This window comes from Collinsella tanakaei (assembly GCF_016900375.1).
Classification (GTDB): domain Bacteria; phylum Actinomycetota; class Coriobacteriia; order Coriobacteriales; family Coriobacteriaceae; genus Collinsella.
The window spans coordinates 1-57,671 of record NZ_JACJKB010000002.1; the positions used below are offsets into that span (position 1 = coordinate 1).

A 57,671-nucleotide genomic window follows, 5' to 3' on the forward strand; every position below is an offset into this window, starting at 1 on the left:
CCGCCCCGACGAGCTCTTCCGGGGCTTCCTGCTCGAGCTCATGGAGGCCCGCTACGGCACGGCGTCCACCGTCTTCTGCACCCAGTTCCGCCAGAAGGACTGGCACGCCAGGCTGGGCGGCGGGGTGCACGCCGACGCCATCATGGACCGCATCGTCCACGGCGCCGCCTGGGTCGGCATGGGCGAGATGAACATGAGGAGGAAGCTGGGGGCCGGATCGGAGTAGGGCGCGCCGACCGGTACCGATAGGAAACGCCGGCGGTATCGGCTCGCGATACCGCCGGTATCAAGTCGCGATATTGGGCGGTATCAAAAGGGGCAAATACTCACGTCACCGAGCCCGAGCACGTCGGCGTGCAGCACCGACACCATCTTGGCCGCCTGGCAGCGCTGCGCGGTATCCCGAGGGTTCACGTGCGCGACGCCACCGGAGTCAACGACACCCGACAGAATCTTGTTGTCGACCGCCCAGCTCATGGCGGAATACGCCCAGTCTGATACCTGCAAGGCGCCGTCGATCTGTTCGAGCGCTCGTCCATCGCTCGACACGTCCAGCTTTGCAATACGCTCAGCGTAGTTGGCCAGCATGACGGCCAGCTGCTCGCGCGTGACCGGCTCGTCGGGCTTAAAGGTATTCGTGTCGCCAAAGCCGCTCACGACACCTGTCGAGCGCGCCCACGAGATAGCGTCGCCGTACCACAGGCCGTAATCGACATCGGCGAACGGCTCCGAGGAAGCCTGCGGGTTGCCGGCAATGTTGTGCAGCACTGCCGCGACTTGAGCGCGCGTCACGTTGTCCCAAGGGCCAAAGTAGCCGTTGTCGTAACCATGGAACAGGTCATGGTCAACCGCGTAGTCGAGCGAGCCGCTGGTCACGTACCAGTCGTCGGGGTCGACGTCGGGGAAACCACGGTAGGCGAGCAGCTCTATCGCGCCATCTTCCTGCGCGAACGCGCGTACTGGCGCGACACCGATGCCCACAAGAGCGAGCGACAAAGCGATCGGCACTGCAAGCGCTGCCAGTGCTCTTTGCTTCCAACTAACGTGCGCGCCCATATGCGCCCCCTTCCACCCAGATTGTCCGCTTGAACTAACGGTACAGACGGAATGGAAGCGCCGTACAGTAAAGTCTGGCAACGAGGTCACATTTATCGGCGAGCGCCGCATTCGAATTCGATCGCTGACACCGAACGAGCTTGCCCAGGCCCGACCAGTCCGATCCGACAATATATATTCTCGACGCCGCATTTGACGTTTCCGCAGGATTCGGGGTTGGTGCGTCCTGAGAATATATATATATTCTCGGAACCGAATCGGGAGCGGACAACGCCCATGGCCAGGACCGCTCCCCCATGAAAACCTGGGGGCCGTCCCCAAACTTAAAACCCGGAACCTGTCCCCATCTCTGCACGAAAAACGGGCTGCATGCCGTGAGGCATGCAGCCCGTTTCCACTCGGCCGGGTATGGCCGGTCGGCTACGCGGCGAGCAACGCCGCGAGCTCGGTGCGGGAGGTGAAGGGGGTCGTCTGGCCGGTAGCGACGTTCACGACCTCACCCTCCCAGCGCTCGTTGGAACTCGCGCCGGCATTGCCATCGTCGGCCTTGTACACGTCCGTACGGACGATGTAGCGGAAGTCGACGCGCCGGCTCGGGTCGGATTGATCCGGAGCAGCCTCGGTGTGGAAGCTGTACTCCAGACCCTCGAGCATGCGCGCGATGGCCGCGGGAGCCGCGGAGATGCCGGAAGCGAGGGGAGCGATTCCGTACTCGCTGTTGTACAGGCAGTTGGGGGCAACGTACATCGTGCGGATCTGATAGCAGCGCTGCTTCTCGAAGCGCGCCACCAGAGCGGCACCGCCGATGACGACGGCCCACCAGGCGATGGAAACAACGAGGTCAGTCGGAGAGTCGACCTCGTTGAACCCCAGGAAGTACCACAGCCACAGCAGGAAGATCGACGCGATGGCTGCAACAGCCGTGATGATGATGTTGGACTTCTTCATCGTGTTCTCCTTCCTGCTCTAGGCGTTGCGGTTGTTGTTCAGGGCATCCTCAAAGTCCTTGAGGTCGTCCGTGAACTTCTTGCGGTGGATGACCGCGCCCACGAAGTAGATGGCGCTGGCAACCAGACCCACGACCATGACCCAGTGCACCCAGCAGCTGCGATGTTCTGCGTTGGTGAGCGGAGTCTCGTCGTCCTCGATGGTCTCGCCGCTAGCCAGCGGGGTGTCATCGTCGGCGATGGTCTCCTCCTCGACGGGAGCCGGGGTCTCGTCGGCATCCGGGGTATCACCGTCGCCCGTGGTGGTCGTTGTGATACCCGTGCCAGGCGTACCGGTGGTACCGGTCGGCGTGGTGCCGCCGGGGGTCGTACCGCCACCCGTGGCGCCGCCGCCCGTAGTGCCGCCACCGTCGCCCGGGGTCACCGGGGTCGGAGTCGGGGTGGGCGTGGGAGTCGGGGTGTCGGGAGTGTCCGGGGTATCCGGCGTGTCGGGGGTATCCGGCGTGTCCGGAGTGTCGGGTTCGTCGGTGCTGGGGTTGTCAGGCTCGTCCGTAGGATCGTCCGGGTCGGTCGGCGGGTTACTGGGATCGTCATCCTCCTCGCCGCCGCCGGGGATTTCGGGATCCTTCTCGTCGTCATCGTCGTCGGTGTTCCCACCGCCGCCACCGCCGGGGTTGTTGAGCGTCCAAGTGCCCTCGAACACAACGTCGTTTGCCGGCATCTTGAAGGAGCCCTCGGCAACAATGGCATCATCCGTCGACCAGCCGCTGAAGGTGTAGCCCGGTGCCGTCGCGGCGGCGGCCACATCCACATCGGCGCCGTACTTGTAGGTCGTCTCGGTGGGCAGACCGCTTGCGCCCGCGGGGGCCTCGCCGTAGTCGTAGGTCACCTTGTAGGAGTTGCGCTCGTAGTAGACCTTGAGGACGAGCCCGCCGTCGCCGGTGATGGTGCCCTCGAGGACGTTGCCCCCGTTGTCGGAATCGAAGGTGAAGCCATCGTAGGACACGGAGGTGTCGGCATTGACGGTCTCGCCCGTGGTGCCCTCGGTCTCGGCGTCCGTGTAGGTGGCCTTCTCGGGGTAGGTCCCGTCGAGGTTCTGCAGGTAGCGCTCGACCGTGTACTTAGTATCCGTGTTGGCGGTCCAGGTTCCCGTGATCGTAACGGCCTTCGCCGGCATCTGGAAGGAGCCCTCGGAGACGGAGGCGTCCTTCGTCGACCAGCCGCTGAAGGTGTAGCCGGGTGCCTTCGCGTCGGCGGCCACGGTCACGGTCTCGCCGTACTTGTGCGTGCCATCTGCGGGCAGCTCGCTTGCGCCCGCGGGGGCCTCGCCGTAGTCGTAGGTCACCTTGTAGGAGTTGCGCTCGTAGTAGACCTTGAGGACGACTTCGTTGTCAGCAGTGATGGTCTTCTCGAGAACATTGTTCGCGTTATCTCCATCGAAGGTGAATCCCTCGAAGGACACAGAGGTATCGGCTGTAGCGATCTTACCAGCTACGCCCTTTCTACCGTCCTTATGCGAAGCATCCACAGGATAGCTGCCGTCGAGGTTCTGGAGATAGTACTCGACCTCGTACCACGCCCACACCTCTTCGTAATAAGCGTAGTAATCCCTGTCCTCCACTATCTGCTCATCGGAGAATTGCGCCAGCTGCGCGCACTCCTCATCTGTGTACCAACCGCAAAGCGTATAGACAGTCCCGTTGGCTTCAATCGTTTTTGGAAGCGCCTCTTCCTCAGGCTTAATCTCTTCTGGCCTAGTAAGTTCATTTTCCAAAGAGCCGCTCTCAACTCGGACAGAATAGTCAGGCTGAATCTCAAAATCATCAGCCTCGGGCATCCTGACTCGCCAAGTAACGTTGCAATAGTCCGTATCGTTCAGGAAAATCTGCCCATCGTAATGGAAGGTCGGTGTGCCGTTCGGGATAACAGGATTGTAATTGTTGTTGCCGGCATTGGCCCCATCTGCCGCAACCAGACGGAACCACTCTATCGTGTAATAACCCTTCTTGTTTTCATTCTCCGAACCAGGCTCGGCATGTTTATAAGTTTCCCCGTCAACAGTAATGTCAGGATAGCCGTTCGGGAAGGTTACGCTAACGTCCTCTCCACTGAGATTGACACTGTTTACCTCATAAAATCCCGGCTCCCTGAGGCCCTCTACCGATCCAACGCCCATGCCGTTCCAAATCTGATTGGGAGCGGCTCCGCTGTTAATATCAGCACCAGGAATTAGCGTATAGAAATAGACGGGGTAGACACCATCAATCGGCTCCCATGAACCGACGAACTTCACGTCATCAGCAGGCATTTCAAAGGTGGTGTCTGAGACAGTAGTGTCTTCAGTCTTCCAACCGCTGAAGGTGTAGGCGGGGGCTGTCGCGGCGGCGGCCACGGTCACGATCTCGCCGTACTTGTATGTACCGCTATCAGGCAACGCACTTGCGCCCGCGGGGGCCTCGCCGTAGTCGTAGGTCACCTTGTAGGAGTTGCGCTCGTAGTAGACCTCGAGGACAAGCTCGCCGTCGCCGGTGATGGTGCCCTCGAGGACGTTTTTCTCGTTATCCTTATCGAAGGTAAAGCCCTCGTAGGACACGGAGGTGTCGGCCTTGGCGGTCTCGCCCGTGGTGCCCTTGGTCTCGGCGTCCGTGTAGGCGGCCTTCTCGGGATAGGACCCGTCGAGGTTCTGCAGGTAGCGCTCGACCGTGTACTTGGTGTCCTTCTTGGCAGTCCACTTTCCCGTGATCTTGACGGTGTCCGCCGGCATCTGGAACGAGCCCTCGGAGACGGAGGCGTCCTCCGTCGACCAGCCGCTGAAGGTGTAGCCCTCGAGGATCGGATCGCCAGCCACGGTCACGGTCTCGCCGTATTTGCGCTCAGCCGTGGCCGGCACCGAGGGAGCGCCTTTGGGCACGTCCCCCTCGTAGCTGTAGCTCACTTCGTAGGAGTTGCGCTCGTAGAAAATATCAACAACGCTATCTCCTCCAGCTTTAATAATCACTTGGTCAAAACTTCTAGCGGTAAAGCCGACTACATCCTTAGCACTGGCTTCGGTCTTACTTCCGATAAGACCCGGCATGATCTCACTTGGCTGAATGGCATCGTTCTGTGCGAATTCATCGTTATCTACATTTTGGAACCAATGCCGAACCGTATAAGTCGAGCTCTTTTTGGTCAGCGTTACGGTAATTGTTGCCCCACTTGGAATATTGTCCAAGCTCCAATACTTGCCATCCTCGACCCATGAAATGTCGAACTTGGCAGTTTGGCCATTAGCGGTCGTATCGCTTTCGTCATCCGACTTAACTTCAACGCTGTAGCTGGCATAGCCCTCGAACTGTTTAACTGCCAATTTGATGTCGGCACAATTCAGGCTTTTGTAGGTATAGGAAACCTTAATGTTGTTATTGCCGTCATCGGTCGCTTCGAAGTCCGCGGTATGCCCACCAAGGTTCGAAGCCTCCACATAATCTGAAGCCTTGACCTTCTGGTTATCCTTGTAAACCTCGATGGTAATCGGCTGAGCCGCTTCCTTCCACATGGCTGTGAAGACCACATCTTCCTCGGGCATGGTGAAAGAGCCATCCTCGTTGATTTCGAAACCGGAGGGCGTGGTCAACTCCCACCCGACAAAGGTGTGATCCGACCAGGTCGGAGTTGTGTCAGATCGCACCTGCTCGGTATATGCCGCAACATCGGTTACATTGTCCGGCATGTTCTGAGCGTTATTACCCGCCTCGCCAGACAGGTAATTGATGTCATGGAAATAGACTTCGACATCCGCCTTCTTCATCCAGATTGCGTATAGGTCAGTATCGTCCTTTAGAAGCTCCTGGCCAAATGCAACATAATAACCGGCGGTTACAAGTTCCTTGAACTTGTCCTTACCATTCAGGGTTCCATTTTGCGGAACGGTAGACCAACCAACTAGTTTTTGTTCACTGCCGCCTTGAACGATTTCGCCGCCAACGTTTTTCACATCTTCACTCGTTGCCGCATAGGCGGTTTTGTTTTGCGGATAATCATGGTTAAGTTTCGAGAGCACCTTGTCGTTAGCATTATTGTGCTCGTCATGATACATTACAGAATACGCATTTAGCGGTTCATACTTCGCGTAATAATTCATGGCGTCGGTCACGACATCCGGGAAATAGACCTGTTTGCCAGTCATTTCTCGATTATCATACCAACCGCTAAAAACATACGTTATGCCGTTTACAGTTTTAGTTTCCGGATAAGTGCCGACAGGCTGTTTTACTTTGCCTTGACCATCTATGAGAATGATGGTCTGATACGCTTCCCTAACCGGCTCGAACCCACGGCCAGCAGCATCCCAAAGATGGAAATTTGCATTCACTTCAGAGGTTGTCGCATAGGACACAGTCATATCGACATGATACGTAGGGGTATTTTTGTCATGAACATTGCCTTTTTCATCTACCCACCCATCGGGATAGGAGATCTTATACGGCGTATAGCTGATTTTTGAGTTCTTTTGGTCGAGCTTATAGAGGTTAGCAATCCGCTCTTCGACCTGGGCAGCATCAGGATAAGAGATCACTCGCCCGTCAACGTCGAGGGAGTTGTCACTGGGACTCAACGACGGTGTGAGATCCAAGCCCGTGGGATTAATCGTTCCCTCGCCGACATACATCCAACTTTCATCTTCCGTATCGTCCTCGTCCATATCAGGGCGTACTACGTAGAACTGGGCCTTTACCGACTCACCTTTACGCTCCGAACTCCCCGAATTGAGTACGGCGATTTCCGCAGAAATGGAGCTCTCGCCGCTCTTCGAAGACGTCTTGTCAGGCTGCTTTTCGTCAACAACATTGCCGAAAAGCGCATCGTTAACTATCTCAAGCAAGCCCTTCCGCTGCTCAGCGGTCTCCACCTTAACAGCCACGCCATCAACCAACTGATCAGCCTCAACGGTGTAAAAACCGTCCTCATCAGCCGTCAGCTCGGTCTCGGTCGCGTCCTCATCGGCGGCAACCAGCGCAACACGAGAAACCTCAAACCCCTCGTTCGCCTTGACGGTAAACGCGAAGTCAGCGTCGGAGGCGAGCTCCACGCCGTCAGTGTCCTTCTCGATCTTGTGCTCGGTGCCCTCGGCATCGGTGTAGGTCAGCACGGCGTCGGCGACCTTAAAGGCCACCTTGACCGCATCGGCCTTGTCCTCAGCCGCGGCAGCGACCTCAGTGCCCTCGTCCGAGGACTCCTCTTCAGTTGTCGCGAGCGTGCTTACCAGCGACTCATCCTCGGCAGGCTCCGCGAGCTGCTCCGCGGCCTCAGCCGAGGTCCCATCCAGCCCCGCTGCATAAGCAATAGCCGGAAGGTTGAGACTCGATACCGTAAACGCCGCAACGAGCGTTCCCACCATGGCACGGCGGAACCGCAGTCGCAGCGAAGAGCGGCGAGTCTCGTCAAGTTGACATGACGATTGCGTGCGCGTCATACCCGACCCTTTCTCTAAAACCGACCAACGAGAAACAGTCACCGTGATGCACCCAACCGTCGAGGCGGGTTTGTATGTCCGCCCCAGGCGGTGTGGCGCTGATGACTACGCGCAGGAATCCATCCGACCGAATTCCTACACGCCAGAAATTTGCGCATGTAACATTCTAGGCAAGGTTGAAGGTCTGCGCATTATCAAACCCCGAAAAAGCGTCCACGTAAACAACATTTTTCAGAAAATGTTCATGGTGCGGTAGCAAATAGACAAAGCGGACAGAACGGGCGTCCGTTTATGGGGTTTAAGCTGCTTAAGGTTCGTTTTGGGTTGATCACTGCGCACGACCAGATGATCGCTTCGCGAGGGCGCAGACACCGCCTCCGGGCACTCGCACGGCGGCGCGGCGGTATTGGTTGAACCACCCGGGTGTTCGAACAAGCGTGCTCGGCAGACACCTTTAATCACTTATATATAAGAGCCCCAACCCGCACCCATCGCTCGCAACCGTCATAGGCAGCACGCCACCACGACGCCCCGCTCCCCTCGTACCCGCCATCCAACCGCCGCCCACTCCCCGCGCTGCTTGCGCGCCCCACCGGGTATGATGGGGCATAGCAAACCGCGTATCACATTTCCGCGTACCGGGTCGGAGGTCGCTTGCGCCGCATACGCCACAACGCACACCGCGCTTCTTGCGCTCAGCGCGCCTGCCGCGCGCCCCGGGCGGGCATCCGCGCCGCCGGGACTTGTGTGCTCGCCCTGGCGCTGGCGCTCGCGGCGTGCCCGGTGCTTGCCGCCTGCGGAGGCGATTCCCCCTCGCCCTCGCCCGACGGCGCCGAGGAATCCACCTCGGGCCCGGCGTACTCCGAACCTGCGCAGATTGCCACCTCAGGCTTTGACGCTACGGCCGCCACCGGGCAAAACGACGCGCTGATCGACACCTCGCACGCCGCCCAGGGCTACGTGGCCGCCTCCGCCGTCAACGCGAACCGCCTGAAGCTGCAGGTAACCTGCGGCGACATGAGCTACAACTACGACCTCCCCGGCGACGGCACGCCCATCGTGTGCCCTCTCAACATGGGAAACGGCACGTACCTCGTGCGCGTGATGCAGAACACGAGCGGCTCCAACTACGTGGAGATCGCCGCGCAGCAGATCGACGTCGCGCTCGATTCGGAGTTCGAGCCCTACCTGCGGCCCAACGTGTTCTGCGCCTACACCGACGCCAGCTCCTGCGTGCAGCTGGCGCGCGAGCTTGCCGCCGACGCCCAGAACGAAGGTGATGTCGTACGCGCCGTGTATAGCTGGGTGCAGGCGAACATCTCCTACGACACCGACAAGGCCGCCGAGCTGGCCGACGCCACGGGCTACGTGCCCGACCCCGACGCCACGCTCTCGGCGGGCACGGGCATCTGCTTTGACTACGCCTCGCTTGCCGCAGCGATGTTTCGCAGCCTCGGCATCCCCTGCCAGATCATCACGGGGTATGTATCGCCCAGCGGCATCTACCACGCCTGGAACATGGTGTATATCGACGGCGAATGGATCAGCGTGCAGATCCGCGTGGACGCCAACACGTGGACGCGCGTCGACCTGACCTTTGCGGCGGCCGGGGCCTCGCCCACCGTGGGCGACGGCACCGATTACACCGACCGCTATGTATACTGAACGAAAGCGATTGGGGTTTTGGATGACTGACACCGCTACGAATCGCACGGAGACGCCGGGTCGGGGCGCCTCCACCGGCGGGGCCGCGGGCGCCGCGAGCGAGCAGGCGGGCACGCGCGTGCCTGCAGCGGCTCTGCTCGACGGCGCGGAGGTCGCCGCCTTTTGCGATGGCTGCGCCGTCATGCTCGCAGCCGGCATCCAGACCGACGAAGCCGTGTGCCTGATCACCGAGGGCATGGGCCCTACGCCGCTGCGTCGCGCGTGCGACGCAGCGTATGCCGAGCTGTGCCGCGGGAAGTCGCTGGCCGACGCCCTGCGCGCCACGGGGGCGTTCCCCGCCTACGCGGTGACGCTGATCGGCATCGGCGAGCGCTCCGGCCGGCTCGAGGACGTGCTGCGCTCGCTTTCGGTGTACTACGACGAGGAGGCGCGCACCTTTGCGCGGCTGCGCTCCAGCGTGGCGTACCCCGCGGGCCTGCTGTGCGTGATGAGCGTGATCCTGGCGTTTACCGTGGTGGGCATCCTGCCTGTGTTTTTGAATGTATACGATGAGCTTGCCGGCGGCCTGACCGGCGGGTCGTTTACCGCCGTGGGCGTGGGCATTGTTGTCGGCTGGGTGGCGCTGGTGGTGACGCTTGCGGCCTGCGTGGTAGCGCTTGTGGCGGCGTTTGCCGTGCGCACGCCGGCCGGGCAGGAGCGGATCTTGGCCCTGCTCGAGCGGCTGCCCGCCACGCGCGACGCCATGTACCAGCTGGCTCTGAGCCGGTTTTGCTCGGCCGCCTCGGCGTATCTGGCGTCGGGCGCCGACTCCAACACCGCGGTGCACAAGGGCATGGCCGCCACGGCGCATCCCCTGCTGCACGACCGGCTGGTGGCCGCACATGCCGCGATGGTCGATCCCGCGCGCGGGCTGAGCCTGCCGCAGGCAATCGTTGAGTTCGAGGTGTTCGACCCCGTGTACGCGCGGATGCTTGCCATCGGCTCGCGCACGGGCAGCATGGATGGCGTGCTCGAGCGCCTTTCGGCCACGTTCTTCGACGCCGCGGTGGAGCAGATCGACCGCGTGGTCGATGCGGTGGAGCCCGTGCTGGCCGCGCTGCTGACGGTGAGCGTGGGCGCCACGCTCGTGGCGGTCATGCTGCCGCTGGTGGGCATGTTGGGGGCTATCGGGTAGGGCTTTGCTGGGTGCGGGGCGGGGGCTTGGGCCAGCCGGAGGCCGTTTGGGCCGGCCGGCGCGCGGGCTACCCGGCCGGACCGGCCGATCGACCCGGCCGAGATGTTAGTTTTCGACGCGACGGCGCACGGATGCCGGCGCGATATGAGGAGGTGAGACGATGGAGCAGCGAAGCTGGCGGAAGCGCATAGGGCTTGGCCTGGGCGTGTTCGCGGCGCTCGTTTGCGCGCTTGCCCTGGCCGCGCCGACCGTGGGCCATATGATGCGCCAGCAGGCGGCGGAGTCGGTCCGCTCGGCCGTGCTCGACGCCGCGCTGCAGTGCTGCGCCATCGAGGGGTCGTATCCCCCGTCGCTCGCCTACCTTGAGGAGCATTACGGCCTGACCGTGAACCGCAGCGACTTTGCCATCACGTACGAATCATACGCCGCCAACGTCATGCCCAGCGTGAGGGTGGTGCCGCGATGAGCGCGTTTAGCTGGCAAAGGGAGCGCAGGCACGCGGAGCGCTCTGGACAATCCGGGCGCATGGCTGCGCTGGTCGAGGAGCGGCAGGCCGCTGCTGCGCGCGCAACGGGTACGGATTCCCAGCGCGCGGACGCCCTGCTCGACGCTCTGGGCGAGACGCGGCTCGCGTCGCTTCGAGCCGGGCGCGCGGAGGGCTCCGGCATCGCACGGCTAACCGACCGGGCGCGTCACCTGTTCACCGTCGCGCTGTTCGGCCTGTTCGCCGTCGGCCTCATGCTCGCCATGGCGGCGGGCACCGGCCTGTTCCGCTCGCTGCGCGCCCTCGATGCGACGAGCGGCGAGGCGCGGCTTTCGACCGGGCTTATCGCCAACGCGGTGCACGCCACCGACGCTGCCAACTCCGTGCAGATCGGACGCGGGCCGGAAGGGGCGTCGCTCGTGCTTGCCGAGTATCTGGAAAGCGGTACGTACGAGACGCGGTTTTACCTGTATAACGGCCAGGTGGTGCAGGAGTATGCGCCCGCCGAGGCCGCGTACGGCCCCGCGGGCGCGACGCCCGTGGTGGATAGCAGCACGTTCGAGATCACGTTCGACGCCGAGCTCGGGCTGCTGAGCGTTGCGACCGACGCCGGCACCGTCGAGGTGGCGCTGCGCTGCGAACAGGGAGGTGTGCTATGACCGGACGCTCCCCCATCTCGCGCGCCGCGGCGGGCCGCTTCTCCGGCGGCAAGGGCAGCGGGGTCGCGCTGCTTGTCGAGGCGCTCGTGATCCTGCTGTTCCTCGTGGCGTCTCTCGGGCTGCTGATGCAGGTGCTGTCGCGCGCGAGCGTGCAGGGCGAGCGCGCAGCCGAGCTGGCCCGCGCGGTGGAGCTGGCCTCGAACGTCGCCGAGCGCTTTGCCGCCGATCCGGCAGGCACCGCCGGGGTTACCTACGAGGACGGGCTGTCCGCCACCTGCGAGGTTGCTTCTGATGCCGATGGACTAATGCGCGCGCATATCGTGGTGACCGCTGAGGACGACGGGGCCACGGTGTATACGCTCGACACCGCGCGATACGTGGGCGCGAGTGCTGCTGCGGCTGCGAATTCGGCCGAGGGCGGTGATGCCTGATGGCGCGCGCACGCGGTTCGGTCCGCATGGGACCGGTAAGCCTGTTTGCCCTGGTTATCGTCATCTGCCTGGCCGTGCTGGCCGTGCTCACGCTCGTGACCGCGCGGGCCAGCGAGCATCGCGCCGAGCGGCAGGCGGAGTCGGTGCAGGCGCTGTACTCCAACGAAAGCGCCGGTCAGGCGCTGCTTGCCTCGCTGGATACCTGGCTTGCCGACGAGCGCGACGCGGGAGCCACACAGGCGTATGCGCTCGGGGCACTTGAGGGCGCCCTTCCCGACCTTGCCGCACAGGCCGCCGCGGACGCGAGCTCCTCTGCTGAAGACGCTTCCCTGGCACCGGCGGTCGACGAAGTGTCCGTCGATGCCGACGACGCCGTTGTTGCCGTCCGATTCGTCACACCCTCGGGCCGAGCTCTCGACATCGAGCTTCGCATTGCCGACGACCTTTCGTTCGCGGTCGAGGCGTGGCGCGCAACGACCCTTTGGACCGAGGACACGAGCGACACCGTTTGGGCTGGCCCAGGAGAGTCCGCAGAGCAACCGAGCACGGGCGCCGCGCCCGAGCAGGAATAGGAGTAGACCATGAACCTCACCGAGTTCCTTAGCAGCATGATCGAGGCGCGCGCCTCCGACATCTTCATCGTCGCGGGCCTGCCGCTCACCTACCGCGTCGACGGCCGCCAGGTGCGCTCGTCGGAGAGCGGACCGCTCATGCCTGCCGACACCGAGGCCGCGGTGCGCGCGATCTACGAGGTCGCCGGCAGGCCGTACGACCGCTTTGCCGCGAGCGCCAACCACGACGAGGATTTCTCGTTCGCGCTGTTCGGCATCGGCCGCTTCCGCGTGAACGTGTTCAGGCAGCGCGGATCGGTCGGCGCCGTGATCCGCGTAATCCCCTTCGGCCTGCCCGACCCGGCTGACTACGACATCCCCGAGGAGGTGCTGCGCGTCGCGCGGTTCCAGAAGGGCCTCGTGCTGGTGACGGGTCCGGCCGGCGCCGGCAAGTCCACCACGCTCGCGTGCATGATCGACCGGCTGAACCACGAGCGGTCGGGGCACATCATCACCATGGAGGATCCGATCGAGTACGTGCACCGGCACGGCAGCTGCATCGTGACGCAGCGCGAGATCCCCACCGACGTGGCCACGTACGCCGAGGCGCTGCGCTCCGCGATGCGCGAGGCGCCCGACGTGATCCTGCTCGGCGAGATGCGCGACGCCGAGACCATCGGCACGGCGGTGACCGCGGCGGAGATGGCGCAGCTGATCTTCTCGACGCTGCATACGACCGGTGCCGCGGGCACCGTCGACCGCATCATCGACGCGTTCCAGCCCACGCAGCAGCGACAGATCCGCATGCAGCTCTCGCAGGTGCTGCAGGCTATCGTGAGCCAGCAGCTCGTGCCCACCGTCGATGGCGGCGTGGCGCCGGCGTTCGAGATCATGATCACCAACACGGCGATCCGCAACCTCATCCGCGAGGAGAAGACCCACCAGATCGACAGCGTTATCGCCGCGGGCGGGGCCGACGGCATGCGCACCATGGACCAAAGCCTGTTCAACCTCGTGCGCGCGGGCCGCATCACGGCAGAGACGGCGCTGCAGTACGCCATCCACCAGGAGGCGCTGGGCCGCAGACTCGAAGTCGAGGGGCTTATCTAGGGAGCGTGGCGCACTTACGACCGAACCCGGCCCGCCGGGGCGGCGTTCCGCCGCCCCGGCGGGCCGGGTTTTCGCGTTTGCGCCCCTCGAAACACCTCGCAACAGAGGGTCGGCAGAGTTATGAAGGCCGTTTTCAGCGAAACTCGCGCCGGGGGTCGAGTACAAGCCCGCAATTGACTTTGAACACATAACAAAACCGCAGGTCAGACGTTTGCCGATTTTAGGGAAATGCCGCTCTACTCAGAGCCCCGGACAAGATTCGCTGAAAACGGCCTCCATAACTTTCCGAACAGGCTCATTGCGGCGCCTTGACCTATCGGAAACCAGATTCGCGACGCCAACAGCTCGCTGCACTTACTTGTGCCTGCCTGCGTCACGCTTCTCTCTTTTTCTTCTTGGGAGCCAGCATCTTTCCGAGCTCGTTCCAATTGACAAACAGCTCACGCCGGAATGCTTCCTCCCGCTTCAAGAGGAATTCCGACTTCGGCACATAGGAGAAGCCCATCTTGTCTGCCAGAAGCCTCACGACCCGGTGGTACGCATCGATGTTCGCCAGCATATCGTAGGTGATGAGCATAATGCGGTAGCCATCGGTCTCGAGAGCCGAAACGCGCCGGATATCCCTGTCCGTCTTCCCCGATGCACCGTGCACCGAGCGCCCCTGGCATTCCACGATTACGCCCGGGCAACCCTTCGGACCGGGAAACAGCAGGTCGGCGTAGCAGCGGTTCTGATGCAAAATACTCCGTGCCTGCATGCTCAAAGGAATCTCCTCGTCGAGACCGATCAAAGCGAAACCCTCGCCTCCGGCTCGCCGCGGCGTGTCGAACGCCAGCGCGGCCTGGATCTCAAAGGGCGAACGCGCCCCCTCAAACGCGTGGTCGACAGCGCGGCGAAGCTTCTCGACGCCCCATTCGCCCTCATGCTTTGCCACAAAAGCATGGAGCTCTTCGAGTGTAAGCAGCGGCGACCGCTGCCATAAATCGGATAGGGTGCTTCCCTCAGAGGCCATTGGGTCGGGCGCGCCGTTTGAACTGACAAACAGCGGTTTCCATCCATCATCGGGCAACTTTTTGCCTCGTACCAGTTTGCGCACCGCTTCCCGGTGCTCTTCCTCGAGATGAATGCTCGAGAAGGCGCCGCAGAACTCGCAAACCATCATCGTCAAGTGCAGCTCGCTCACTTTGGGAGCCATGGTAAGCAGCGTCATTGCCGGCGAGGTCACCTCGAGATAGGGGTCGATGGGCACGCGGTCGCCGGGCAAAAGCTCGCCCGTCCGCAGCCGATAACTGAATGCTTTCGTTTCATGGATAGATGTGCGATCGGTCGCCAACACGGACAGTGGCACCGTGAGGTAGCCGAGATGTGCCCCGCGCTTTGGTAGACAGCGGCGATCGGCTCGAACCGTGAGGTCGAGATCGTCTTGCAGCAGGTCGCGGACCACGGGTGGGATGCGATGCCATTGGAATGCCGTTGCGCCGCAGAGGGTGACGCCGAAGTCAAACGTACTCATGGGGCCAGCGTATACCGGCCCGAACGCGCCCGGGCGCACGGCGGAAAATGTTTCCCTCGCGATCTTACGGGCATCTCTTCCGCGACGGACCGCCCTGTTGGATTCGGGTGAGCAGCTGCGGGACGCGCCGCGCTATCCTGCGGTTTTGCCGGCGCCCTGCAGCTTACTGCTCGGCGTCAGGTGCCGGAGCCTCGTCGTTGGGCAGGAATTGTGAAGGATCCTTCTCGGATTTTCCGCCTGTGAATACCTCGCTGCCGTGCAGGGCGCTCTCGAGCTGCTGCTCGGCGCGCTCCTCGTTGATGTCGTCCTGCGTGAGCTCCGAGCTCTCGGCCAGCGACGACACCGAGTTCACCTGCTCCTGAATCTTGGCGGCTGTCTCGTCGTCCATGCCGACGATGCGCAGCTCCCAGTCGATGTTGCTCGTGCCGGCGGCGACCTCCTTGGTCCAGATGAACGTGAGCATGGCGCGCTGCACGCCCTGGCCCTTGATGAAGCCGAAGAAGCTGTCGTGCACGAAGTTGCCGTTGTCGTCCACGCGCACGTACACGTTGTACATGACGCGGTTGATCTTGTCGTTGAGCAGGGCGTTCGTGGCGAGCGCGGCCGCCTGGATCTGCGAGTTGGACAGCAGCTCGAGCTCGTTTTTGGACGTCGTGTCCACCACGGAGACCTCGACGACGCCCGTGTGCTCGTCGGCCTCCTCGACCGTGAACTCCTCGGGGAACTGCGTGAAGCCGTTGCCCCACTCCACGCCGCTCTCCATGGCGTGCGTGACCGTTTCGACCGTTGTGCGCTCGGACAGGTTCGCGGTGTTCAGGCGGCGGCTCACGCCGTAGACGATCTGCATGCCCAGCACGAACACGAGCACGCCGATGATGCAGAGCATGGCGGTGCGGGTGATGGCCTCGCCCACCTTGGAGCCCGAGGGGTCGTCGGTCGAAAGCGGGTCGACCTTCGCCTGGCTCGCGCGACGGCGGCGCCGGTGATCGGACTCGAGCTTGCTGACGGCCTCGTCGCCGCCCTCCTCGCGCGCGCGATCGCGGGCTGCGCGACGGCGCGACGCGTCGCGAGCGCGCATGGGGTCAACGACGCCGGAGTCATCCAGCTCGGAAAAGAGCTCTGTCGCTTCATCAGCTGTAAGAGGCGGTCTCTTTGCCATCGCGTACCCTCAACATGCAGCGGCGAGCCCGCGCCCGCCGCGTGGAAATCCTGAATCAATCCTAGCGGTTTATCGCGCCCGCAGCGCCCGCGTGGAAGTTCTCACATGGGAAACACCGAGGAGTTTCCTTCCCGACCCCGCCCTGGCCTCTCTGGGGACGTAGCAGGCGGAGGCCAAAAATGGCCTCCGCCTGCTACGTCCCCAATTGCGCCAGGGAGGGGCGGCGGCGGGGCAACCAGAGCCGGCGGCAACGAGCCAGGGGCGCGAGCGCGGGGCGCCGGGAGCAAAGGCCGAGCCAAGACCGCAAGCGGCAACGGAGAAACACGGCCCCGAACAAACCGGTCGCCCGAAAGCTACGCCCCCGCGCCAGCCAGCGCCTACTCCCCGGCGCGGACGCCCTCGAACTGCATGCGGTAGTAGCGCGCGTAGATGCCGCCGCGCGCGAGCAGCTCCTCGTGCGTGCCGCGCTCCACGACCCGGCCGCACTCCACCGTGGCGATCTCGTCGGCGTTTTTGATCGTGGACAGGCGGTGCGCGATGATGATTGTCGTACGGTCGCGAGCGAGCTCCTCGAGCGCCTGCTGCACGGCCTCCTCGCTCTCGTTGTCGAGCGCGCTCGTGGCCTCGTCCAGAATCAGGATCGCGGGGTTCTTCAGGAACACGCGCGCGATAGCCACGCGCTGCTTCTGACCGCCTGACAGGCGGCCGCCGCGCTCGCCCACGACGGTGTCGTAGCCACCGGGCAGCGAGCAGATGAACTCGTGGATGTTCGCGCGGCGCGCGGCGTCCTCGACCTCGGCGTCCGTCGCATCCGGGCGGCCGTAGGCGATGTTCTCGCGGATGGTGCCGTCGAACAGGTACACATCCTGCTGCACGAGGCCGATGGCGCGGCGCAGGCTCTCCTGCGTGACGTCGCGCACGTCCTGGCCGTCGATGACGATGGCGCCGGCGTCGATGTCGTAGAAGCGCGGCAGCAGCGAGCACGTGGTCGACTTGCCGCCGCCGGACGGGCCCACGAGCGCGATGGTCTCGCCGGGACGGATCGCCAGGTTGAGGTGGTCGATCACGGGGCGTCCCTCCGCGCGGCCGCCAAGCTCCACATCCTTATACGAGAAGCAGACGTCGCGATACTCGATGGCGCCCTCGCTCACCTGCAGCGGCTTGGCGTCGGGCGCGTCCTCGATGTCGGGGATCGTGGCCAGCACCTCGTCCATGCGCTTGAAGCCGGCGATGGCCTTCTGGAACGTCTCCGTGGAGTTCACAAGCGTGTCGATGGGGCTGGCGAACAGGCTGATGTACAGCGCGAACGTGGCGAGGTCGACAGCCGTCATGTTGCCCGCGGCGATCAGGTAGCCGCCGAGCACGACGATCGTGGTGTAGAGCACGCCGGTCATGAGGGCGCTCGTTGCCTGGTAGGCGCCCATGGCGTGGTACTGCTCGACCTTGGAGTCGAGGTAGGCGACGTTGGAGCGGCGGAACTTGGCGCGCTCGGTGGCCTCATTGGCGAACGACTTGACGACGCGGATGCCGGCAAGCGAGTCCTGGAGCTGCGAGTTCACGCCCGAGATCTTCTTGCGGTTGTCCGCGAACACCGCGCGCATGGTGAGGTTCTGGCGCACCATGATGGCAACGAAGATCGCGGTGATGACGGCCATGACGCCCGCGAGCACCGGCGCGATGGTGAACAGGATCACGAAGGCACCGATGATCTCGATGCCGCAGATGATGATCCATTCGGGCAGGTGATGGGCGCCCTCGCAGATGTCGAAGAGGTCGTTGACCACGCGGCTCATCATGTCGCCGGAGTTCACGCGGTCGAAGTACGAGAAGCAGAAGCGCTCGTACTGGTCGAACAGGTCCTCGCGCATCTTGGACTCCATGCGCGCGCCCATGATGTGGCCCTGGGCCGACACGAAGTACTTGCAGCCGGTGCGCACGGCGTACATGACCACGAGGCCGATGGCGATGAGCCCGAGCGAGCCCATGATGGCCTGCGAGCCCTCGAGGAACAGGCCACCGGTGAGGTTGCGAAGGATGATGGGGAACGCGAGGTCGATGCCCGCGAGCACGAGCGCGCAGGCGGTGTCGGCGATGAACAGGTGCTTCTGCGGTCCGTAATACGCCACGAAGCGGCGGAACATGCTGTTGTGCTTGGGTTTTGCTTGAGTCACGGTAGGTTTTCCTTGCTCGGTACCGGTGTTTGCCCGCCCCCGGCCGCCCCTGGCGCCATTGGGGACGTAGCCGGCGGAGGCCAAAATTGGCCTCCGCCGGCTACGTCCCCAATGGCGCCAGGGGCGGCCGGGGGCGGGACGGGCGGGGCTAGAGACGGTGGGCGATGGCGTCGCAGGCCAGGGCGCCGACGACGGTCTTGGCGTCCTGGATCTTGCCGTCGAGGACGGCGTCGATGAGCTCAGAGAGCGGCACGAGGTCGACGTTCAGGAACTCGTCCTCGTCGGGGCAGGCTTGATCGAACTCGAGCTGCGTGGCCATGTAGATGTGGATGAGCTCGTCGGAGAAGCCGCAAGAGCTGGCGATGGTCGTGAGGTAGCGCAGGCGATGGGCGATGAAGCCCGTCTCCTCGTGCAGCTCGCGGCGGGCGCACTCCTCCGGGTCCTCGCCCGGATCGAGCTTGCCGGCAGGGATCTCGACCGTCACGCGGTCGAGCGCGGTACGGTACTGGCGCACGAGCGCGATCTTGCCGGTCTCGGTCAGCGCGACGATGGCCGCCGCACCGCAGTGGCGCACGATGTCGCGGCGCGAGGTGTGACCGTTCGGCAGCTCGACCTGCAGCGTATCGATGTCGAAGATCTTGCCGTGCCACGCGCGGTCCTCCGAAAGGATGCGCTCGTGCAGGCCGGGGTCGCGCTCGTCGTCATCGCCGAGCACCAGCGCGGGGATGTACTCCTCCGCCTGCTCAGCCTGCTCGATCTCCTCGGTCTCGACCGCCGGGTCCTGCTGCTGCGTCTCGTCGGCGCGCTCAAGGTCCTTCTCGTCCATGGTTGCCTGCCCTCCCACGCGGCGCGGGGCCGCGGTTTCATCCTTGTTTGCGACGCTAATTGTAGCGCCCGCGGCAGCCGATTTCTGCTGCTCACACGCTTTGCATGGATGAAGACGACAAGTTTGTACCTGGCCCTATCTTGTCGCGCGGAGGGCGATCGCGCCGGCGGCGGCTAGGGCGATGCCGGTCGCGGCGAGGGCCGCGGCGACTGCGAGGGCGTCTCCCGTTTGGGGGATGCGGTCGGCGGCCGCTGATCCCTGCTGGGAGCTTCCGCTTGGCGCTTGCGGCTGGTTGGGGACGGACGGGACGTTGGGGGTGCCCGGGTTGATTGGGTTGTCCGGGCTATCCGGATCGCTCGGCTCCCCGCCTTCGCCCGGCTTGTCCGGGCCATCCGGATTGCCGGGGTCTTCCGGCCCACCGGGTTCGCCGGGCTCCTCCCCGCCGCCGGGCTCGTCGGGAGCATCCGCCGCGGCATTCGCGAACGGCACGGCCGCCGGACCGGGGTCACTCGTACGATCCGAGGTCACCGTCGTCGTGACCGAGTATCCCGCGCCATCGCTCACCGTCGTGTCCACGGCAAGCACGCCGTCGCCGGCGTCGCGCACGGAAATCTGCACGTCAAAGACCGTGTTGTCGTACACCACGCCGTCGTAGCGCCAGCGAGCGCCGGCATCCGTATCGACCAGCTCCGCACCCGCAAGCGGCGCGCCGCCGAACGTGCCGTCAACCGTGGGCTGCACCTCGAACACCCGGTAGCAGAACACCCGGCCGATATCCTCCTGCGTGAAGACCGGCGAGGCGCCCTCGGGCAGCAGACTCACCGCGGCGGACGACCCCTCGGGCGAGGCTGGCGTCTCAGCGGTAAAGCCGCCCACGGCATCGACACCCAACCGCGCAGCAGCCTGCGCCGCCGTGACCCCGCCCTCGACATCCGAGCCATCGACCGGCAGGATCCGGAATTGGAACGCCCCAGCCTCGATGGCGCCTCCGTCGAGGGTCTTCACCGCCTGAAGACCCGCCTGCGCAGCGAAGTCGACATCGCCCGTCGTGTACACGTTGGTGAACGCCGCGCGCTGCGCCTCGACGCGATCGGCATCGGTCGTGGCGGCGCTGTTGTCGTACGCGATGCCCGCGTCACCCGTTGCGACGTCGCCGACCACCAGGTTGCCCGCCCCGTCGTCGCGCACGGTGATCGTCACGAGGCTCGCGTGGCCGTCGTACGTCATGCCGTTGTCCTGCGGACCCTCCAGCTCCGTCACGCGGTACACGTAGGTCCCCGGTGCAGTGAAGGCAAGCGCATCGAAGGCGCCGTACGTGACCTGCCCCGCCTCAGGAACACCGAGCACCAGCGGCCCCGCCTGCGGCGCGTCCACGCCGTCCGGCGCGCTTACGGGCTCGAGCTCGAACGTGTAGGCCTCGCCCTCCCGCCACGCGCGGCCGAGCAGCGTTTTCTGCACCTGCACCTGGGTGCCGCTCTCGCCCGCAACGGCGGTATAGGTGTTGGTGAACTCGGCGCGCGTGTCGCTGGCGCCGATCGTGCCGCTCGCCGTACGGTCGGCAACGCTTCCGGCCGCCACGCCGTCGACCTCGATATCCGTGAGCGCGAAGCCCGCGCCGTCCGGGGTCGTCTCCGCCGCGCGCCAAGCGCTGCCCGATACGACACCGGGCACGGTGATCGCCTCGCCGCCGCGCAGGGCGATCGGCACCAGCGCGCCATCCTCGCCCACCAGCTGGGCCGCGCCCGTGGCGTCGAACGAAAGCTGCACCGTGCGACCGCCGTCGGGCCCTGTCAGCTCCGCCTCCACCGTCTTGCCGGCGAGCGCCGGAACCTCGAGTGAAAACTCGAAGGCGCGGTCGGCAGGGGTCGACATGACACTGGACCCCGTCCTAACTGTCACGTTTTTGGCGATGGTGAGACTTTGGACGCGCTTGTCGGCCACGCGGACCACCACGGTTCCGGAGTAGATGCCCGCGAGGTCGGTCGTGCCCAGGTCCTTCTTCAGCGACGGGTCGGCACCGTTCGGCGCGTCGAGCCATTGGTTGATAACGAGCTTCGACCAACCCGTATCGGTTTCGAGCGCGCTCACGCCGCCCGGCTGAGCCGGCGCGTAGTCGAACACCGCGCCGGGCAGCGGATCGTCAGGGTCGCTGTACTCCAGGTACATGGCGCCCGAGCGATGCCCCGCGTCGGCCGCATCCCACTGCGGCGTGCTCCACGATGTCGCCGCGCCCTCATACGAGGGCGCGGTCACGAGCGCCGCCTTGATGTCGTGCAGGGTCGTGTCGACGTCGTCGTCCACCGTGAACTGCTGCATGCTGCCCACGACGCGCCCCACGCCGCGCGCCACCGTGACGCCATCGCCCGCGGTGCCCGCGTCGGCATAGACGCCCGTGCTGTCGATCACGACCGCGACCGCCGCGGGATTCACGGCAAAACCTTCCGGCGCAGCGGTTTCCACCAGGTAATACGAGCCCTCCTCCAAGGGGCAGCGCAGGCCGCGCGAGTACGCCGTGGCGCCCGAGAGCGTATAGGAACCGCCGGTTCCGCTCACCAGCGTGAGTTCGCCCGTGGCCCCCGTGGCCACGGGCGTCGCACCCGCCACGGGATGCAGCGAGCCATCCGCACCTGCCTCCATGTCGGCCGCGCGGAACAGCGAGAACTCGGCGCCCGCCACGGGCTGACCGGCCTCGTCGGCCTTCTGGACGATCATGCGGTTCTCGATGTTCGTCACGTACAGGCGCGTGGCGAACTGCCGCTCCATGTCGGAGGCGGTCTCGCTGCGCACCTGCACGCTGTTCGCGGCGGTCGCCTCGCCCAGACGGTCGGCCGAGGTGTAGAAGAACGCCACCGCATACTGCGGCGTTCCGGGCAGACCCGGGTTGTTCCGCATCACCCACAAGTAGGTCTTGATGTCGCCCGGCATGTTTTCGACCTCCGCCTCGTAGAGCCCGTTGGCGTTCAGCGAGAACAGCTCGACATCGCCGCGCGCCGCCGCTTCGGCAGCGCCTTCCAAGCCCGAGGCGTCCAGCACCGACCAGCCCGAAAGCGCATCGCCCACGACGGGATGCCACGAGCCGTCGGCCTCGCGGTGCATGACGACGGCGAACATGAGGCCGCCGGACAGCTCGCCCGCGTCGTCGGTCAGCCGCGTGCCGTCGGCGGCGTACACGCCGTGCTCCGTGGTGGTCGCGGCCATCTTGGGCTGCGCGTAGGCACCCGTGGTCCACGGATCGGCAGACAGCAGCATGGCGTTCGATGTGATCTGCGCATCGAAATACAGAGGGATGTCGGCGTCGTTGCGATAGCCCTCCGGCGTGGAGGTCTCACGCAGCACCCAAAAGCCGCTTTGGCGGCCAAGCTCCTCGAGCGACGCGGGAAATCCGTTGGCGTCGAGGATGCGCATCATGCCGTTCGCATCGGTCGTACCGGTATAGCTCGGCGAGGCGTCCGGCGCTACCGTGTAGCTCGCATCGGTGGCAAACAGGGCGAACCCGGCGCCGGCGATGGGCTCGCTTTCCTGGTCGACCTTGATCACATCGGACTCGGGGACCGACACGAGGTTGTAGCGCAGGCGCATGTTGGAAGCACCGTTTCCGCGCTCGAGGTAGTAGAAGTTGAGCGTATGGTACGTGTCGTCGGCGAAGGTGTCGTCACGCCAGCGCGACGCGTCGCCCTCGCGCCCCGCCGCCGCGAACTGCTGGCGAATCGTCGTGTTCGCGTACGTCGGCTCGCCGTCGTTCCATGTGCCGTCGTTGTTCTGGTCCTCGAACACGAGGACCTGACCGGTGGCGAAGTTGACCGTCACGGCGCAGGCGTTGTGGATGCCGCCGAGGTCGCCCACGAGCACACCGTCGATGAAGATCCAGACGTCGTCATCGCCCGAGAAACCATAGGTCACCTGCTGTCCGCGGTTCGTGCCACCGTCTTGCTGCACGAACCGAGAGGTCATGGTGAGACCGAACCAGTGATTGAGCACCGAGCTCGTGGCATATACGTTGTTTTGGACGAGTGCGTCGCCGCTCGGACGCAGCACGGTCGAGGCGGCGTTGAAGGGGAAGAACTGCCCGTTGTTGTTCGAGGCGATGGCCGAGGTGTGCTTGACGCCCCAGGTATCGTACACATCGAAGGCATTGGTCGCGGCGTTATAGGAGACAAAGCTCTGCGTGGCATCATAGACATAGTACCCGGTGCCGTCGGCGCGCAGGAGGTTGGCCACGTCCATGTGCGCAACCTTACCCTGCTGGCCGCCCGACGCCTGGTCGCTGCGGTCGAACAGATAAGCCAGCGATTGGCCTTCGCCGCTTGCGAGCTGCGGGAATCCGTCGGCGCCCATCACAGGGCGCACGATACCGAACTGCGGGCGCGCGCTGCGCGTCCAGCGGTTGACGGCGGTCTCGTTCGGCGCGGTGGACAGGAACCGCAGGTCGTGGCCGGCATTGATGCCGATGTCGCGGTAGTCGGCGGGCGTTGGGCCCGTATCGATCGTCGACTGGTCGACGAGCCAGTAGTCGTACAGGTTGATAGTCGTTCCGTTGGGAGAGACCGTCTGATCGAGATGATCGGGGAATTCCGGGGCGGAGCCGGCGCCCGTTGTCAGGCCGAGCGCCAGCGCAGGTGCCATTGCAACGCACAGGAGAACCGTAGCAACAAGACCCATCATGCCAACAAGAATATGGCGCGCGACAGCGGGGAGCGTTCCCGCATCCGCGCGCACGTGCGTCTGGCCCATGCCCACCGCCTCGGAGCGGCCGACCCTCACCGCGCCGGCCGAAATCGGGCAGGCACCCGGATGGCGCCCGCGTCAGACGTGCTTGTTCCCGCCTGCGTGCGTACCTATCGCCGCCCGAACGCGATTTCAGCGCTCGATAATGATTCTTAAGCGGTTCGCAAGGGTTCGCGGCAAAGCAAGCAGAGGCTTCCGGAGGGGCTCCTGGCAAAAGATGTAACCTGAGCATTTTATAGACACCCTGTCTTAGCTTCCGAGAGCGGGTATAGCTGCTTAAATTGCCCTACTGGGGCGATCAACAGAGCCAAACCGCTCTAAACAGGGGGTTCGATAAATGCTCAAGTTACATTTTCAGCCAGCCGTACTCGCAAGGGCGCCCGGCGGGGAACATCGTCGCCTCTAGCGTTCTCCGTTGGGCGCCATCTCGAAGCGAAAACCGCCGCCCAATCCCTTCGGGACGCCAACGGCTTTGGCCACCCGCGAGAGAACCGGCCATCCTGGAAGCCTGGGAACTGAAACGAGGCGCCGAATCGAAAGCGCAAGGGCGCGCAGCGGGATCCGGCCGGCCGCCTCTGGCTGAAATCCCCACTTTTGTACCGCCTGCTCAGCGCCAAGGGAGCCCAATCCCGCCAACAGCTCTAGCGTTTTGGCAGTATTGAGCGGATTGTCCGTTTACCTTGACCACGAAGGCCCTTCTCGCCTGCTCCCGCGGGTACAAAAGTCGCACTTTCATCCGCGACCACCCTCCGGCACACTGGAATGCAGGCGATTCGCAGCTTCCAGCCAGCCGCCCCGTCCCGTGCGCCCCGCCAAAACGGGATGCGGGCCCGCATGTAGCGGACCCGCATCCCGGACAGCTATGAAGTAAGCGTAATGAACAGTTGTTAGTCCCACGCGGAGCGGCCGCGCAGCGCGCGCAGGCCGATGTCGTGGCGGAGGGTCTTGCCCTCGAAGTCGATCTTCTCGCAGGCCTCGTACGCCAGGTCGCGCGCAGCCTCAAACGTGGGCGCGAGCGCGGTCACGTTGAGCACGCGGCCGCCGTTGGTGAGCACGTTGCCCTCGTCGTCCATACGGGTGCCCGCATGGTAGACGGTCACGTTCTCCATGGCCTCGGCGTTCTCGATGCCGGCGATGACCTTGCCCTTCTCGTACGAACCGGGATAGCCAGCGCTCGTCAGGACGACGGAAACGGCGTACTCGGGGCGCCAAGAAAGCTCGACGTCGGCCAGGCGCTGCTCGGCGCAAGCGAGCATGACCTCGACGAGGTCGTTCTCTAGGCGCGGCAGGATGACCTGCGTCTCGGGGTCGCCGAAGCGCGCATTGAACTCGAGCACCTTCGGGCCGGCAGGCGTGAGCATGAAGCCACCGTACAGGCAGCCGCGGTAATCGATGCCCTCAGCAGCGAGCTCGGCAACGACGTCGTCCATAATCCGCTCCATGGCGGCGTGCTCCTCGTCGGTCACGATGGGCACGGGGCTATACACGCCCATGCCGCCCGTATTGGGGCCGAGGTCGCCCTCGAGCGCGCGCTTGTGGTCCTGCGAGGTGTCCATCGGGCGCACGGTCTTGCCGTCGGTGAACGCCAGCAGCGAGCACTCGGGACCGGTGAGCATCTCCTCGATGACGACCGTGGAGCCGGCCTCGCCGAAGACGCCGGCGAAGCACTCGTGCACGGCCTCCTCGGCCTGTGCGAGCTCGGTTGCCACGACGACGCCCTTGCCGGCCGCCAGGCCGTCGGCCTTGACCACCAGCGGAGCGCCCTGCTCGCGCACGTAGGCAAGCGCACTCTCCTCGTCGGTGAAGGAGCCGTAGGCCGCGGTGGGAACACCGGCGCGCTCCATGACCTGCTTGGAGAACAGCTTGGAGCCCTCCATCTGGGCGCCCTCGGCACCCGGACCGAAGCACGGGATGCCCGCCTCGCGCACCGCGTCGGCAACGCCCGCGACCAGCGGAGCCTCGGGGCCGATCACCACAAGACCGCAGCCCGTCTCGCGGGCGAAGTCCGCGACAGCGGCCGGATCGTTCTCGTCGAGCGAGACGTTCTCGCCGACCTCGAGAGTGCCGCCGTTGCCGGGAGCGATGTAGAGCTTGCCGCAGCGCGCCGACTCGGCGAGCTTCTTGGCCAGCGCATGCTCGCGGCCGCCGCTGCCCAGCAGCAGGATATCGATGGTTTCTGCGTTCATGGGGTCCTCCTTAGATGGCCGCCTCAAGGAACATAGGGGTCTCGTCGAGCAGCGGGCTATGCAGGGCGGTGGGGTAGCTCAGCAACCCAACCGCGCCCTCGCCCACGTGCGTGGCGATGCACGGGCCGATAGTGGCGATGCCTCCGCAGACGCCTTCGAGCTCGTTGGTCTCCAACGGCTTCTCGAGCATCCTGATCGCCTTGGCGGAACGCGTGTGAAGCTTGTAGTACGTGAGCGAACCCAGCTCCTGGGAGCGGCGGGTGAGCTGGCGCACCATGTAGGCGATGCCGTTGCGCAGGCCCTTTGCCTTGTGGGCGACCTCGATGCAGCCGCGCTCGCCGACCTCGATGACCACCTTCACGTTGAGGATGGAGGTGGCCAGGTGCTGCGCGCGCGTGGCGCGGCCGCCCTTGACCAGGTTGCCCAGGTTGTCGGGAATAAAGTGGATCTTCACGCTATCGCGGATGGCGAGCACGCGCTCGATGGCCTCGTCCATGGTGCCGCCGGCCTCGGCGACCGCGGCGGCCTCGAGCACCATGGCACCCAGGCCGACCGTGGCGGAGTAGCTGTCGATGACCTCGACGCGCACGCCCGACGGCATCTGCTTGGCCAGAAAGCGCGGCGTCTCGATGGTCGACGAAAGCTCGCGCGCGATATGGATGGACAGGATCTCGGTGTAGCCCTCGTCCACGAGCTGGCGGTAGGTCTCCACGAAGTCGGCCGGAGCCGGTTGGGAGGTCTGCGGCAGCTCCCTGACCTGCTGCATGAGGTCGAGGTACTCGTCGATCTGGATATCCACGCCGTCGCGGTAGTCGCGGCCGTTGGCCACGATGTGAAGCGGCACGACGCGGATGCCGAAGCGATCGATCGCTGCGCGGTTGATATCCGACGCGCTATCGGTGACGATGGCGAACTTGCGCATGGGCTACTTCCAATACCTGTTGATGGTCTGCTCGCGGTCGGGACCGACGGACACGAAGGTCACGCGGACGTGCGCGAGCTTCTCGATGTAGGCGACGTAGTCCTGCGCGGCCTGGGGAAGCTCGTCGAAGCTGCGGCATGCGGAGATGTCGCACTTCCAGCCGGGCAGCTCCTCGTAGACGGGCTTGGCGGCGGCGAACACGCTCTCGTGCTCGGGCACGGTGGTGTAGCGCACGCCGTCGCACTCGTAGGCGACGCAGACCTTGATGGTGTCGAAGGCCGAGAGCACGTCGAGCTTGGTGAGCGCGATGTCGGTCAGGCCGTTCACGCGGGCGGCGTAGTTGGCGATCACGCCGTCGAACCAGCCGCAGCGGCGGCGGCGACCGGTGGTGACGCCGTACTCGTAGCCGTCCTCCGTGAGGGTGTGGCCCTCGGGCGTCTCGTACGCGAGCTCGGTGGGCATGGGGCCCTCGCCCACGCGGGTGATGTAGGCCTTCATGATGCCGAGCACGCGGTCGATGTTCTTCATGCCCACGCCGGAGCCCGTAACGGAGCCGCCGGCGGTGCAGTTGGACGAGGTCACATACGGATACGTGCCATGGTCGATGTCGAGCAGGGTCGCCTGGGCGCCCTCGAACAGGATGGACTTGCCGTCCTCGACCATCTCGTTGAGCAAAAGACCGCTCTCGCAGATGTAGGGACGCAGGCGCTCGGCCATGGGCAGGTAGTCGGCGCAGATCTGGTCGACCGTGTAGGTGGGCATGCCGAAGATCTTTTCGAGCTGCGGATTCACGCGGTCGAGCGCGCGTCCGAGCTTCTCGCGGAAGACGGATTCGTCGAGCATGTCCTGCATGCGCAGACCGATGCGAGCCATCTTGTCTTGGTAGCACGGGCCGATGCCGCGCTTGGTGGTGCCGATGTTGTGGTCGCCCAGCAGCTGCTCGTAGGCGCCGTCGAGGTCCATGTGGTACGGCATGATGATGTGCGCGTTGCCCGAGACCTTCAGGTTGGCGGTCGAGATGCCGTCGTGCTCGAACATGTCGATTTCCTCGAGCAGCACCTTGGGGTTCACCACGCAGCCATTGCCGATCACCGACACGCAGTCGGGATACATGATGCCCGAGGGCACCTGGTGCAGGCCGTACTTGCGGTCGCCCACGACGATGGTATGGCCGGCGTTATTGCCGCCCTGATAACGGACGACGCAGTCGAAATCCCCGGCGATCAGGTCGCAGATCTTGCCCTTACCCTCATCGCCCCACTGGGTTCCGACCAACACTGTCGACGGCATGTTATCTCCTTACGTAAGGCACGTAGCCAAATGACGGTCAAACATCAATATTATACGGCCAAGTAGAGTTCGCCGGGTGTCCACTTTCAGGACGGAGATGTTTTCGGACATCCGCGCGGCCCGCTGGCCTCTCTGGGGACGTAGCCGGAAGGCGCCAGGGCGTGAAATCGGGACAGGGGTTATTTCACATGGCGTGCGGCGTAATCGCCGCCCCATGTGAAATAACCCCTGTCCCGATTTCACGCCCTGGCGCCTTCCGGCTACGTCCCCAGAGAGGCCAGCGGGCCGCGCGGGCTTTTATTCCTCTGCGTGCTCGTTGAGCTCGTAGAACTTCGTCGATGCAGGCAGGAAGACGAGGTCGACGTCGCCGATGGGGCCCGAACGGTTCTTGGCCACGATGACGCGCGTGATGCCCTCGGGCGGGCGGTCGTCGCGGCCGGCCTCCTGCTCGGAGCTCGAGCGGTCCAGGAACATGACGATGTCGGCGTCCTGCTCGATGGAGCCCGATTCGCGCAGGTCGGAGAGCTGCGGGCGCTTGCCGGTGCGCGACTCGACCGCACGCGAGAGCTGCGATAGCGAGATGACCGGCACGGCGAGCTCCTTGGCCATGATCTTGAGGGCACGACTCATCTCGGAAACCTCGACGGCGCGGTTCTCGGCGCGTCGTCCCGCCGGCGGGCTCACCAGCTGCAGGTAGTCGAGGATGATGACGGCCTTCTCCTTGTTATGGAGCATGCGGCGCGCCTTGGCGCGGATCTCGGTCACCGTGGTGCCGGGCGTGTCGTCGATCAGGATGTCGAGACGCGACAGGTCCTGGGTGGCCTCGTTGATGTTGGCCCACTCCTGCGGCGAGATGCGGCCGGTGCGGAAGTTGGACATGTTGATCTGGGCATGCGCGCAGATGAAGCGCTGGGCGATTTCCTTGCCCGACATCTCGAGCGAGAAGAACGCGACCGTGTAGCCCTCCGACGCCGCGTTCAACGCCAGGTTCAGCGCGAACGACGTCTTACCCACGGCCGGGCGGGCGCCGATGATGACGAGCTGGCCCTCGCGCAGGCCCATAAGCATGCGGTCGAGACTCGGGTAGCCGGTGGGCGCGCCGTGGACCTCGCCGCCAGCCGCGCAGACCTCCTCGGCCTCGTTGTAGGCCTCAATCATGAACTCGGTGAGCGACTTGTAGGAGCTGCGCACCTCGCGCGCGGTCACGGAGAGCAGCATCGACTCGGCGCGCTCGATGACCTCCTTGGTGTCGGAGGGCGCGTCGTAGGCAAGGGCGTTGATCTGGTTCGTGGCGCCGATGATCTCGCGCAGCATGGCGTCGCGCCGCACGATGCCGGCGTGGTGCTGCCAGTTGACCAAGCTGAGCGTGCGGCCCATGAGGTCAAGGATGTAGGCCTCGCCGCCCACGGCCTCGAGCTTGCTCTGTGAATTGAGGTAGTCGATGAGCGAGATGGAGTCGATCGGCAGGTTGCGGTCGTACATCTCGTGCATCGCGATGAATAGCGTCTTGTGCGCCGGGCGATAGAAGTCGTCGGGAAGCAGCTCGACGAGCGCCTCCTCCACGACCTCGGCGGAAAGCAGCATCGCCGCAAGGACGTTGGCCTCGGCCTCGACGTTGTTGGGCAGGCCCATGCGCGCGCCGCGGTCGGTCACGCCCGTGGGGGACCAAGAGTAATCCTGTGAGGATGATGGCATGTGCGCTCCTTCGTGCCCGTCCGGCCGGCGCGGCGCCGGCGGCGTCGAGTCCGGTCCCGCAGCCGCTGCGGCTCGGGCCTACCATGGTAAAGCAAAAACGCTTGTCAAGCTGGAGGCTTCTTGCAACGTACCTGCGTAAACGGCGGTATCAACATGGGGGTGTGGAAACCACGCCCCTCGCATCCCGGCAAAACAGCGACTTTCCACGTTTTCCACAATCTGAAAGATTTTTCGAGGCGAGTTTTCCACAACAAAGCGCGTACCTGCGAATATACAGGCTATACACCTGTTTTACGGGCTTTTTATTAAAGCTTTACTTGAATGTTTTATGAAACCGCAGGTAAATGGCAGTACTTTATACATTCCGCAGGAAGGGGGTTTGCAGGCGTATGCAGTCGAATAGGAGTTCGTATTCATCGATGTAATGCAAAGCATCGTCTAGCGATAACCCATACGCCGCGTACCTGTGGATTTCTCAACTGGTTTGCCCCAAGAAAACCACCTTGGGGAAAACCATGCGATTCCGGCAGGCGGGGGATGCAATTTCGGGGACAGGTCCCAAACTTTCACGGCGGCGGGACTTTGCGTCAAAGTCCCGCCGCCGTGAAAGTTTGGGACCTGTCCCCGAAATTGCATCCCCCGCCTGCCAGCCGCCCCCGGAACCGCATCATCTGAAATTGCACCTCATCCTGAGCTCAAACAAAAAGCCCGGATGCCGAGGGGCATCCGGGCTTGCAATCAGGTGTGATCGCGAGGGGCTACTCGGCGGCAGCCTCGGTCTCGGTGGCCTCGGTGGCCTCCTCGACAACCTCGGTCTCCTCGACCGCGGACTCCTCGGTCACGCCGACCAGGACGTTCACGGTGGCGCGAATGTCGCGGTACAGCGAGATGGCCACGGCGTGCGTGCCGGCAACCTTGATGGGCTTGCCGAGCTCGACGCGCTTACGGTCGACCTCGAGGTCGAGCTGGGCCTTGATGGCGTCAGCGATCATGGCAGCGGTAACGGAACCGAAGAGGATGCCCTCGTCGCCGACCTTGGCGTCGACAGTGACGGACTTGCCCTCCAGGGCCTCCTTCAGGCTGTTGGCATCGGCGATGCGGACAGCCTCGCGCTTAGCGATGTTGTTGCGACGCTCCTCGAGCTGCCTCAGGTTGCCCTTGGTAGCCGCAACGGCGAGCTTCTTAGGGAAGAGATAGTTCTCGGCGTAGCCCTGAGCGACATCGATGACGTCGCCCTCGCCGCCCTTGCCCCTGATCTCACCAAGAAGAATGACTTTCATGAGATCTCCTTGCGAATAGCACCGCGGGATGCGATGCAGTGGTTACTGTTGAGCCTGTGCGTGTGAGCCGTCGCGCGGAAGGCGACGGAAGTTGGCCCACACGTCGATCAGGCCGACGATGCTCATAAGGAAGAACATCGCCTCGGACCAGAAGAGTAGAAAGATGCAGACGGTCCTGGTAAAGCATCCGATTCGTTTGCGGGCCATCAGCGCGCTGACCACGCCGAATCCCTGGCACGCAAAGATGAAGCGGACGCTCATGAGCACCGTGAAGCTCACGGTACGCAGGACCTCGGCCTCCGGAAAGCCGGTGAAGGAGGCTCCCAGGCATACCACCGAAATCGCCAGCACCCCGACGCTCCACATGGGAGCATCGAAGCGCGCGATCGACGGGGCCTGCGGCGTGCGGCCGCACCGCGCGCCGGAAAGGAACGACCCGATACCGGCCAAAAGACCATCCATCATGGCGCTCAGGACATACATGAGCGGCCAGATGGCCTCGACCAGGGGCTCGAGCTGAGTTGTTACCAGCTCAGCCGAAACGCCCGTTCCCACCGAGTCGCGCACCCCTTGCATGAGGTACGCCACGGCCGTCTCGTGCACCGATGTGCCGGATGCCGCCGCGATGAACGCGTCGACACCGTAGCCCACCAGCCCCGCCACCACGATGGCAATGGAAACGTTCGTGACCGTTGCCGTGCGCCACATGCAGGCGGAAATGCCCCAGCAGCACACGACGATCGGTGCGAGCAGAAACCCCAGTCCGGGACCGACCAGGAAGGAGACCGCCAGCAGCGCCAGGCCCTCGATAAGGGCGATGGCGAGGCCGCGGCTGCCCCGCGCCTCGGCAAGCTCGCGCATGCCGTACGCGGTGAGCATGATCCCGGCGAACGGAAGAAACAACGACACCAGCAGGCCCAAGGCGAGCATGATTGCCCCGCGCGGCGCACGGGGCGCGCTCACGCGCCCGTTAGAGCCAAAGGGCACGATCGCCCTTTGCTGAGGGTCCGGACTTCCGTCCTGCATCTCCTAGATCCTCGTCCCTCGCCTAGCCGCGGTTGCGCTCGCCGCGGGAAGACACCACGGGAACGGCGTAGGGCAGGAGAGCCATCTCACGAGCGCGCTTGATGGCGTTCGCGATGTCGTGCTGGTGCTGCGTGCAAGCGCCAGTGACGCGACGGGGCTTGATCTTGCCGCGGTCGGTCATGTACTTACGGAGAAGCTGAGTATCCTTGTAATCGATGTACTCGGTGTTCTCCTTGCAGAACTGGCAGTACTTACGACGCGGCTGACGTGCTGAATAATCATTAGCCATGTCAAAATACCTTTCGTTTGGCGCCGCGCTGCGCAGCGCCGCTCACTGAAATTACCGGGACCCCGTTCAAGCGAACTAAAACGGAATGTCCTCATCGTAGACGTCGACCGCCGGCGGGGCCTGCACGGGTGCAGGCGCGGGAGCCGGCTGCTGGTGCGCGGGCGCGGACGCGGCGTAACCGCCACCATAGGAGCTACCGGCATCCTGGCCGTAGCCGCCCTGGTTGCCGCGGCTCATGAACTCGATTTCATCGACGATGACCTCGAGCTTGCTACGACGCTGACCGTCGCGCTCCCACGAGCTGTAGCGCAGCTTGCCCTCGATCGCGACCTTCGACCCCTTCTGGAGGTAGCGGCTCACGGCCTCGGCGCGCGTGCCGAACATCGTGCAGTCGACGAAGTTCGGATAATCCTCCCACTCGCCGGTCTGCGGATTGCGGCGACGGTCGTTGACCGCCACGCCAAAGCTCAGAACCTGAGTGCCGCTCGCGGTTGCGCGCAGCTCGGGATCGCGGGTGAGATTGCCGGAGATGTTGACTCGATTGATGCTCATGTCTGACTCACTACCTCTCGTTCGGCCGCCTCCGCTTGGTGGCGGCCAGCTTCCAAAAAACGCTTACTCCATGTCGTCGCGACGAACGATCATGTGACGAACCACGGCATCGGTGATGCGCAGCACGCGGTCGAGCTCGGCGATCTGGGCAGGGTCTGCATGGAAGTTGATGAGGGTGTAGTCACCTTCGGTGAGCTTGTTGATCTCGTAGGCGAGCTTGCGCTTGCCCCACTCGTCAACGTTGTCGACCTTACCGTTACCGGCGGCGATCGTGGTATCGATACGCTTCATCACGGCGAGACGGGTCTCGGGATCGAGAGCAGGGTCGACGAAGAACAGCAGTTCATAGGCCTTCATGTGGTCACCTCCTCTGGGCTAAAAGGCTCCAGGTCGTGAAGGTGCGCCCGGAGCAGGAAAGGACCGGATTACTTTAGACCAAAGACCCGCGTCTCTCAAGTTCCTGCTGGTACGACCTCATGACCTCCACACAACTTGTACCGCGTGCCGAGCGGCACCAGCATGCCATGGCGCTCCGACAGGAATCTGGCGGGTTGTGGCCCGAACCCGACAGCCACTCGGGGGCCGCCGTGCCCGTATCCGACAAGGCGGGTAATGAGGCGGGCCGCCGCCTTCCCGTGGGATGGGAGGGCGGCGGCCCGCGCGGGTTTGATGCGCTGCGCTCGCGATGGCTGCGGCGCGCTATTCGTGACGCTGGATGGGAGAATCCTGGTCGTTGGGTTCGGAGGCGACGACCGGCTGGTCGGCAGGAGGCTCGGCGTCGGCCGGCTCGGGGGATGCGCTGGTAGACGCATCCGTCGAGCCGATGGGTCCGAGCTGGATGGGTGCCGCTGCGGCCTGTGCTTCCTGGGAGGGCTCGGGCTGCTGTGCCGTGTTCGCCGACAGCTGCGTCGTGGGCGCGCTGTCAGGCTGCGGCTGGACAGGCGCGGCTTCCGGGGCGGGTGCGGCGGGCGCCTGCCGCTGCGGCTGGGGCGGCGTTACCGGCTGCTGGGCGGGCACGTTACGGTACGAGAAATCCTGCGGCGCGGTCTGCGGCACGAAATCTCCCTGATTGGGAGCCGCCTGAGACGGCTGCTGCGGCTCAGGCTGGCTCGGAGCGGACTGCTCGGCACCTGCCGGCTGCTCGACATCCCTCGGAGGCTGCGGCATGCCCGTGGCGTTGCCACTGTGCCATCCGGTGACCCCGCGCGGAACGCCGTCAGGAAGCGGCGCCGACGAAACGCCCCAACGCGAGACCTCGAAGCGGCAGAACCACTGCCCCATGGCGTTGATGGAGACGAGCTGCATGGCGGTCGTGATCACGCTGCCGGCAAAGATGACGCACACGACCAGCACGACGACCAGCACGACGATACCCGGCCCGACGCCCTGGATCGCGCTGCCGATGTACTCCTCGCCCGTCATGCCGACACCGAGGGCGAAGCTCATGATGCCACCGACCGCGAACAGGCCGCCGACAAGCGAGACGCAGAGCGCGTAAGCCGTGCTCACCAGGCCGCCGATGACCGTCACGGCGTACGCGTGCAGAAAACCGCCCGGGTCGCGGCCGACCATCTGGAACAGGCGGTCGACGCGCCAGCCGGCGGAAAAGCTGTCGTAGATCGTGGCGCGCAGCATCCCCGCCGTGGTGAAGGTGCCCATGAGCAGGTTGATCACCAGCACCGCGAGCGCGAGGATGAGCGGGCCGTCGGAGGCGAGGTCGAAAAACGTGGTGGCAAACGAGGCGATGCCCAAGGGGAACGCCGCGATGGGATACCAGCCGCCGAAAAGCAGCAGGTCGATGATGCCCAGCACGATGCCCATCGTCACCATGATCAGAAATGCGATGCCGCCTGTGGAGAGCACCTTGCCGTATGCCACGCCGCGCTGCTTGGGCGCCGCGTCGACACCCCACGCCGTGAGGCGCGCCCACTCCAGGCCGTATCCGAGAATCGCGATCTGACCCAGGATGGGAATCCAGCCGACGAGCGTGAGAACGAGGATCGGCTTGATCCAGCCCTTGTCGCGCGTGAGCATTTTCCACGAGGTGTTGAACCCCAGCTGCTGTGAATACATATGCGCCTCCTCGCTACCGGGCTTCGTCCGCCGGGGCGCAGTCCGGGTTGTCCGCATCGGCGCCGGCGTCCTGCTCCTGCACCGCCGCACGCTCCTGCTCGAGCGCGGCGAGGCCCGACACGATGGGCTTCGTGCCCCGCGGGTACAGCTGCCGCGCCGTGCCGACCGAGACATAGGCGGCGTCGAACTGGAAGCTGTCCTCCCCCGCCGTGTAAAGCTGCGCCAGCAGGTAGGCGGTGGCGTCTCCGCGCTTGGCGGCCTCACAGATGAGGGCGTCGCGGCGGCCTTCGTCGGTATCCACGAAGCCGTCGTAAACGAAGGCGTACGCCGGAGGAATCTCGCGCGCCATCAGTGTGCGGACCGACTCGTAGATCTCGTCGGTGGAGGTTCCCGGATGGTCGGCGATATCGTATCCGTCCGACGTGCAGATGATGGTGAACGGCACCAGTGACCCGTCTTCGCGCAGGCAGGTCTGCGCCTCGCGAAACGCGTGGTCGATGGCGATGCGGAGCGGCTCAGTGAGCATGAGCTCCGCAGTAGGCGAATCGGCTTGCGCCATAACGCCCTCCTTATGACAGATAGGACAGGTTCAACTGTCATAAAGTGTATCCATGTGCGCCGGCGAGGGCGCACATGGATTCTCACTATTAAGCGACCCTTAAGCCGCCGCGCGACGTGAAAGATCGGGGCAGGTCCCAAACTTTCACGCACGAGCCGCTTGGGTGCGGATCGGCTTGCCGATAACGGGTAGCACGGATTGTCCCTCGGAAGGTGTCCGGGGCTTCCTAACCGTGTGAAAGTTTGGGACCTGTCCCCCTGTTTTCACGCACAAGACTCCCATATTTTGGAAAGAGTTGAGATTCCCCCTTGCGCTGCCCGGCGATTACGGTAGAATTGCCTATGCATTTAACGGAGAGTTGTCCGAGTGGCCGAAGGAGCACGATTGGAAATCGTGTAGGCGCCAAAAGCGTCTCCAGGGTTCAAATCCCTGACTCTCCGCCAGCATCCTCTCATGGCGCGCCCCTTGTGACGCGCCATGTTTCACTCCATGCGGAGGAGTGGCAGAGTGGTTGAATGCGGCGGTCTCGAAAACCGTTTATCCGGTGTTCCCGGGTACGAGGGTTCGAATCCCTCCTCCTCCGCCAGTATTTCCTTTTCTGCAATTGAATAGCTTGCTTGAGCGGGCATCTTTCTGCCGTGAGCAGGAGGGATTCGAACCCGTAGGGCCTCATGCTGCGCAAAGCGCGTAAGCGTCTTTGCCAGCATGAGTCGCAAGGAAGCCGCAGACCTCCGCAGCGGGCGGGCGCCGCGAAGCGGCGGCCGACATCCCTCCTCCTCCGCCAGTATTTCCTTTTCTGCAATTGAATAGCTTGCCTGTAAGGGCGCCTCTCTGCGTCGTGCAGGAGCTCGCCGCCGATGGCAGCAAAAGCATGACAGCGGGCCCCGTCCTAGCTGTCATGGAAATCGAACCTATGGGTTTGTACCGTTTGAGGGCGTCGATACGGTACAAATCCGTAGGCTCGATTGTCGGTGCAATTGGCGACGAGTTGCTCGGAAGACAGGACCGTGACAGCGGGCCCCGTCCTAACTGTCATGGATTTGCGGGGTGCTGCGGGTATACTTGTGCAAACGAGAAGGGCCCGTCCCGGAATGGAGCTCATATGATCCCGACCATCATCGGCATCGTTGTCGTCATCCTGCTCATCTGCGCGATCGCAGGCATCTACAACAACATGGTCACGCTGCGCAATCGCATCGATAACGCGTGGCAGAACATCGACACGCAGCTGCAGCGCCGCAACGACCTGATCCCCAACCTGGTCGAGACGGTGAAGGGCTACGCGTCGCACGAGAAGGAGGCGCTCGCGGCCGTCACCAACGCGCGCAACGCCGCCGTATCCGCCGCCTCCCCCGAGGACAAGATGGCCGCCGACACCATGCTGACCGGCGCCTTGCGCCAGCTGTTCGCCGTGGCTGAGGCGTATCCCGACCTGAAGGCCAATGCCAACTTCATGCAGCTGCAGACCTCGCTCGAGGACACCGAGAACAAGGTCTCCTACGCGCGCCAGAGCTACAACGACTGCGTGCTCAACTACAACAACGCCATCCAGACCTTCCCGGGCGCCATCTTTGCGGGAATCTTCCAGTTCAAGGAGCGCACCGGCTTCGAGGCCGAGGAGGCCGCGCGCACGGTTCCCACCGTCAAGTTCTAACGCGCATCGGCCGCATACCGCATACCACATACCGTCGCCCTCAACCGAAACGTCCAGATAGCACTATCTGGACGTTTCGTGGCATATTGGAGGCGTATTCTGTCTTGTTAGTACCATCAGGACAGGAGCTGCACGCCGAGGGCGTGCCCTCATCCCGATATGAACGCGACACGAACGGACATCTTTCTACTCCATGGATTCAAAACGCACCGAAACCGTACCCACCGATGATTCCACCGAGGACAACCTGCTGATCGACGAAGCGACCTCCCCAGCGGAGGAGGCGGATGTGGGGTCCGTAGCCTCCGACGAGCAGGACCCCACGCCCGAGCCCTCGCCGGAACCCGCCCGCGTGCCGCGCCGGCGCTCCCGCTACATCCCCGCGCTCGACGGCATCCGCACGCTTGCCGTGGCAGCCGTGGTCATCTACCACCTCGGCGCCACGTGGATGCCCGGCGGCCTGCAGGGCGTCACCGTGTTCTTCGTGCTCTCCGGCTACCTGATCACGCGGCTGCTGCTCGTCGAGTACACGGGCACGGGCACGATCGACCTCAAGGACTTCTGGCTGCGCCGCATCCGGCGCCTACTGCCCGCCATCGCCACCGTGATGGTCGTCACTGCGACGCTCTGCGCAGCGTTCAACCACGTGATGCTCACCAAGATGCGCCCGGACATCGTGCCGTCGCTGCTGTTCTTCAACAACTGGTGGCAGATCCTGCGCAACGTGTCGTACTTCGACGCGCTGGGCGACCCGTCGCCGCTCACGCATTTCTGGTCGCTCGCCATCGAGGAGCAGTTCTACCTCGTGTGGCCGATCGTGCTGCTCATAGCCTTCGGACGCGGGGCGCGCAGGAAGACCGTTCGCCGCGCGACGCTGGTGCTGGCCGTGGTGTCGGCCCTTGCCATGGCGCTGCTCTACAACCCCACCGTCGACCCGAGCCGCGTGTATTACGGCACCGACACCCGCGTGTTCTCGCTGCTGCTCGGCGCTTGGCTGGCGTTCATCCCTGAGCGCGCGATGCGCCCCGGCCTGCTCGTCCAGCGCATCCGCCGTCGCCATGCGCACCGCAGCGCGCAGCGCGCCAAGCCGGCTGCGACGCAGACGGCGCCGACCGTGGGCCGCGTCATGTCGGGCGCGCTGCTGTCCGATGTGCTCGGCGTCATCGGCCTTGCGGGCCTCGTCGTCATCATGCTGACGACCAACGGCTACACCGCCTTCCAGTACCACGGCGGCACGCTGCTGTGCACCGTCCTCGCGCTGATGCTCATCGCCGCCTGCGTGCAGCGCGACACCCTGCTCGCGAGCCTGTTCTCGTGGAAGCCGCTCGTGTGGCTCGGCAAGCGCTCCTATGGCATCTACCTGTGGCACTACCCGCTGCTGCTCCTTATGAACCCCGTGAGCGACATCAGCGTCAAGCCCTGGTGGTCGCCCATCGTGCAGGTGGCCATCGTGATCGCCGCGGCGGAGCTCTCGTACCGCTTCGTGGAGGAACCCTGCCGCCACGGCATCATCGGCCGCACCATCGCGCAGCTGCGCCGCCACGAGCTGACGCTTGGCGCCGCCCTGCGCGCCCATGCGCTAACCCTAATCGTGGGCGTCGCGCTGATCGGCAGCGCAGCCTACGGCATCGTCACGGTGCCCGACACCGCAGCGATCTCGGAGGAGGGCGCCGCCCTGCTCGAAAACGGCGCCTCCGCGGGCACCCCGGCCCCCGATGCGGCCGCTCCCGCGGATGAGGACGCCAGCGGCTCGGACTTCCCCGCCGGCTCATACGACATCGTCATGATCGGCGACTCCGTGTCTGTCCGCACCGTGCCGGCCTTCCAGGAGCAGTTCCCGCACGGCTACATCGACGCGCTGAAGAACCGCCAGTTCGGCGCCGGCATCGAGATCTACCAGGACCTCGTGTCGAAAAACCTTGCCGGCGGCATCCTCGTGTTCGCGCTGGGCACCAACGGCCCCATGACCGACGAGCAGATCGACACCCTGATGGGCATCGCGGGGGACAAGCGCCGCGTGGTCTTCATGAACACGCGCAGCCCGCGCGATTGGGTGGGCCCCACAAACGACACGCTCGCGCGCGCCGCCGAGCGCTACGACAACGTGCGCGTCGTGGACTGGTTCGGGTTCAGCGAGGGCAAAAACGAGCTGTTCGAGGGCGACGGCACGCACCTGAACGACGAGGGCGCCAAGACCTACATCGGACTTGTGTACGACGCCGTGCGCGACGTGCTGCCGGTGCACCTCAGCGACGAGAAGACCCAGCAGCAGCTCGACGAGCAGGTCGACGCCATCGGGCAGGCCATCGCGGAACCGCTCAAGCAGTTCGTCGACACCGCACTCGACGATTGGGTCTTCAGCGCCGACGACGAGAAGTAGCGCCGACGTTCCCTACGAAGGAAAAAAACCGCCCCATCTGGCACATGCCGGATGGGGCGGATCTCGTTAGGTATCTCTTTGCGTCAGTACCCGAGCGCCTGAAGCACGAACATGACCACCGTAAGCACGGTGATGATGACGATCGTGGCCCAGGTGAGCACGTTCCACAGGCGACCGTTGCGGTAGACGCCCATGATGTGCTTGTCCTGCGCGATGAAGAGCAAAAAGACGAGAAGCACGGGCAGCAGCACGCCGTTGATGACCTGTGCGCTCATCATGATCTGGAACAGGTCGACGCCGGGCATGATCACGAGCAGCGCCGAGGCCACGATAATCGCCGTGATGATGCCGCGGTAGACCGGCGCCTCCTCCCAGCTGCGGTCGGCGCCGCGCTCCCAGCCGAAGGCCTCGCAGATGGCGCTCGACGTCACGCCGGGCAGCACGCAGGCGGCCAAGAAGCTCGCCGCCACGAGGCCGGAGGCGAACAGGATCGTCGAGAACTCGCCGGCGATGGGCTCGAGCGCCAGCGCCGCGTCGGCAGCGTCGGACACCTGGATGCCCGCGGGATAGAGCACCGCGCCGGTCGTGACCACGATGAACCACGCGACGGCGCAGGCGATGACCGAGCCGCTCGCGGTGTCGATGCGCTGCAGGACGATGCCGCTTTCGTCCACGTTCTTGTCGACCACGTTGTTCTGCGCCAGAAAGACCATCCACGGCGCGATGGTGGTGCCGATCGTCGCCACGAGCAGGCTCACGTACTCGGGCTCGGCCACGATGTGCGGCGACACCGTGGAGGCCGCTACCTGCCCCCAGTCGGGGCCGGCCAGAAACGCCGCGACCACGTAGGTCACGAACACGCAGCTGACCATGAGCAGGATCTTCTCGATGCGGCGGAAGCTCCCCGACATGGTGAGCATCCAGATGAGCAGGGCCACCAGCGGCACCGATACCGTCTTGGGCACGCCGAACAGCGCAAGGCCGCTCGCGATGCCCGCGAACTCCGAGATGGTGACCGCCGTGTTGGCGATGAGCAGCGCACCCATGGCGAGCGCGCTCTTGCGCACGCCGAAGCGCTCGCGAATCAGCGAGGCGAAGCCCTTGCCCGTCACGCAGCCGCAGCGCGCGGCCGTCTCCTGCACCACGATGAGCAGCACCGCCATGAGCGGCAGCATCCACAGCGTGCCGTAGCCGTAGCTCGCGCCGGCGCTCGAATACGTGGCGATGCCGCCCGCGTCGTTGCCCGACAGCGCGGCGAGCAGGCCGGGGCCCATGGCGCCAAGCACCATCCCCGCCGTCAGTTTTTCATGCGTTCCTCGTGCCATGATGCAGCCCCGCGAACCCTACGCCGCCATCCAGACGACGACCAGCGCCGATGCGACCGAATACACCACGCAGGAGGCGAACACGGCCGACACGCTCATCGCGATACCCGAGGTGTTGAGGTCGTGCTCATCGCGCCAGAACAGCAGCTTGAGGTAGATGACGGACAGGGCGCAGCAGGCGAAGGTGACCGCCGCGGCGCAGCCGAAGCAGCCCGAGAGCAGCTGCGCGTGGAGCGCCGACGTCGCGTTGGCGGCGCTGACGCCCTCGGTGAGTACCGGAATGCCGTCCGGGTACGCGGCGCCCAAAACGAGCTGGCCGCACAGGTAGATGACGACCGCCATGATCGCGCCGACGAACACGGTCTGGAGGAAGAACGCCAGGTACGGCTTGTCCTCGTCGTCGGACTCGTCGTACTCGAGGTAGTAGTTGCGCACGAACGACACCACGCGGCTCGATGCGAGCAGCACGACGGGCATCACGCACATCGGGTAGATGAACAGGTCGGCGAAGCCGCCCATCATCTCGAGCGCCGCCGCGACGATGCCCGAGGCGATGGCCCAGATGAGCAGCCAGTATTGGCGGCGCGCGAACCACGAGAACACGTGCATCGACTCGCCCGAGCCGCCCTCGGAGCTGCCGACGCCGGCGATCTGGAGGTCCTCCTGGTGCTCCTCGTTCATGACCTCCATGGCGTCGTCGACCGTGACGATGCCCAGGATGTGGCGGTTCTCGTCGCACACGGGCATGGCGGCGAGGTTGTACTTGGACATCTCCTCGGCCACGTCCTCCTGGTCCTCGTCGGGCGAGACCCAGACGACGTCGCGGTACGCAAGGCTGTTCAGACGCGCATCGCGGTCGGCCACGATGAGCGCGCGCAGCGACAGCACGCCGGTAAGGCAGCCGGCGGGATCGGTCGTGTAGACGTAGTAGACGCTTTCGAAGTCCTCGTCGAGCTTCTTCAGGCCCTCGATGGCGTCGTTGACCGTAGCGGTTGCGGGCAGCGCCACGAACTCCGAGGTCATGATGCGGCCGGCGGTGTTCTCCTCGTAGCCCAGCAGCGTACGGATGGCGCGCTCCTCCTTGACGCCCATGAGGCGCAGGAGCTTCTCGGCTTTCTCGTAATCGAGCTCCTCGATGAGCGCGGCGGCGTCATCGGGGTCCATGAGGGCGAGCATCGAGGACGCGTCGCGGTCGGACAGGCCCTCGAGCATCTCGGCCACGAGTTCGTCGTCATCGAACTCGCTGATGGCCTCGGCCGCCTGCGCCGTGTCGAGCTGCGCGAACACCTGGCCGCGCAGGCGCGGGTCGAGCTGCTCGATGATGTCGGCGATGTCGGCCGGGTGCAGCTCGCCGAGCGTCTTGTGCGACACGGACAGCTTGATGTTCTGGGTCGAGCGCTCGAGCAGGTCCATGTACGACCAGGCGATGATCTCCTCGGGCATCGGCTTGCCGATGGCGCGGGCCGCGCCGACCACCACGCGCTCGAGCGCAGGATGCAGCGAGCGCAGAAGGCCGCGCATGCCGACCTCGGCGCCCAGCAGACGCAGCTGGTTTTCGCCCGAGGTTGAAAGCTTGATGTCATTCACGCGCACGACCTTCATGCCCTGCGTGTCGACGATCTGCTTGTTCATGATGTCGCGCGCGAGCAGGACCTCGTCGGGCTGCAGGTACGAGAAGCGGATGTCGGTTGCCGGCACCTTGAGGTACACGCCGGTGTCGTCGATGTGGTCGACGTACTTGCGCCACGAGATCATGAAAGGCGTCTTGCCCGGGCCCTGGAAGGCCAACGACGTCACATGGGGAAAGACCTCGCCCGTGGCGATGCCCATGTCGTTGACGATGCCGATGCTCTCGCCCGTCGAGTCGACAACGGGAAGCTTCAGCATCTCGGAAAGGTAATTCATGGTGCTCCTTCAGAGAATGAGAGGCTTGTGGCAGCGCGAAACCCCGGCGCGCGCCATATTGAAGGGCACCCGCAGGGGTTAGCTACTGTGTGGTCGGGGTTTAGGTTTCACCTGTGTCCTTTTCTCAAGTCGATGCAAAAGAAGAGCCCGATCGGAATCGAGCTCTCCTATTCTATAGCATTTTCGGCAGCGATACGCCCGACACCCGCCCTCTCCGGGTCGGCCTCCGCGCCTGGCCTCCTGCGGCTACGTCCCCAGAGAGGCCAGGCGCGGAGGCAGCCGGGGTCGCCCAAGGGGGCCGGAGGCAGAGGGACCGGGCGCCCAAGGGGCCGGAAAGAGGCCGGGCGGGACTGCGTTGCGTCTCTACACCTCGGGCAGGACGGCGTCTTCGGGCATCTTCACGGTGCCGTTGACGACATCCTCGGGGAAGCGGCCGTCGAGCTCCATGAGCTCGGACACGGTCACGAGCTCGTAGCCATCGGCCTGCAGGCCCTCGATGATGCCGGGGAGCGCCTCGACGTCCTGCGAGCGGTTGCCGCCGCCGTCGTGCATGAGGGCGATCGCGCCGTTATAGGCGTTAGAGAGGACCTCGCTCGTGATGGCGCCGGAGCCGGGAAGCTTCCAGTCGAGCGTGTCGATGTTCCACAGCACGTTGCAGCTGATAAGGTCGCCGGAGCGGGCCCACTCGGTCGCCGTGAACGCGCCGTAGGGGGCACGGATCATCTGGGGACGCTCGCCCGTGGCGTCCTCGAGGGCGTCGAACGCGGTCGAGATCTCGGAGCGCAGCGTGTCGCGGTCGCACTCGGGCAGGTTCTGGTGCGCGTTGGTGTGGCTCGCGAGCTCGCAGCCGGCGTCGAGCACGGACTGACTCTTGGAATTAACCTGCGTGCCGAGGTTGAAGAACGTCGCCTTGACCCCGTAGCGCTGGAGGATATCGAGGATGTCCTGGGTGTAGGAGCTCGGACCGTCATCGAAGGTGAGCGCGATGTACTTCTTGCTGCCCTTCGGCTTGCAGTTGAGGTAGGACACCACCATGTCAACCGGGGCCTCGACGACCTCCTTGTCGACCGTCTCGCCGGACTTCTCGCCCGTCAGAACGGTCTTCTTGCCCTTCTTGCCCCACTGCGAGACGAACTGGATGGCGCCGGTGCCCTCCGTCTGGATACCGGGCATGAGGTCGACCGTCTCCTCGGTGGCGGGCTCGGTGACGTCGGCGCCGTTCGCCACGGTGAGGTCGATGGCATCGACGGCCTTCGTGGTCTCGAACTGATCGGCCGTGAGCGGAGCGCCGTCGCTCGTGACGGCGCAGCGGTCTCCGCCCTGCTCGTCGAGGACGTTGCCGCCCACCGACAGCATGCGGCCCGGCTTCACGCCGAAGTAATCGTTGGCGACGAGCAGCTCCTGCACGTTCGACGAGATGGGCGTGGCGTAGGCGCGGCCGTTGACCATGACGTCGACGTTGCGCCAGAAGAACTGGTAGCCGATGGCGAGCGACGCGCCGCCCACGACCACCACGGCCGCGACCAGGGCGATCAGGATGCTGCGCGGGCTGAAACTGCGCGCGGAGGTCCGGCGGCGTGCGGGAGCCGCGGGCCTGACCGCCGTGCGCGTGCGAGCGGTGCCGGCGGCGTGAGGGGCGCCAGCCGTACGGGCGGATGCGGATGCCTGGGCGCGCGACCCGGCCGGGGCCGCCGTCGAGGTACGGCGCGTCTGCTGAGTAGCGCCGGTGTGCGTGCGCGGGGTCGACGCGGTGGCAGAGGCCCCCGTCGTGCGCGTGCGGGTAGCACGCTGCTGCGCCGTGCCCGCATGGCCCTGGGGACGGGAGAACGACTGCGTGACATGGGCGGACCCGCCGTGGGAGGCGGGCGCCTTGCGCATCTTCGGGTGCTCGATCGGCTTGAAGGACTGCGTGCTGTAGGCGGGGATCTTGATGCGCCCGGTCTGCTGCGCGCTGCGCGGCGTCGCCTTCTGCGACGTGCTCGTCGCAACGCGACCCGTCTGGCCGGCAGGACGAGCCGTGCCCTGCTTGCGCTGTGCGGACTGAGCCGCGTTTTGAGCCGCTTTCTGGGAAGCCGCTTTCTTCACGGGCTTCTGCACCGGCTTCTGCGCGACCTTGCGCGCCGGCTGCTGGGCCGGCTTCTGCGCCGTCTTTTTCACAGGCTCCTGGGCGCTCGCGGGGCGCTGGGTGCCATGGCTATTGGTATCCATCGAACCGTCCGGTTATTCGCAATCGTGTGCACATCGCCAAGACGCCGGCGGGGCTACCGCCGCGCTTGGCCGCCTCTAGATTCTAGCGGTCTTACCGGCCATTATTCCTCGATCTGCTCCTCCTCAGGGGCCAGTTGAGGCAAAACGGCGTTATCCGGCTTCGAAACCTTGGAGACGTCGAGTTTCTCCGCAAGCTCTTCATCGGTATCGACAAGTTGTGACAGCGTCACGATCTCGTATCCGTCCTGCTTGAGGCCCTCGATGATGCGGGGCAGCGCCTCGACGGTCTGCGATCCGCACTCCTCGCTGTCGGTCAGCAGGATGATGTTGCCGTTGCTCACGGAGCCCACCACGTTCTCCACGACGGCGTCGGCGCCGGGCAGCAGGTAGTCGCCCGAGTCGAGGTTCCAGGTGACCACCGCGCTCACGAGGTCCATCGCCTGCGCCCAATCGGCATCGGAGAACAGGCCGTAGGGCGGGCGCAGCAGGCTGCACGATTCGCCCGTCGCCTGCGAGATGACCTCGAAGCCCTGGGTGAGCTGCTGGCGCAGCTCGTCACCCGAAAGCTCGCTTAAATCCGTATCGCTATAGGAGTTCGACCCGACCTCGCAGCCCGCCTGCACGATCTGGCGCGCCGTGGCCTGGTTGGCCTCCACGTGATCACCCTGCAGGAAGAACGTGGCGGACACGCCCTCCTCTTCCAGAATCTGCAGAATCTCGCCGGTGTAGCTGCTCGGCGCCTCGTCGAAGGTCAGCGCGACGTACTTGCCCTCGGCCGGCGCCACCGACGTCATGCGCACGACGCAGTTTTGCGCCTCCTGCACCACGCCACGGTCTGCCGTCTTGCCCGAAACGCGGCCGGTCCACACCTCGGAGCGGCCCATCACGCCCCAGGTCTCCACGTAGCCGATGGCGCCGGTGCCCTTGACCTCGAGGGTGGGCTGGATATCGGTCGCCACGATCTCGTGCTCCTCGTATTGGTCGCGGCCACCGGAAATCTCGACCTGCTCGCCACCGACGAGCTCGGTGGTCTCGAGGGCATTCGCCTCGATCTGCTGGCCATCGACCACGACTGAGTACTGCTCGCCGCCGCGCTTCTCGAGCACGCTGTCGTCCACCGCGAGCAGGTCGCCCGCGCGGTAATCGAGCTCCTGGTCGTTGATGAGCTGCTGGACGCTCGAGTGGATGCGCACCGAGACGTCGGAGCCGTTGAGCGACACCGTGACGCCGCGGTTGATGTACCACACGACGCTCGCCACGAACAGCAGGGCCGCGCAGGCCACGGCGATGATCGCATAGGGCCGGCGCTTGTTGTTGCGACGCGCGCGCTGGGCCATGCCGCGACGGCCGAACCCCTGCGAGTGATGCAGGTACTGGGCGCCGGGCTTGCGCTGCACACGGCGGTTCACAGACGGCAGATGGGTGGCGTCACCGCGCCTGATATGGGGCTTCTTGGGCTTTTTGGAATAGGAGGTGGTGTAGTTGGGCAATGGTTCTCCCTCATCCGCATTGTTGAGGAAAACTGTACCATAAGGCGAAAAACGAAGGGGCGCCTGCATGCGAGCGGCACTGAATCGCCGACATGCAGGCGCCCCCTGAACGTTTGCGCCAAACCGGTTGCGCACCCCTTGTTGCGGGCCGATGCGCTACCGGCTCTTCTTCTTGGATGAGCCCGCCGCCTTGCGGTACTCGCTGGCAAATGCCGAGAACATGCCGCGCGTCTTGCCCAGCTGCTTGCCCAGAGCGCGGCTGCCCTTGTCGAGCGCCTTGGAGCCGTGCTCGTCGATCTTGGCGGCACCCTTCTTGACCTTGTCGCCGATCACGACGCTCGCCTCGGCCGCCTTGGCCGCGGCGCCGCCGGTCAACTCGAGGTTCAGCGTGTCGTCCGACACGATCATGGCGCCGTTGCGGTAGCCCTTGAGGTAGCTCACCGGCATCTCGATATTGCCTACCAGAAGCGACGAGGCACCGCCGCCATCGAGCACGAAGCGCTTGACCTCGCCCGTCTTGCTGTTGAACATGGCGTCGGAACAGTAGCCCAGGTTCTTGCCGGACTCCGTGACGACATCCATGCCCGTCCAGATAAGGCAGGTGTCGAGGTCCACACCGAGGCGCTTGGCGGCTCCGGCGTCAAGGTTCTCCTTGCCGTCGCGCACGCAGAGCACGCCCTCGTACACATCGAGGGCGTCGAGCGCCACGAAGCGGTCGGACTGCTTGATCATGCCCGCCACGTCGGGGAGCTTCACCATAAACCCCACGACCTTCTTGCCCGTGGGGTCGAATACGGCGAAATGCACCTTGCCCAGCCTGCGGGGCTCGCGCGGCGTGCCGTCCTTGTTGGTTGCCTTGCGGTCTGAGGGCGCACGGTAGATCCGCACGCCCTGGATATCGCCTACGAGCATTTACGCCTCGGCGGCCTCGGCGCCGTCGACGGGAACGTCGGAGACCACGGACTCGACGACCACATCGGCCGCCGGGGTCACGTTGCCGCCGGCGATGGCGTCGTTGAGCTGCTCGCGAAGCTGATCCATGCGCTCGCGGGCAAGATCGACCTTGGCGCGGAGCTCATCGGTCTTGGCGTCGACCATGGGGCCGAAGTCGCTCGCGGCGGACTTGGCCTGGTCCACGCCCTGCTCGTACATATCGCGCGCGTTATCCCACGCGTCGTTGGCCATATCGGCGGCCATGGCGCGCGTCTCGGCACCGGAGCGGGGAGCCACCAGGATGCCGATGATGGTACCGGCTGCGGCGCCGATCACGGCGCCCGCGACAAAACTGAAACCTTTACCCATGTTGCTCCTCCCATAAGAGTGAACGTTGTCGATGGAGTCTACATTATACCCACGCCCACTCCGGGCGCAGCGGTCTTACCGCCCGTCGGTATCGTTGGAGCTCGCGGCGGTGCCGCCGAACACCGAGCCGAAGACGTCGGCGATGCGCTTGGCAGGCGCGTGACCTGCCATCTTGGCGCGCTTGCGGGCGGCGTCGGGGTCCGCGGCGCGTCCGCGCTGGGGCTCCGGCTGAGGGGCGGGCTGCGGCTCGGGCGCGGGCGCAGGCTCGAAGACGGGCTCGGGCGCAGGCTCGGGAGCCGGCGCGGCGGGCTCATCCGCTGCGGGCTCGTCGGTGTCGGCCTCGGCGTCGGCAGCCTCGGGCTCATCGTCCTCCTCGCCGCGCAGGTTGAGCGCGAGCTTGCGCAGCGCTGCCACCGTGCCGGGGAAGTCCGGCGCGGGCGCCTGAGCGTGCAGGAAGGCCCACTCCATCATGAAGGCAGCCGAGGACAGGGCGCCCACGGTCAGGGCGTCGTCGGGGCAGGAAAGCTCCACGTCGAACAGGCGCTCGTCACCGGGCACCTGGCGGGTGCGTCCGCAGGACACCTTGCCCGCGAGGCCCGTCTCGTTCATGATCTCGACGCTCAGGTGCTCGAGCAGGTGCGGAAGCTCCGTATCGCCCATGCACTCCTGGAACTCGCGACCCGTATCGCCGAGGCACAGGTGCTTGGCGATGGCCGGCGCGAGGTAGTACACGCGAGCCGTGGCCTCGATATCCTCAGAGGTCCTCAGGGGCATGCCCGGGTTCACCAACACGCGTGCGCAGAGTTTCTCCGCTCCCACGGTGATCTTCAGGATGTTGAACAGGTCTGCCATGGTCTTTCCGCCTTCTCGATACCTGCATGCGCGGGCGGTCGTGCCGCGCTATGCCCTCTCGTCCTCGTCGCCGTCCTTCGCGGGCGCGGCCTTCTCCTCCGGATCGGGACCGGTCACGCGCACCAGGGAGATGCGCTGACCACGCATGGACTGCACCTTGAACTTGTACCCGTCCTGCTCGAACACCTCACCGATGGCGGGCACGGAATCGCACAGGTCCAAGATCCAGCCGGCGAGGGTCTCGTAGTCGTCGCTCTCCTCGATGGGCCAGCCGAGCTCGATAGCATCATCGCACGAAAAGCGTCCGTCCACCAACCATTCGCGGCGCGAAAGGCGGGTGAGGTACTTGTTATCGGGGTCGAACTCGTCCTCGATCTCGCCCACGAACTCCTCGACGATGTCCTCGATGGTGATGATACCCGCGGTTCCACCGTACTCGTCAACCACCACAACCATCTGCTCATGGGCGGTCTGCATCTCGGAGAGCAACGGCAGGATGTCCTTGGTGTCGGGCACGAAGGTGGCATCGCGCAGGAAGTCGCCGACCGGCGCGGTGCCGTTGCCGCTGAGCGCGGGCTTGATGAGATCCTTGATGTGCGCGATGCCCACGATGCAATCCTGGTCCTCGCGGTAGATCGGCATGCGGGAGAAGCCGGTCTCGCGCATGGTGGAGAGGACCGACATGATGTCGTCGCCCTCCTCGCACATCGTCACGTCGACGCGCGGGACCATGACCTCGCGGGCCACGGCATCGCCCAGGTCGAAGACCTCGTGGATGATGCGCTTCTCCTCGTCGAGCAGGGTGTCCTGCTCGCTGATCATGTACTTGATCTCCTCCTCGGAGACGTTCTGACGGTCGTCGGCACTCTTGATGCCGAGCAGCTTGGAGAGGCCGTTGGCCGAGGCCTGCGTAAGCCACACGAGCGGCTTGGCGAACTTGCGGAACGCGCTGATGGGGCCGGCGACCGACTTGGCCATGCCCTCGGCGTCGGACAGGCCGATGCGCTTGGGCACGAGCTCGCCGATGACGATGGACAGGTAGGACACGATGAGCGTGATGACGATCGGCGCGGCGATGGGCGCGATGGCCGTCAGCGGCTCCAGGCCGAACGACGAGAGCCACGTGGCCAGCGGGTCGGACAGCGTGTTGGACGAGACGGTTGCCGAGAAGAAGCCCACGAGCGTGATGGCAACCTGGATGGTGGCCAAGAAGTCCGTGGAATCGGTCGAGAGCTCGAGCGCCTTGGCGGCACGCTTATCGCCCTCCTCGGCGTCGTGCTCGAGGCTTGCGCGCTTCGCGGTTGTGAGGGCCATCTCCGACATGGAGAAGTAGCCGTTCAGGATCGTGAGGAGCAGCGTGGCGATGATGGAAATTGCTATGCCCATAGGGTTTGTATCGAACCTCCGTAGGTAGACTGCAGGGCGCAGATGCGAACAGGTTTGCAGGCGCGCGGGTGCGCGCGGGTCATCAGATCACGAAGAGGATCACCACCATGAAGATGAAGATGCTGCCGGCGAGCACCCACAGGTGCCAGACGCTGTGCATGTAGCGAATGCTCTTCATGAGGTAGAAGGCCGTGCCGATGGTGTAGCACAGGCCGCCGACCACCAGCAGCGCGAGCGCCAGCGGGTCGAGGGCCGCCACGAGCTGCGGCAGGCGGAACACCACGAGCCAGCCCATGATGAGGTAGATGAGGATCGAGACCCAGCGGGGCTGACGCTGACGGCCGATGATCTCGAACGAGATGCCGGCGAAGCACAGGGCCCAGATGATCACGAACATGACGATGCCGCCGTACGGCTCGAGCGTGACAAGCAGAAACGGCGTGTAGGAACCCGCGATGAGCAGGTAGATGCAGCTGTGGTCGATGGTGCGGAAGATGCGCTTGGCGGCCGGCACCTGGATGGCGTGGTAGAGCGTCGAGGCCAGGTACTCCAGGATGATGGAGACGCCGAACACGATGGCCGATGCCATGTGCGCGGGATCGGCGCCTCCGAAGGCCGCCTTCACGATGAGCAGCACGAGGCCGGCGATGCCCAGCAGCACGCCGATGCCGTGCGTGATGGCGTTGGCGATTTCCTCGCCCACTGTGTAGAGCGGGGGCTCCTTGGAGCTGCCGGATTCATGCTGTTCGCGCGGGAATTTGGGACAGGAGAGACGGCGCTTGCGGCACGTCGCGCAGGGGTCGGCGGGTTCGGCCGACGGGGAGGAATCTTCACACTCGGGCACCGGCGCGGCGTTCGCAGCCGGCACCGTGGTACTTCGCGATGTGGAACTGTCGCCTGATGCGGACATGTCGGTGAGCAATCCTCCAAATATAGATCGCTCAAAACTATAGCAAATATCTTTGACACCACACAAGCGCCAAAAGCCTGACAGGTAGGACGGGGCCCAGTGTCATGGCTTTTTGGGCCCTGGGCAAGAGGCGGGGCGGGGCGGCCTGCGCGGGGCGGCTCCGCGCGGATGTCCGAAAACATCTCCGTCCTGAAAGTGGACATGGGCGTTGCGGGGGAGGCTGTGCGCTTTCGGAACGTTGGGTGCGGTTGGCTGTGCGCTTGCGGAACGTCGGGGGCCGCGTTGTGTTCCCAAAGCGCACAGTCAGCCCTCGGGGGATGTTCCGAAGGCGCACATGAAGGCGCGGCGCGGCGAAGGCGCAGGCGGTTGGCACCTTCTGGCTACGTCCCCAAAGGTGCCAAGAAAGAGGGCGGCGAGGCATCCGATTGCCTTGCCGCCCTCGCCCTGTCGGCTACTTCATGGTGATGAGCTCGTAGTGGCTCGTACCCAGGCCGATCTTCTCGGCGTGCTCGATCATTGAGCGCCAGTTGGTATCGGGGTGGGTCATGTTGAAGTGGTCGTGCTCGCAGCGCTCGGGCACGCCGCCCTCGGCCTCGAGCTTGGCCTTCATGTCGGTGAGCTCGGTGTTGGGGAAGGCTGGCGCGGCAAGGGCCATGTCGATGGCGGCCTGGTCGATAGCGACCGGGTCGAAGCTCGCGAACATGCCGAGGTCAGGCACGATGGGCGTGTCGTTCTCGGCGTGGCAGTCGCAGTTGGGCGAGATGTCGATAGCCAGTGAGATGTGGAAGTTCGGGCGATCCTGCACCACAGCCTGCGTGTACTCGGCGATCTTGTAGTTGAGGACGTCGACCGCAGCATCGTAATCGGGCTCGATGGCGTCCTGGTTGCACGCACCGATGCAGCGGCCGCAACCCACGCAGCGGTCGTGGTCGATGTGCGCCACGGGCACGGTCACGGTCTTGCCGCTCTTGAGCTCACGCTCGCGCGTCTCGTCGAAGCTGATGGCGCCGTGCGCGCAGATGCGCTCGCAGGCGTGGCAGCCGATGCACTCCTCGGTGTGCACGGAGGGCTTGCCCGCGGCGTGCTGCTCCATCTTGCCGGCGCGGCTGCCGCCGCCCATGCCGAGGTTCTTCATGGCGCCGCCGAAACCAGCCTGCTCATGGCCCTTGAAGTGCGTGAGCGAGATGACGATGTCGGCGTCCATGAGGGCGTGGCCGATCTTGGCCTCCTTCACGTACTCGCCGTTCTTCACCGGCACGAGGGTCTCGTCGGTACCCTTGAGGCCGTCGGCGATGATCACGTGGCAACCGGTGGCGTAGGGCGTGAAGCCGTTCTGGTAGGCGCAGTCGATGTGCTCGAGCGCGTTTTTGCGGCTGCCCACGTACAGCGTGTTGCAGTCGGTGAGGAACGGCTTGCCGCCGAGCTCCTTGACCACGTCGGCCACGGCGCGCGCGTAGTTGGGACGCAGGAAGCTGAGGTTGCCCAGCTCGCCGAAGTGGATCTTGATGGCGACGAACTTGTTCTCGAAGTCGATCTGGTCGATGCCGGCGGTGCGGATCAGGCGCTTGAGCTTGTCAACTTGGCTCTCGCGGCCGTGGCTGCGCAGATCGCAGAAGTACACCTTGGCGGGCTGGGTGTTTGCCATAACGTATCCTCCCCTTGGAACATGCTGACAACACGTCGATGTGACATAGGAAAAGTATTCCACAGAAGGCGCTCGGGGAACATCATCGGATGACGTGTCACGGCTTTTGAACATCGATACAGGCACGGGGACGGGTCCTAGGCCTGCAGGTGGACAATTTCCCCAGATATGTACTGCTCAGTCGGCGTTCCGCCCGCGACAGGCCACGATGGGACGCGAGAACGCAATATAAGATGCTGTAATCTGGTGAGGTCCGCGGGCACGGACAGCCGCCCCGCCGCCCTGAGGCCCCATTTCCCCCTCCGCGCCGGCACGAAAAGATGCATATCTGGTCAGATTGTCCAGATCTCCCGCCGCATGCCCCGTCCTAACTGCCATGAAAAAGGCCCCGTGCAACGCGCGGGGCCTTGGGTGAAAGTTTGGGACCTGTCCCCGAACTTGCAGTTAGAGGGGAAGCATACCGGAGATTGCGGTGTTGATCAGGCCGAGCACCACGATCACGACCATGAACTTCCAGGAGGTCTTCCACCACTGCGGGAACGTGATCTTGCACACGCCGAGACCCGCAACCGTCATGCCGGCAACCGGCGAGATGGTGTTGAAGGTCTGGTTCGCAACGGACAGGGCGGTGACGGCAGCCTCGGGGTTGACGCCGACGAGGTCGGTCAGCGGGCCGATAACCGGGATGGTCAGGGCCGCCAGGCCGGAGGACGAGGGCACGAGGAAGCTCAGCAGGCCCTCGACGAAGTACAGGATCGTCGTGAACACCGCGGTCGGGACGCCGGCGAGCATGGTCGCGAGGGCGTTGAGGATGGTGTCGATGATCATGCCGTTCTCGGCCACGACCAGGATGCCGCGGGCGATACCGATGATGACGGCGGCGTACACGAAGTCGGCCATGCCGGCGACGAACTCCTCGGCCATCTCCTTCTCGGACAGGCCGCCGACGACGCCGGAGAGCAGGCCCATGCCCAGGAAGACGGCGCTGATCTCGTTCATGTACCAACCCTGGGTCACGAGGCCCCACACGATGAGCGCCATGCCGAGCGCGAAGACGATCAGCACGAACTTCTGGCGCTTGGTGAAGGGCATGTCGACCTCGTTCATGTCGACGACGTCGAACTCCTTGCGCTTGGCGATGTCGTCCTTATAGGTGACGGAGCGCTCGGGGTTCTTCTTGACGCGCATGGCGTACATCATGACGAACGCGATGCCAACCACGACGTAGATGACGTAGAAGATGCCGCGCAGCCACAGCTGGGGGTTACCGCTGATCTGGATGAGGCCCTGGGAGATCAGCACGTTGAAGGGGTTGACCGTCGAGCCGATGTAGCCCATCTGCGGACCCAGGAAGCAGATCATGAAGGCCGTCATGGAGTCGTATCCGAGGCCCATGATGATCGGCAGGAAGATCGCGTAGAACGGCAGCGCTTCCTCGGACATGCCGAATGTGGTGCCGCCGATGCTGAACAGGATCATGATGACCGGTATCAGCAGGAAGTCTTTGCCGCCGAGTTTCTTGATGACGCGACTGACGCCCGCGTTGATGGCGTTCGTCTTGGTGATGAGGGCGAACGAACCGCCGATGAGCAGCACGAAGGCGACGACGTCAGCGGCGCCCTGGATGCCCTGCGTGGGGGCCTGAAGGATCTCGAACACGCCCTGGCGAAGGTCGATGCCGTCCTCAGTGATCTTCGGGACCTCCTGGTAGGTGCCCGCGACGGCGACCTCGCGCTCGCCAGCGGCCGTCTCGACCATCTGACGCTCGAACTGGCCGCTCGGAACGACCCACGTGAGCACAGCGAACACGACGATCAGCAAGAACGCGATCGTGTACACGTGTGGCAGCTCGAACTTCTTTTTCTTCTTGGTTGCTTCGGCCATATCAGCTCCCTTCCTTCGGCCTGTTGGTCGAATCTACTAGATACGTCATATGTCCTTATAACGTTCTATAACGTATTTGATAATGACAAGATTCCTGCTAGGTGGGGTAAGAACACCGTTAACGGGTGTTATTTTTCGGTGAACGTAGTGTGAAGACGCCTGCGCTCGCGCCGATGCGGCGCTGCTTCGCTAGGAGGTTCAATCCGAGCTGGGGCGCGGGGCGCGCTCATGCTGAAGCGGGGTCTCCACACGCGCATCGAGCTTCTCGGCGAGCTCATCGCGAGCCAGCTCCTGCGCGTACACCCGGCCCTGACCATAGCGCCACACCCAATCGGGTATCCGCGAGGCGCCCTTCCCCGCCGCATCGATGCCGCGCACGGCAAGGCGGGCAGCAAGCAGCAAGAGAAGCCGCGCGAGGAACACCGTCGCCACGACGGCGCCCACGATGCCCGGCATGCTCAGCAGGCCGCTGCGCGCAGGCAGAAACCACAGCAGCTGCATGACGAGGCAGAACAGCACGCCGGTCTTGCTTCCGCGCAGCGCGCGGGCGATGCAGGCATCGCAGACCGGGACCTCGCGACGTTCGCCGTCGATGTACAGCTCGACACAGCGCTGCGCCGTCTGCCCGTCGAGCGCACAGACGGCAGGATCCACCGCAAGCCCCGCCGCAACCTCCGCTCTGTTCCCCATACCTCTCACCTTCCATGTCTATGCATCAGACGGCCTATCTACAGCCATTCCTGTTATGATGGCGATGTAATATGCATCGCCGCGCGATGCATCCCTGTCGGCGAACCTGAAAGCAGCACTTCGATGCCAGAACTCAAAGACGCTCGGATCCCCCTGTACCAGCAGCTCATGGAAGAGCTCAAGGCCGGCATATCGTCGGGGCGCTACGGCGCCGGACAGAAGATTCCCTCCGAAGCCGAGCTCTCCGAGATCTACGGCGTGAGCCGCATCACCGTTCGCCGCGCGGTCGAGGAACTGTGCCGCGAGAACTACCTCTCCAAGTACCAGGGCAAGGGCACCTTCGTCAACGAGAGCAAGGTCGCGCGCAAGATCAAGCAGACCGGCACCATGTCGTTCACGGACGCCTGCCGCGAGAACGGCATGGAGGCCGACGCCCATGTGGTCAGCCTGAAGCGCTCGGATGCCCGCGTCGACGAGCAGCGCTTCTTCGGCCTCGCCGAGGGCGAGCAGGTCTTCCATCTGAAGCGCGTGCGCACCGCCAACGGCACGCCCATCATGCTAGAGAACACCTTCTTCCCCTGCAGCTTCGGCGATATCGATGCCGAGGCCTTCGAGCACGCCTCGCTCTTCGATGTCATCGAGAACGCGACGGGGCACCGCATCACCGAAAGCCCCACCACGACGCTCGAGATCGTCAAGACCACAAGCGAACAGGCCAACCAGCTCGACATCGTGACCGGCGAGCCGCTGTTCTACATGCACGTGTACTTCACCGACGCACAGGGCACGCCCTTGGTCATCGGCCGTCAGTACATCGTGGGCAGCCGCTTCATCTTCAGCATCTAGCGAACCTTTCACGAAGCCCGCCAGGCAATCCAGGGCCGCCTGCGCAAAAGCGCAAACGCAGGCGGCCGATATCTCGAGCACCCCGCCGTTTTGGCACGGACGAGTGGCGGGGCGACATCGACGGAAAACCTGGCGGGCTTGCACGCAGCGAGTCCGGAACCGCTACTCCCCCATCACCTCGACGAACACGCGGCGCAGCTGGGGGCCGTCGAATTCCGCCAGGAAGATGTCCTGCGCACCGCCGCACACGATCTTGCCGTCCACCACGGGAAACGCGCAGTGGTTGCCCGCGAGCAGGCTCTTCAGGTGACCCTGCGAGTTGTTGCTCGTCGCCCCGTAGGTGGGCAGGAAGTGCGCGTGGACGTAGGGCTCATCGAGCGGCACGAGGCGCTCGAGCAGCTCCTCCATATCGGTCTCGACGCACGAGAGGCTCTCGTTGACCAGGATGCCCGTCGTCGTGTGCGCTGTCACGACCAGCACGATGCCGTTGCTGATCCCGCTGTTCTCCACGGCGGCGTGAACCTGATCGGTGATATTGAACAGTTCGGACACCTTCGTGCTCAGGTGCTCGATAGTCGTCACGTTAACCATGATCAGCCCTCCTTGATGCCCAAAAACCTCAGGGCGTTTTCCCCGTAGAGGTTCTTGCGCGCGAAATCGCGCATCGGAACCGTATCGAGGGCACGCTTGATCTTGAACGTGCGGAAACGCGGGGTGTTGGAACCGAACATCACCTGCTCCGGGAAGCACCGCTCAAACCAGCGCGGCCCCATGTCGGTGCAGAAGAGCTCCTGCATCTGCTCTTCGGGGGTATCCACGTATAGCAGCGCCGTGTCGGTATAGACGTTCGGGTACTTGAGCATGAGCGCGCACATCTCGCGCACCCACGGCCAGGCGAAATGCGAAAGGCAGATGCGCAGCGAGGGATGTGCCGCCGCGACCGGCTCGAACGCAAGGGGGCTACCCGCCGCAAGCTTGGCGCCGGGCTCCCAGGACAGGCCCGCGTCGAAGATGATCGGCCTGTCGTAGCGCTCGCACAGGCGGTACAGGGGCTCGGCGATCTCGCTCGCGGGGTCGAAGCCCTGCTTGCCCGGATGCAGCGCGAGACCGCGCAGACCGAGCTCGCCGAAGGCGCGCTCGAGCTCCTGCTCGGCGTCCTCACGATGGGGGTCGACGCTTGCGAAGCCGAAGAACCGCTCGGGATGCAGCGCGCACACCTGGGCGATCTGGTCGTTCGTGATGATGCAGCCGCCCTCCGTGGTGGTGAGGTCGAGCGGCAGCAGGGCTGCGGCATCGACGCCGCAGATGTCCCACTCGGCGAAGATCTCGTCGAAGCTCATGGGGCCCTGCTTCCAGACGCCGAAATGGTCCTCGCGGAACTCGAGCTCCTCGCCTT

Annotated in this window: 44 protein-coding genes and 2 tRNA genes (1 of these 46 running past the window's edge); 13 read left to right on the forward strand and 33 right to left on the reverse strand. The window is 64.6% G+C overall.

The window, feature by feature from the left end:
• Window positions 1–226: ATP-binding protein (locus tag H6A16_RS01360; RefSeq protein WP_204615492.1), on the forward strand; the 226-nt coding region annotated here is incomplete at its 5' end.
• A gap of 83 nt (window positions 227–309) precedes the next feature.
• On the opposite strand, the gene H6A16_RS01365 is transcribed toward H6A16_RS01360, so the two are convergent.
• The 3 genes from H6A16_RS01365 to H6A16_RS01375 form a co-directional block, all read right to left on the reverse strand.
• Window positions 310–1,008 carry an S-layer homology domain-containing protein gene (locus tag H6A16_RS01365; protein ID WP_204615494.1) on the reverse strand — a complete coding sequence of 233 codons (699 nt, stop codon included), beginning with the start codon at window positions 1,006–1,008 and terminating at the stop codon, window positions 310–312.
• A gap of 468 nt (window positions 1,009–1,476) precedes the next feature.
• A complete protein-coding gene (locus H6A16_RS01370; protein WP_204615496.1) occupies window positions 1,477–2,004 on the reverse strand; it encodes a hypothetical protein in 528 nt (175 codons plus the stop codon).
• Window positions 2,005–2,022: 18 nt separating this feature from the next.
• Window positions 2,023–7,458 (reverse strand): InlB B-repeat-containing protein, encoded by a 5,436-nt coding sequence (locus H6A16_RS01375; protein ID WP_204615498.1) that lies wholly within the window; start codon window positions 7,456–7,458, stop codon window positions 2,023–2,025.
• A gap of 747 nt (window positions 7,459–8,205) precedes the next feature.
• Between H6A16_RS01375 and H6A16_RS01380 the strand changes: the two genes are divergently transcribed.
• The 7 genes from H6A16_RS01380 (at window position 8,206) to H6A16_RS01410 (ending at window position 13,532) form a co-directional block, all read left to right on the forward strand.
• Window positions 8,206–9,123: a transglutaminase domain-containing protein gene (locus H6A16_RS01380; protein ID WP_204615500.1), complete on the forward strand. Its 918-nt coding sequence runs from the start codon at window positions 8,206–8,208 to the stop codon at window positions 9,121–9,123.
• Window positions 9,124–9,145: 22 nt separating this feature from the next.
• On the forward strand, window positions 9,146–10,297 hold the full coding sequence (locus H6A16_RS01385) for a type II secretion system F family protein (RefSeq protein WP_204615502.1): 1,152 nt from the start codon (window positions 9,146–9,148) through the stop codon (window positions 10,295–10,297).
• 160 nt (window positions 10,298–10,457) lie between these two features.
• The gene (locus tag H6A16_RS01390; RefSeq protein WP_204615504.1) at window positions 10,458–10,763 is read left to right on the forward strand and encodes a hypothetical protein; all 306 of its coding nucleotides are present in this window, start codon (window positions 10,458–10,460) and stop codon (window positions 10,761–10,763) included.
• A 59-nt stretch (window positions 10,764–10,822) separates the two neighbouring features.
• A complete protein-coding gene (locus H6A16_RS01395) occupies window positions 10,823–11,440 on the forward strand; it encodes a DUF4860 domain-containing protein (RefSeq protein ID WP_204615505.1) in 618 nt (205 codons plus the stop codon).
• Window positions 11,437–11,871 (forward strand): hypothetical protein, encoded by a 435-nt coding sequence (locus H6A16_RS01400; RefSeq protein WP_204615507.1) that lies wholly within the window; start codon window positions 11,437–11,439, stop codon window positions 11,869–11,871. The genes H6A16_RS01395 and H6A16_RS01400 overlap by 4 nt, the downstream gene beginning before the upstream one ends.
• On the forward strand, window positions 11,871–12,443 hold the full coding sequence (locus H6A16_RS01405; RefSeq protein ID WP_204615508.1) for a hypothetical protein: 573 nt from the start codon (window positions 11,871–11,873) through the stop codon (window positions 12,441–12,443). The genes H6A16_RS01400 and H6A16_RS01405 overlap by 1 nt, the downstream gene beginning before the upstream one ends.
• 9 nt (window positions 12,444–12,452) lie before the next feature.
• Window positions 12,453–13,532, forward strand: a complete 1,080-nt coding sequence (locus H6A16_RS01410) for a type IV pilus twitching motility protein PilT (RefSeq protein WP_204615509.1) — start codon at window positions 12,453–12,455, stop codon at window positions 13,530–13,532.
• 373 nt (window positions 13,533–13,905) lie between these two features.
• Here H6A16_RS01410 and H6A16_RS01415 read toward each other — a convergent pair whose 3' ends face one another.
• From H6A16_RS01415 to H6A16_RS01490, 16 genes are all read right to left on the reverse strand, one after another.
• Window positions 13,906–15,045 (reverse strand): hypothetical protein, encoded by a 1,140-nt coding sequence (locus H6A16_RS01415; RefSeq protein ID WP_204615510.1) that lies wholly within the window; start codon window positions 15,043–15,045, stop codon window positions 13,906–13,908.
• Between the two features lie 163 nt (window positions 15,046–15,208).
• Entirely contained in the window at window positions 15,209–16,204 is a 996-nt protein-coding gene (locus H6A16_RS01420; protein WP_204615511.1) for a hypothetical protein, read from the reverse strand.
• Between the two features lie 377 nt (window positions 16,205–16,581).
• Window positions 16,582–18,345 carry an ABC transporter ATP-binding protein gene (locus H6A16_RS01425; protein WP_204615798.1) on the reverse strand — a complete coding sequence of 588 codons (1,764 nt, stop codon included), beginning with the start codon at window positions 18,343–18,345 and terminating at the stop codon, window positions 16,582–16,584.
• Between the two features lie 178 nt (window positions 18,346–18,523).
• Window positions 18,524–19,201, reverse strand: a complete 678-nt coding sequence (locus H6A16_RS01430) for an NUDIX domain-containing protein (RefSeq protein WP_204615512.1) — start codon at window positions 19,199–19,201, stop codon at window positions 18,524–18,526.
• A 135-nt stretch (window positions 19,202–19,336) separates the two neighbouring features.
• On the reverse strand, window positions 19,337–23,932 hold the full coding sequence (locus H6A16_RS01435) for a Spy0128 family protein (protein ID WP_204615513.1): 4,596 nt from the start codon (window positions 23,930–23,932) through the stop codon (window positions 19,337–19,339).
• 881 nt (window positions 23,933–24,813) lie between these two features.
• Window positions 24,814–26,112 (reverse strand): phosphoribosylamine--glycine ligase, encoded by a 1,299-nt coding sequence (gene purD, locus H6A16_RS01440; RefSeq protein ID WP_204615515.1) that lies wholly within the window; start codon window positions 26,110–26,112, stop codon window positions 24,814–24,816.
• Between the two features lie 10 nt (window positions 26,113–26,122).
• Window positions 26,123–27,034: a DegV family protein gene (locus H6A16_RS01445; protein ID WP_204615516.1), complete on the reverse strand. Its 912-nt coding sequence runs from the start codon at window positions 27,032–27,034 to the stop codon at window positions 26,123–26,125.
• Window positions 27,035–27,037: 3 nt separating this feature from the next.
• Entirely contained in the window at window positions 27,038–28,324 is a 1,287-nt protein-coding gene (locus H6A16_RS01450) for an adenylosuccinate synthase (RefSeq protein WP_204615518.1), read from the reverse strand.
• 297 nt (window positions 28,325–28,621) lie between these two features.
• Window positions 28,622–30,019: a replicative DNA helicase gene (gene dnaB, locus H6A16_RS01455; protein WP_204615520.1), complete on the reverse strand. Its 1,398-nt coding sequence runs from the start codon at window positions 30,017–30,019 to the stop codon at window positions 28,622–28,624.
• A gap of 758 nt (window positions 30,020–30,777) precedes the next feature.
• Window positions 30,778–31,299, reverse strand: a complete 522-nt coding sequence (rplI, locus tag H6A16_RS01460) for a 50S ribosomal protein L9 (protein WP_204615521.1) — start codon at window positions 31,297–31,299, stop codon at window positions 30,778–30,780.
• A gap of 42 nt (window positions 31,300–31,341) precedes the next feature.
• A complete protein-coding gene (locus H6A16_RS01465; protein ID WP_204615522.1) occupies window positions 31,342–32,286 on the reverse strand; it encodes a DUF2232 domain-containing protein in 945 nt (314 codons plus the stop codon).
• A 61-nt stretch (window positions 32,287–32,347) separates the two neighbouring features.
• Window positions 32,348–32,614, reverse strand: a complete 267-nt coding sequence (gene rpsR / locus H6A16_RS01470; protein WP_022386306.1) for a 30S ribosomal protein S18 — start codon at window positions 32,612–32,614, stop codon at window positions 32,348–32,350.
• Between the two features lie 75 nt (window positions 32,615–32,689).
• Entirely contained in the window at window positions 32,690–33,166 is a 477-nt protein-coding gene (locus H6A16_RS01475) for a single-stranded DNA-binding protein (RefSeq protein WP_204615523.1), read from the reverse strand.
• Between the two features lie 63 nt (window positions 33,167–33,229).
• Window positions 33,230–33,523, reverse strand: a complete 294-nt coding sequence (gene rpsF / locus H6A16_RS01480; protein ID WP_204615524.1) for a 30S ribosomal protein S6 — start codon at window positions 33,521–33,523, stop codon at window positions 33,230–33,232.
• Window positions 33,524–33,865: 342 nt separating this feature from the next.
• Window positions 33,866–35,239, reverse strand: coding sequence for a DUF4013 domain-containing protein (locus H6A16_RS01485; protein WP_204615525.1), 1,374 nt, complete (start codon window positions 35,237–35,239; stop codon window positions 33,866–33,868).
• A 13-nt stretch (window positions 35,240–35,252) separates the two neighbouring features.
• Window positions 35,253–35,798 (reverse strand): hypothetical protein, encoded by a 546-nt coding sequence (locus H6A16_RS01490; RefSeq protein ID WP_204615526.1) that lies wholly within the window; start codon window positions 35,796–35,798, stop codon window positions 35,253–35,255.
• Between the two features lie 352 nt (window positions 35,799–36,150).
• On the opposite strand from H6A16_RS01490, the gene H6A16_RS01495 reads away from it, so the two are divergent.
• From H6A16_RS01495 to H6A16_RS01510, 4 genes are all read left to right on the forward strand, one after another.
• A tRNA-Ser gene (locus H6A16_RS01495) sits at window positions 36,151–36,241 on the forward strand.
• A gap of 50 nt (window positions 36,242–36,291) precedes the next feature.
• Window positions 36,292–36,384: transfer RNA gene (locus H6A16_RS01500), tRNA-Ser, on the forward strand.
• A gap of 516 nt (window positions 36,385–36,900) precedes the next feature.
• Entirely contained in the window at window positions 36,901–37,452 is a 552-nt protein-coding gene (locus H6A16_RS01505; RefSeq protein ID WP_204615527.1) for a LemA family protein, read from the forward strand.
• A gap of 193 nt (window positions 37,453–37,645) precedes the next feature.
• On the forward strand, window positions 37,646–39,832 hold the full coding sequence (locus H6A16_RS01510; RefSeq protein WP_204615528.1) for an acyltransferase family protein: 2,187 nt from the start codon (window positions 37,646–37,648) through the stop codon (window positions 39,830–39,832).
• Between the two features lie 83 nt (window positions 39,833–39,915).
• Here H6A16_RS01510 and H6A16_RS01515 read toward each other — a convergent pair whose 3' ends face one another.
• The 12 genes from H6A16_RS01515 to H6A16_RS01570 all read right to left on the reverse strand — a co-directional run bounded on the left by H6A16_RS01515 (window position 39,916) and on the right by H6A16_RS01570 (window position 55,429).
• A complete protein-coding gene (locus H6A16_RS01515) occupies window positions 39,916–41,157 on the reverse strand; it encodes an Nramp family divalent metal transporter (protein ID WP_239458125.1) in 1,242 nt (413 codons plus the stop codon).
• Window positions 41,158–41,175: 18 nt separating this feature from the next.
• Window positions 41,176–43,062, reverse strand: coding sequence for a magnesium transporter (locus tag H6A16_RS01520; protein WP_204615530.1), 1,887 nt, complete (start codon window positions 43,060–43,062; stop codon window positions 41,176–41,178).
• Window positions 43,063–43,425: 363 nt separating this feature from the next.
• Window positions 43,426–45,270, reverse strand: coding sequence for a polysaccharide deacetylase family protein (locus tag H6A16_RS01525; RefSeq protein WP_204615532.1), 1,845 nt, complete (start codon window positions 45,268–45,270; stop codon window positions 43,426–43,428).
• Between the two features lie 101 nt (window positions 45,271–45,371).
• Window positions 45,372–46,760 (reverse strand): polysaccharide deacetylase family protein, encoded by a 1,389-nt coding sequence (locus H6A16_RS01530; protein WP_204615534.1) that lies wholly within the window; start codon window positions 46,758–46,760, stop codon window positions 45,372–45,374.
• Between the two features lie 156 nt (window positions 46,761–46,916).
• Window positions 46,917–47,672 (reverse strand): PRC-barrel domain-containing protein, encoded by a 756-nt coding sequence (locus tag H6A16_RS01535; RefSeq protein WP_204615536.1) that lies wholly within the window; start codon window positions 47,670–47,672, stop codon window positions 46,917–46,919.
• Window positions 47,673–48,062 carry a YtxH domain-containing protein gene (locus H6A16_RS01540; RefSeq protein ID WP_204615537.1) on the reverse strand — a complete coding sequence of 130 codons (390 nt, stop codon included), beginning with the start codon at window positions 48,060–48,062 and terminating at the stop codon, window positions 47,673–47,675. It abuts the gene before it with no gap.
• Between the two features lie 75 nt (window positions 48,063–48,137).
• Window positions 48,138–48,914, reverse strand: coding sequence for a hypothetical protein (locus tag H6A16_RS10700; protein ID WP_239458126.1), 777 nt, complete (start codon window positions 48,912–48,914; stop codon window positions 48,138–48,140).
• Between the two features lie 48 nt (window positions 48,915–48,962).
• Window positions 48,963–50,300 (reverse strand): hemolysin family protein, encoded by a 1,338-nt coding sequence (locus H6A16_RS01550; protein ID WP_204615539.1) that lies wholly within the window; start codon window positions 50,298–50,300, stop codon window positions 48,963–48,965.
• A gap of 82 nt (window positions 50,301–50,382) precedes the next feature.
• Complete coding sequence (trhA, locus tag H6A16_RS01555; RefSeq protein ID WP_204615541.1) at window positions 50,383–51,003, reverse strand: PAQR family membrane homeostasis protein TrhA; 621 nt, start codon at window positions 51,001–51,003, stop codon at window positions 50,383–50,385.
• Window positions 51,004–51,661: 658 nt separating this feature from the next.
• Entirely contained in the window at window positions 51,662–52,855 is a 1,194-nt protein-coding gene (locus tag H6A16_RS01560; RefSeq protein ID WP_204615543.1) for a DUF362 domain-containing protein, read from the reverse strand.
• 444 nt (window positions 52,856–53,299) lie between these two features.
• A complete protein-coding gene (locus H6A16_RS01565) occupies window positions 53,300–54,739 on the reverse strand; it encodes a YfcC family protein (protein ID WP_204615544.1) in 1,440 nt (479 codons plus the stop codon).
• A gap of 198 nt (window positions 54,740–54,937) precedes the next feature.
• Window positions 54,938–55,429 (reverse strand): hypothetical protein, encoded by a 492-nt coding sequence (locus tag H6A16_RS01570; protein ID WP_204615545.1) that lies wholly within the window; start codon window positions 55,427–55,429, stop codon window positions 54,938–54,940.
• A gap of 123 nt (window positions 55,430–55,552) precedes the next feature.
• Here H6A16_RS01570 and H6A16_RS01575 point away from each other — a divergent pair, with 123 nt between their 5' ends.
• Window positions 55,553–56,275, forward strand: a complete 723-nt coding sequence (locus H6A16_RS01575) for a GntR family transcriptional regulator (protein WP_204615546.1) — start codon at window positions 55,553–55,555, stop codon at window positions 56,273–56,275.
• A gap of 162 nt (window positions 56,276–56,437) precedes the next feature.
• On the opposite strand, the gene H6A16_RS01580 is transcribed toward H6A16_RS01575, so the two are convergent.
• Both H6A16_RS01580 and H6A16_RS01585 read right to left on the reverse strand, forming a co-directional pair.
• On the reverse strand, window positions 56,438–56,866 hold the full coding sequence (locus H6A16_RS01580) for a secondary thiamine-phosphate synthase enzyme YjbQ (RefSeq protein ID WP_204615547.1): 429 nt from the start codon (window positions 56,864–56,866) through the stop codon (window positions 56,438–56,440).
• 2 nt (window positions 56,867–56,868) lie between these two features.
• A protein-coding gene (locus H6A16_RS01585) for an amidohydrolase family protein (protein WP_204615548.1) crosses the window boundary here: on the reverse strand, window positions 56,869–57,671 show its 3' portion. It continues 52 nt past the right edge of the window; the window shows 803 of its 855 coding nt (coding positions 53–855); its start codon lies off the right edge, out of view; it ends in the stop codon at window positions 56,869–56,871.

What these genes read in the sequence shown, in the direction of transcription:
- H6A16_RS01370 (WP_204615496.1), bottom strand. Translation starts at nt 2,004, where the DNA reads ATGAAGAAGTCCAACATCATCATCACGGCTGTTGCAGCCATCGCGTCG.
- H6A16_RS01375 (WP_204615498.1), bottom strand. Translation starts at nt 7,458, where the DNA reads ATGACGCGCACGCAATCGTCATGTCAACTTGACGAGACTCGCCGCTCT.
- H6A16_RS01385 (WP_204615502.1), top strand. Translation starts at nt 9,146, where the DNA reads ATGACTGACACCGCTACGAATCGCACGGAGACGCCGGGTCGGGGCGCC.
- H6A16_RS01390 (WP_204615504.1), top strand. Translation starts at nt 10,458, where the DNA reads ATGGAGCAGCGAAGCTGGCGGAAGCGCATAGGGCTTGGCCTGGGCGTG.
- H6A16_RS01395 (WP_204615505.1), top strand. Translation starts at nt 10,823, where the DNA reads ATGGCTGCGCTGGTCGAGGAGCGGCAGGCCGCTGCTGCGCGCGCAACG.
- H6A16_RS01400 (WP_204615507.1), top strand. Translation starts at nt 11,437, where the DNA reads ATGACCGGACGCTCCCCCATCTCGCGCGCCGCGGCGGGCCGCTTCTCC.
- H6A16_RS01405 (WP_204615508.1), top strand. Translation starts at nt 11,871, where the DNA reads ATGGCGCGCGCACGCGGTTCGGTCCGCATGGGACCGGTAAGCCTGTTT.
- H6A16_RS01410 (WP_204615509.1), top strand. Translation starts at nt 12,453, where the DNA reads ATGAACCTCACCGAGTTCCTTAGCAGCATGATCGAGGCGCGCGCCTCC.
- H6A16_RS01415 (WP_204615510.1), bottom strand. Translation starts at nt 15,045, where the DNA reads ATGAGTACGTTTGACTTCGGCGTCACCCTCTGCGGCGCAACGGCATTC.
- H6A16_RS01420 (WP_204615511.1), bottom strand. Translation starts at nt 16,204, where the DNA reads ATGGCAAAGAGACCGCCTCTTACAGCTGATGAAGCGACAGAGCTCTTT.
- H6A16_RS01425 (WP_204615798.1), bottom strand. Translation starts at nt 18,345, where the DNA reads ATGTTCCGCCGCTTCGTGGCGTATTACGGACCGCAGAAGCACCTGTTC.
- H6A16_RS01430 (WP_204615512.1), bottom strand. Translation starts at nt 19,201, where the DNA reads ATGGACGAGAAGGACCTTGAGCGCGCCGACGAGACGCAGCAGCAGGAC.
- H6A16_RS01435 (WP_204615513.1), bottom strand. Translation starts at nt 23,932, where the DNA reads ATGGGCCAGACGCACGTGCGCGCGGATGCGGGAACGCTCCCCGCTGTC.
- purD (WP_204615515.1), bottom strand. Translation starts at nt 26,112, where the DNA reads ATGAACGCAGAAACCATCGATATCCTGCTGCTGGGCAGCGGCGGCCGC.
- H6A16_RS01445 (WP_204615516.1), bottom strand. Translation starts at nt 27,034, where the DNA reads ATGCGCAAGTTCGCCATCGTCACCGATAGCGCGTCGGATATCAACCGC.
- H6A16_RS01450 (WP_204615518.1), bottom strand. Translation starts at nt 28,324, where the DNA reads ATGCCGTCGACAGTGTTGGTCGGAACCCAGTGGGGCGATGAGGGTAAG.
- dnaB (WP_204615520.1), bottom strand. Translation starts at nt 30,019, where the DNA reads ATGCCATCATCCTCACAGGATTACTCTTGGTCCCCCACGGGCGTGACC.
- rplI (WP_204615521.1), bottom strand. Translation starts at nt 31,299, where the DNA reads ATGAAAGTCATTCTTCTTGGTGAGATCAGGGGCAAGGGCGGCGAGGGC.
- rpsR (WP_022386306.1), bottom strand. Translation starts at nt 32,614, where the DNA reads ATGGCTAATGATTATTCAGCACGTCAGCCGCGTCGTAAGTACTGCCAG.
- H6A16_RS01475 (WP_204615523.1), bottom strand. Translation starts at nt 33,166, where the DNA reads ATGAGCATCAATCGAGTCAACATCTCCGGCAATCTCACCCGCGATCCC.
- rpsF (WP_204615524.1), bottom strand. Translation starts at nt 33,523, where the DNA reads ATGAAGGCCTATGAACTGCTGTTCTTCGTCGACCCTGCTCTCGATCCC.
- H6A16_RS01485 (WP_204615525.1), bottom strand. Translation starts at nt 35,239, where the DNA reads ATGTATTCACAGCAGCTGGGGTTCAACACCTCGTGGAAAATGCTCACG.
- H6A16_RS01490 (WP_204615526.1), bottom strand. Translation starts at nt 35,798, where the DNA reads ATGGCGCAAGCCGATTCGCCTACTGCGGAGCTCATGCTCACTGAGCCG.
- H6A16_RS01505 (WP_204615527.1), top strand. Translation starts at nt 36,901, where the DNA reads ATGATCCCGACCATCATCGGCATCGTTGTCGTCATCCTGCTCATCTGC.
- H6A16_RS01510 (WP_204615528.1), top strand. Translation starts at nt 37,646, where the DNA reads ATGGATTCAAAACGCACCGAAACCGTACCCACCGATGATTCCACCGAG.
- H6A16_RS01515 (WP_239458125.1), bottom strand. Translation starts at nt 41,157, where the DNA reads ATGGCACGAGGAACGCATGAAAAACTGACGGCGGGGATGGTGCTTGGC.
- H6A16_RS01520 (WP_204615530.1), bottom strand. Translation starts at nt 43,062, where the DNA reads ATGAATTACCTTTCCGAGATGCTGAAGCTTCCCGTTGTCGACTCGACG.
- H6A16_RS01525 (WP_204615532.1), bottom strand. Translation starts at nt 45,270, where the DNA reads ATGGATACCAATAGCCATGGCACCCAGCGCCCCGCGAGCGCCCAGGAG.
- H6A16_RS01535 (WP_204615536.1), bottom strand. Translation starts at nt 47,672, where the DNA reads ATGCTCGTAGGCGATATCCAGGGCGTGCGGATCTACCGTGCGCCCTCA.
- H6A16_RS01540 (WP_204615537.1), bottom strand. Translation starts at nt 48,062, where the DNA reads ATGGGTAAAGGTTTCAGTTTTGTCGCGGGCGCCGTGATCGGCGCCGCA.
- H6A16_RS10700 (WP_239458126.1), bottom strand. Translation starts at nt 48,914, where the DNA reads ATGGCAGACCTGTTCAACATCCTGAAGATCACCGTGGGAGCGGAGAAA.
- H6A16_RS01550 (WP_204615539.1), bottom strand. Translation starts at nt 50,300, where the DNA reads ATGGGCATAGCAATTTCCATCATCGCCACGCTGCTCCTCACGATCCTG.
- H6A16_RS01560 (WP_204615543.1), bottom strand. Translation starts at nt 52,855, where the DNA reads ATGGCAAACACCCAGCCCGCCAAGGTGTACTTCTGCGATCTGCGCAGC.
- H6A16_RS01565 (WP_204615544.1), bottom strand. Translation starts at nt 54,739, where the DNA reads ATGGCCGAAGCAACCAAGAAGAAAAAGAAGTTCGAGCTGCCACACGTG.
- H6A16_RS01570 (WP_204615545.1), bottom strand. Translation starts at nt 55,429, where the DNA reads ATGGGGAACAGAGCGGAGGTTGCGGCGGGGCTTGCGGTGGATCCTGCC.
- H6A16_RS01575 (WP_204615546.1), top strand. Translation starts at nt 55,553, where the DNA reads ATGCCAGAACTCAAAGACGCTCGGATCCCCCTGTACCAGCAGCTCATG.
- H6A16_RS01580 (WP_204615547.1), bottom strand. Translation starts at nt 56,866, where the DNA reads ATGGTTAACGTGACGACTATCGAGCACCTGAGCACGAAGGTGTCCGAA.